At 35.2% G+C, this 57,671-nt stretch carries 52 protein-coding genes, 1 tRNA gene, 1 pseudogene and 1 riboswitch (2 of these 55 cut by a window edge); of the genes and pseudogenes, 27 read left to right on the forward strand and 27 right to left on the reverse strand.

The features are described 5' to 3' along the window. Window positions 1–675 carry the final stretch of a carboxypeptidase-like regulatory domain-containing protein gene (locus RT250_RS11100; RefSeq protein WP_271392308.1) on the forward strand. The gene continues 1,950 nt to the left of window position 1, outside the view, so 675 of the gene's 2,625 nt are visible here — the last part of the coding sequence; its start codon lies beyond the left edge, outside the window; it ends in the stop codon at window positions 673–675. A 17-nt stretch (window positions 676–692) separates the two neighbouring features. Here RT250_RS11100 and RT250_RS11105 read toward each other — a convergent pair whose 3' ends face one another. Further along, window positions 693–1,010, reverse strand: coding sequence for a hypothetical protein (locus RT250_RS11105; protein WP_271392309.1), 318 nt, complete (start codon window positions 1,008–1,010; stop codon window positions 693–695). A 55-nt stretch (window positions 1,011–1,065) separates the two neighbouring features. Beyond that, on the reverse strand, window positions 1,066–2,511 hold the full coding sequence (locus RT250_RS11110) for a leucyl aminopeptidase family protein (protein WP_271392310.1): 1,446 nt from the start codon (window positions 2,509–2,511) through the stop codon (window positions 1,066–1,068). 196 nt (window positions 2,512–2,707) lie between these two features. Between RT250_RS11110 and RT250_RS11115 the strand changes: the two genes are divergently transcribed. From RT250_RS11115 to RT250_RS11145, 7 genes and pseudogenes are all read left to right on the forward strand, one after another. Next, window positions 2,708–3,361 carry a metal-dependent transcriptional regulator gene (locus RT250_RS11115; RefSeq protein ID WP_139854442.1) on the forward strand — a complete coding sequence of 218 codons (654 nt, stop codon included), beginning with the start codon at window positions 2,708–2,710 and terminating at the stop codon, window positions 3,359–3,361. 43 nt (window positions 3,362–3,404) lie between these two features. Next, complete coding sequence (locus RT250_RS11120; protein ID WP_237606841.1) at window positions 3,405–4,313, forward strand: metal ABC transporter solute-binding protein, Zn/Mn family; 909 nt, start codon at window positions 3,405–3,407, stop codon at window positions 4,311–4,313. A gap of 141 nt (window positions 4,314–4,454) precedes the next feature. Further along, complete coding sequence (locus RT250_RS11125) at window positions 4,455–5,192, forward strand: metal ABC transporter ATP-binding protein (protein ID WP_139854376.1); 738 nt, start codon at window positions 4,455–4,457, stop codon at window positions 5,190–5,192. An 88-nt stretch (window positions 5,193–5,280) separates the two neighbouring features. After that, a pseudogene (locus RT250_RS11130) lies at window positions 5,281–5,640 on the forward strand (four helix bundle protein). 41 nt (window positions 5,641–5,681) lie between these two features. Continuing rightward, entirely contained in the window at window positions 5,682–6,806 is a 1,125-nt protein-coding gene (locus tag RT250_RS11135; protein ID WP_237606842.1) for a metal ABC transporter permease, read from the forward strand. After that, the gene (locus RT250_RS11140) at window positions 6,799–7,959 is read left to right on the forward strand and encodes a metal ABC transporter permease (RefSeq protein WP_313114802.1); all 1,161 of its coding nucleotides are present in this window, start codon (window positions 6,799–6,801) and stop codon (window positions 7,957–7,959) included. Before RT250_RS11135 ends, RT250_RS11140 begins: the two co-directional genes overlap by 8 nt. Window positions 7,960–8,098: 139 nt before the next feature. Beyond that, window positions 8,099–8,512, forward strand: a complete 414-nt coding sequence (locus tag RT250_RS11145) for a hypothetical protein (RefSeq protein WP_237606844.1) — start codon at window positions 8,099–8,101, stop codon at window positions 8,510–8,512. On the opposite strand, the gene RT250_RS11150 is transcribed toward RT250_RS11145, so the two are convergent. The 4 genes from RT250_RS11150 to RT250_RS11165 form a co-directional block, all read right to left on the reverse strand. Then, window positions 8,509–8,667: a hypothetical protein gene (locus tag RT250_RS11150; RefSeq protein ID WP_271392314.1), complete on the reverse strand. Its 159-nt coding sequence runs from the start codon at window positions 8,665–8,667 to the stop codon at window positions 8,509–8,511. The two genes, RT250_RS11145 and RT250_RS11150, sit on opposite strands and share 4 nt — an antisense overlap. A gap of 317 nt (window positions 8,668–8,984) precedes the next feature. Continuing rightward, on the reverse strand, window positions 8,985–11,084 hold the full coding sequence (gene feoB, locus RT250_RS11155) for a ferrous iron transport protein B (protein WP_313114804.1): 2,100 nt from the start codon (window positions 11,082–11,084) through the stop codon (window positions 8,985–8,987). 40 nt (window positions 11,085–11,124) lie between these two features. Further along, window positions 11,125–11,349: a FeoA family protein gene (locus tag RT250_RS11160; RefSeq protein WP_313114805.1), complete on the reverse strand. Its 225-nt coding sequence runs from the start codon at window positions 11,347–11,349 to the stop codon at window positions 11,125–11,127. 174 nt (window positions 11,350–11,523) lie between these two features. Beyond that, on the reverse strand, window positions 11,524–12,198 hold the full coding sequence (locus RT250_RS11165; RefSeq protein ID WP_313114807.1) for an SCO family protein: 675 nt from the start codon (window positions 12,196–12,198) through the stop codon (window positions 11,524–11,526). A gap of 123 nt (window positions 12,199–12,321) precedes the next feature. Here RT250_RS11165 and RT250_RS11170 point away from each other — a divergent pair, with 123 nt between their 5' ends. The 4 genes from RT250_RS11170 (at window position 12,322) to RT250_RS11185 (ending at window position 16,249) form a co-directional block, all read left to right on the forward strand. Next, on the forward strand, window positions 12,322–14,253 hold the full coding sequence (locus RT250_RS11170) for a M1 family metallopeptidase (RefSeq protein WP_313114808.1): 1,932 nt from the start codon (window positions 12,322–12,324) through the stop codon (window positions 14,251–14,253). A gap of 227 nt (window positions 14,254–14,480) precedes the next feature. Further along, entirely contained in the window at window positions 14,481–15,806 is a 1,326-nt protein-coding gene (rseP, locus tag RT250_RS11175) for an RIP metalloprotease RseP (protein WP_313114810.1), read from the forward strand. Window positions 15,807–15,968: 162 nt separating this feature from the next. Then, window positions 15,969–16,042 (forward strand) — tRNA-Asn (locus RT250_RS11180). Between the two features lie 45 nt (window positions 16,043–16,087). Further along, window positions 16,088–16,249, forward strand: a complete 162-nt coding sequence (locus RT250_RS11185; protein ID WP_313114859.1) for a GIY-YIG nuclease family protein — start codon at window positions 16,088–16,090, stop codon at window positions 16,247–16,249. Here the strand turns inward: RT250_RS11185 and RT250_RS11190 are convergent. The 10 genes from RT250_RS11190 to RT250_RS11235 form a co-directional block, all read right to left on the reverse strand. Further along, entirely contained in the window at window positions 16,215–16,565 is a 351-nt protein-coding gene (locus RT250_RS11190; RefSeq protein ID WP_313114811.1) for a hypothetical protein, read from the reverse strand. The genes RT250_RS11185 and RT250_RS11190 overlap by 35 nt on opposite strands. Before the next feature lie 186 nt (window positions 16,566–16,751). Continuing rightward, window positions 16,752–16,848, reverse strand: a riboswitch (SAM-I-IV-variant riboswitch). A 137-nt stretch (window positions 16,849–16,985) separates the two neighbouring features. Then, window positions 16,986–17,768, reverse strand: a complete 783-nt coding sequence (locus tag RT250_RS11195) for an enoyl-CoA hydratase/isomerase family protein (protein ID WP_313114812.1) — start codon at window positions 17,766–17,768, stop codon at window positions 16,986–16,988. A 163-nt stretch (window positions 17,769–17,931) separates the two neighbouring features. Next, window positions 17,932–19,344: a sensor histidine kinase gene (locus tag RT250_RS11200; RefSeq protein WP_313114813.1), complete on the reverse strand. Its 1,413-nt coding sequence runs from the start codon at window positions 19,342–19,344 to the stop codon at window positions 17,932–17,934. Window positions 19,345–19,460: 116 nt separating this feature from the next. Then, window positions 19,461–20,009, reverse strand: a complete 549-nt coding sequence (locus tag RT250_RS11205) for a CopD family protein (protein WP_313114815.1) — start codon at window positions 20,007–20,009, stop codon at window positions 19,461–19,463. Between the two features lie 43 nt (window positions 20,010–20,052). Further along, window positions 20,053–21,396, reverse strand: a complete 1,344-nt coding sequence (locus RT250_RS11210) for an MATE family efflux transporter (protein WP_313114816.1) — start codon at window positions 21,394–21,396, stop codon at window positions 20,053–20,055. Between the two features lie 63 nt (window positions 21,397–21,459). Next, a complete protein-coding gene (gene hemH / locus RT250_RS11215) occupies window positions 21,460–22,497 on the reverse strand; it encodes a ferrochelatase (RefSeq protein ID WP_165145909.1) in 1,038 nt (345 codons plus the stop codon). 207 nt (window positions 22,498–22,704) lie between these two features. Continuing rightward, a complete protein-coding gene (locus RT250_RS11220; protein WP_313114817.1) occupies window positions 22,705–23,337 on the reverse strand; it encodes an NAD(P)H-dependent oxidoreductase in 633 nt (210 codons plus the stop codon). A 22-nt stretch (window positions 23,338–23,359) separates the two neighbouring features. After that, window positions 23,360–24,043, reverse strand: coding sequence for a type 1 glutamine amidotransferase domain-containing protein (locus tag RT250_RS11225; RefSeq protein ID WP_313114818.1), 684 nt, complete (start codon window positions 24,041–24,043; stop codon window positions 23,360–23,362). 210 nt (window positions 24,044–24,253) lie between these two features. After that, a complete protein-coding gene (locus tag RT250_RS11230; protein WP_313114819.1) occupies window positions 24,254–24,838 on the reverse strand; it encodes a Crp/Fnr family transcriptional regulator in 585 nt (194 codons plus the stop codon). 11 nt (window positions 24,839–24,849) lie between these two features. Continuing rightward, a complete protein-coding gene (locus tag RT250_RS11235; protein WP_313114821.1) occupies window positions 24,850–25,761 on the reverse strand; it encodes a helix-turn-helix transcriptional regulator in 912 nt (303 codons plus the stop codon). 275 nt (window positions 25,762–26,036) lie between these two features. Here RT250_RS11235 and hemA point away from each other — a divergent pair, with 275 nt between their 5' ends. The 7 genes from hemA to hemF are packed head-to-tail and all read left to right on the forward strand — an operon-like array spanning window position 26,037 to window position 32,179. After that, on the forward strand, window positions 26,037–27,299 hold the full coding sequence (gene hemA, locus RT250_RS11240) for a glutamyl-tRNA reductase (RefSeq protein WP_313114823.1): 1,263 nt from the start codon (window positions 26,037–26,039) through the stop codon (window positions 27,297–27,299). Between the two features lie 2 nt (window positions 27,300–27,301). Further along, entirely contained in the window at window positions 27,302–28,216 is a 915-nt protein-coding gene (gene hemC / locus RT250_RS11245; protein WP_313114824.1) for a hydroxymethylbilane synthase, read from the forward strand. An 18-nt stretch (window positions 28,217–28,234) separates the two neighbouring features. Next, a complete protein-coding gene (locus RT250_RS11250; RefSeq protein ID WP_313114825.1) occupies window positions 28,235–28,879 on the forward strand; it encodes a uroporphyrinogen-III synthase in 645 nt (214 codons plus the stop codon). Window positions 28,880–28,930: 51 nt separating this feature from the next. Then, window positions 28,931–29,959: a uroporphyrinogen decarboxylase gene (gene hemE, locus RT250_RS11255; protein WP_313114826.1), complete on the forward strand. Its 1,029-nt coding sequence runs from the start codon at window positions 28,931–28,933 to the stop codon at window positions 29,957–29,959. Next, a complete protein-coding gene (locus tag RT250_RS11260) occupies window positions 29,960–30,442 on the forward strand; it encodes a DUF6973 domain-containing protein (RefSeq protein WP_313114828.1) in 483 nt (160 codons plus the stop codon). A 42-nt stretch (window positions 30,443–30,484) separates the two neighbouring features. Next, window positions 30,485–31,255: an EI24 domain-containing protein gene (locus RT250_RS11265; RefSeq protein ID WP_313114830.1), complete on the forward strand. Its 771-nt coding sequence runs from the start codon at window positions 30,485–30,487 to the stop codon at window positions 31,253–31,255. A gap of 21 nt (window positions 31,256–31,276) precedes the next feature. Beyond that, window positions 31,277–32,179: an oxygen-dependent coproporphyrinogen oxidase gene (gene hemF, locus RT250_RS11270; protein ID WP_313114831.1), complete on the forward strand. Its 903-nt coding sequence runs from the start codon at window positions 31,277–31,279 to the stop codon at window positions 32,177–32,179. 138 nt (window positions 32,180–32,317) lie between these two features. Here hemF and RT250_RS11275 read toward each other — a convergent pair whose 3' ends face one another. After that, on the reverse strand, window positions 32,318–34,972 hold the full coding sequence (locus RT250_RS11275) for a DEAD/DEAH box helicase family protein (RefSeq protein WP_313114833.1): 2,655 nt from the start codon (window positions 34,970–34,972) through the stop codon (window positions 32,318–32,320). Between the two features lie 188 nt (window positions 34,973–35,160). Here RT250_RS11275 and hemB point away from each other — a divergent pair, with 188 nt between their 5' ends. From hemB to RT250_RS11300, 5 genes are all read left to right on the forward strand, one after another. Beyond that, on the forward strand, window positions 35,161–36,150 hold the full coding sequence (gene hemB / locus RT250_RS11280) for a porphobilinogen synthase (protein ID WP_313114835.1): 990 nt from the start codon (window positions 35,161–35,163) through the stop codon (window positions 36,148–36,150). Between the two features lie 149 nt (window positions 36,151–36,299). Next, entirely contained in the window at window positions 36,300–36,659 is a 360-nt protein-coding gene (locus RT250_RS11285) for a hypothetical protein (protein WP_313114837.1), read from the forward strand. 83 nt (window positions 36,660–36,742) lie between these two features. Continuing rightward, window positions 36,743–37,213 (forward strand): hypothetical protein, encoded by a 471-nt coding sequence (locus RT250_RS11290; RefSeq protein WP_313114838.1) that lies wholly within the window; start codon window positions 36,743–36,745, stop codon window positions 37,211–37,213. Between the two features lie 115 nt (window positions 37,214–37,328). Further along, window positions 37,329–38,429, forward strand: coding sequence for a CNNM domain-containing protein (locus tag RT250_RS11295; protein ID WP_313114839.1), 1,101 nt, complete (start codon window positions 37,329–37,331; stop codon window positions 38,427–38,429). After that, window positions 38,429–38,905 carry a methylated-DNA--[protein]-cysteine S-methyltransferase gene (locus RT250_RS11300; protein WP_313114841.1) on the forward strand — a complete coding sequence of 159 codons (477 nt, stop codon included), beginning with the start codon at window positions 38,429–38,431 and terminating at the stop codon, window positions 38,903–38,905. The genes RT250_RS11295 and RT250_RS11300 overlap by 1 nt, the downstream gene beginning before the upstream one ends. 91 nt (window positions 38,906–38,996) lie before the next feature. Here RT250_RS11300 and RT250_RS11305 read toward each other — a convergent pair whose 3' ends face one another. From RT250_RS11305 to RT250_RS11320, 4 genes are all read right to left on the reverse strand, one after another. Then, complete coding sequence (locus RT250_RS11305; protein ID WP_313114842.1) at window positions 38,997–41,240, reverse strand: inorganic phosphate transporter; 2,244 nt, start codon at window positions 41,238–41,240, stop codon at window positions 38,997–38,999. Between the two features lie 78 nt (window positions 41,241–41,318). Beyond that, window positions 41,319–42,533 carry an OprO/OprP family phosphate-selective porin gene (locus RT250_RS11310; protein ID WP_313114843.1) on the reverse strand — a complete coding sequence of 405 codons (1,215 nt, stop codon included), beginning with the start codon at window positions 42,531–42,533 and terminating at the stop codon, window positions 41,319–41,321. A gap of 339 nt (window positions 42,534–42,872) precedes the next feature. After that, window positions 42,873–44,138, reverse strand: coding sequence for a beta-helix domain-containing protein (locus RT250_RS11315; RefSeq protein ID WP_313114845.1), 1,266 nt, complete (start codon window positions 44,136–44,138; stop codon window positions 42,873–42,875). A gap of 94 nt (window positions 44,139–44,232) precedes the next feature. Then, window positions 44,233–47,058, reverse strand: a complete 2,826-nt coding sequence (locus RT250_RS11320) for a TonB-dependent receptor (RefSeq protein WP_313114847.1) — start codon at window positions 47,056–47,058, stop codon at window positions 44,233–44,235. A 173-nt stretch (window positions 47,059–47,231) separates the two neighbouring features. Here RT250_RS11320 and RT250_RS11325 point away from each other — a divergent pair, with 173 nt between their 5' ends. Both RT250_RS11325 and RT250_RS11330 read left to right on the forward strand, forming a co-directional pair. Next, a complete protein-coding gene (locus RT250_RS11325) occupies window positions 47,232–48,560 on the forward strand; it encodes a deoxyguanosinetriphosphate triphosphohydrolase (protein ID WP_313114860.1) in 1,329 nt (442 codons plus the stop codon). A gap of 168 nt (window positions 48,561–48,728) precedes the next feature. Next, window positions 48,729–51,344: a T9SS-dependent M36 family metallopeptidase gene (locus tag RT250_RS11330; RefSeq protein ID WP_313114848.1), complete on the forward strand. Its 2,616-nt coding sequence runs from the start codon at window positions 48,729–48,731 to the stop codon at window positions 51,342–51,344. 53 nt (window positions 51,345–51,397) lie between these two features. On the opposite strand, the gene RT250_RS11335 is transcribed toward RT250_RS11330, so the two are convergent. Then, window positions 51,398–53,191, reverse strand: a complete 1,794-nt coding sequence (locus tag RT250_RS11335) for a 1-deoxy-D-xylulose-5-phosphate synthase (RefSeq protein ID WP_313114850.1) — start codon at window positions 53,189–53,191, stop codon at window positions 51,398–51,400. A gap of 105 nt (window positions 53,192–53,296) precedes the next feature. Between RT250_RS11335 and RT250_RS11340 the strand changes: the two genes are divergently transcribed. After that, complete coding sequence (locus tag RT250_RS11340) at window positions 53,297–53,746, forward strand: nucleoside deaminase (protein ID WP_313114851.1); 450 nt, start codon at window positions 53,297–53,299, stop codon at window positions 53,744–53,746. A gap of 23 nt (window positions 53,747–53,769) precedes the next feature. On the opposite strand, the gene RT250_RS11345 is transcribed toward RT250_RS11340, so the two are convergent. The 5 genes from RT250_RS11345 to aspS all read right to left on the reverse strand — a co-directional run. After that, window positions 53,770–54,018, reverse strand: coding sequence for a hypothetical protein (locus RT250_RS11345; protein WP_313114852.1), 249 nt, complete (start codon window positions 54,016–54,018; stop codon window positions 53,770–53,772). Between the two features lie 21 nt (window positions 54,019–54,039). Continuing rightward, window positions 54,040–55,836 carry a chloride channel protein gene (locus RT250_RS11350; RefSeq protein WP_313114853.1) on the reverse strand — a complete coding sequence of 599 codons (1,797 nt, stop codon included), beginning with the start codon at window positions 55,834–55,836 and terminating at the stop codon, window positions 54,040–54,042. Further along, a complete protein-coding gene (locus tag RT250_RS11355; protein WP_313114854.1) occupies window positions 55,809–56,681 on the reverse strand; it encodes a tetratricopeptide repeat protein in 873 nt (290 codons plus the stop codon). The genes RT250_RS11350 and RT250_RS11355 overlap by 28 nt, the downstream gene beginning before the upstream one ends. Further along, window positions 56,653–57,198 carry a hypothetical protein gene (locus RT250_RS11360; RefSeq protein WP_313114855.1) on the reverse strand — a complete coding sequence of 182 codons (546 nt, stop codon included), beginning with the start codon at window positions 57,196–57,198 and terminating at the stop codon, window positions 56,653–56,655. Before RT250_RS11360 ends, RT250_RS11355 begins: the two co-directional genes overlap by 29 nt. A gap of 83 nt (window positions 57,199–57,281) precedes the next feature. Then, window positions 57,282–57,671 carry the final stretch of an aspartate--tRNA ligase gene (gene aspS / locus RT250_RS11365; RefSeq protein ID WP_313114856.1) on the reverse strand. The gene runs 1,365 nt beyond the window's last position, so only the last 390 of its 1,755 coding nucleotides appear in the window; its start codon lies off the right edge, out of view; the stop codon is at window positions 57,282–57,284.

Consider the following 57,671-nt stretch of genomic DNA (forward strand, 5'->3'; position numbering starts at 1 on the left):
GGCACTATATTAAGTGTTTTTTATGCGAACACTTCATTTATCTATGTGAAAAATTATGATTACCTCGGTTCTAAATCGGTGATTACGCCAGACTACACTTTAAATGAATTAATACGTTTAAAGGATAAGGATTTTATAAGTTTCCAGACAGATTCCAATATTTATCTCCAGTGGTTAGCTTCAAACATAAAACTGAAATTGGGATATAACAAACAGAATTTTCAGAATAGCGTAAATGGTAATTTGCGAAAGGTAAGCTCTTCAACCTTTAATTATGGCGGCGAATTAAGATCTGCTTTTATAGGGCCACTCAATTTCCATATTGGAACAGAATGGTTTAATAGCGAATACAAAACCACCATAAAACAGAAAAATATTACAAACCGAACCTTTTTGGATATAGTGTACCAGCCATTGGAAAAGCTAAATCTCTCTTTGAATTCGTCTAGGAATTATTTTTCAAATTTGGATAAAGATAATGATACCTATTACTTTATGGACTTTGAAGGGAAGTATCAAATCATAAAAAACAGACTTTCTTTATCATTGGTTGGAAAAAACCTGTTGAACACCAAAACTTTTAGAAACATCAATATTGACGATACAGGAATTTTTAAATCCGAATATCAACTTTTGCCGAGATTTCTTCTATTAAAAGCGAACATTCGCTTATAGAAATTAATTCTCTACAATTAAAAACTTCTATATTTCCTCCTCGTTTTTTCTTTTTCCAGTTGTCTTTCAATTATCAAACGCGCCAAAGTTTCTCCGGCAGATTCTTTTTCCGCATTTTCGGCAAGTGCGGCCACAGCTTTTTCTTGTGAAATATCAATTCGATATAAAATAGCTATTAGTTTATTATAATCGCTTAACATTAAAGAGTTCAAATAACCAGCTAATTTTTCTTTTAGCTCTTCATACGATCGATCTTTAATGGAACCAAGTTTCTCTGAGGCAACTATTTCATAGCTCCATCGCAAAGCTTTTATTTTATCGTCATCATTTTTCAAAATTGTATAAAAGTGCTATTTATTGATGCTCTCTAAAGAATAGATCGCCAATGGTTTACTTGGCTTTTCCAGTTTGCAACTTTATAAAATTATATAAAAGCCGCACGCCAATACCGGTTCCACCTTTAGGATTTGAACCTGTTTCTTTATCTAGAAATGCGGGGCCAGCGATATCTAAGTGAATCCAGTCGTAAGCTGTAAAATGCTCCAGGAATTTTCCGGCTGTGCTTGCGCCGCCAATGGGTCCCCCGATGTTTTTTAAATCGGCTACATCACTTTTTAGTAATTCTTCAAATTCCTTCCAAAACGGCAGTTGGACAAGACGTTCATAAGTAGTTTCGCCACTCTGTTTTAATTCATCCATTTTATCCTGCTTGTTTCCTGCCATCGCAATACCAAAAGGCCCCGTAATTGCGGCAGCGGCCCCTGTTAAAGTAGCCATATCTATTACAAGTTCAGGATTAAACTTCTTAGCATAAGCTAGGGCATCGGCCAAGATAAGTCGGCCTTCGGCATCTGTGTTTTGAATCTCCACAGTGGTACCGTCCATCATAGTTATAACGTCATCTACCAAAAGCGCTTTTCCGTCAATTTTATTGTCGGTTGCGGGTACAAGTCCAATTACGTGATAAGGGAGCTCGTTTTTTGAAATAGCAGCCATTATTCCCACTACAGTTGCCGCGCCGCCCATATCTGCCTTCATGGTAGACATAGAACCTCCCGTTTTTAAGGAATACCCTCCAGTGTCGAAAGTCACACCTTTACCTACCAGAACAAGCGGTTGCTTATTACTTGCATTCTTAGGTTTATAGGTCATAATGTTAAAAGTAGGAGGAACTTCCGATCCTTGGTTTACACCCAAAAGTCCGCCCATACCTAATTCCACTATTTTATCCTTTTGAAGAACTTCAACGTCAAAACCGTACTTTTTTCCTGCTTCAGCTATTCTTTCAGAAAACATAACCGAATCCAATTTATTTGGCGGCTCATTTACTAATGTTCGAGTTAATGCAACCCCGTTAATTAAATTAGTTACTTGAGTGAGAGAGGTTTCGGAAAATTCGTCATTTGAAACATAAACTTTCAATTCTTTGTTTTCTTTCTTTTTAAGGTAAGGGTTGAATTTATAACTCCCCATAAGTAGACCTTCTAAAAAGGAGTTTTTTGACTTATCTGTCAAACTGTTTAAGCCTTCCAGAATAGAAATTTCAGAATTTTCTTTTGCTAATGCTTTGTAAAGAGAAATTCCGAGTTTTCTATTTTTTTCAGCATCGTCAGTGGTAGCAATCACCCAAAAGCTTTGTGAATCTTCAAATGTGGTAATAATTTCATCTTTTTCATTTTTGAAAATTGAAGTAATCTTTTTCGATAACGAAGAATTTAGATTGTGCTTCTCCAATTGTTTTTCTTCAGAAATGAAAACAACCTTTGCTGCGTCTTTAGAGGTATTATTAGTTGAATTATAAGAGATTAATTCAAGGTTTAAATAAGAGTTTTTCAAGTCGATCAAGTTTTTAAATTAAAAAATCAATATACACATTTTTGATGTTTTGGATAGTGAATACAGTGAGTGTTTTTAACTTGAATTTACTGTGTAATAGAAGCAAATGAGCATCATTAGACTACAACTTTTAGATTAATCTAAATATATTTTTTAAACCAAAAAAATTATATCTTTGCATAAACTTAATTTTGTTATGACTTTTGCGGAAGAAAACTATTTAAAGGCGATTTTTCATTTAGAACTAGAAAGCCAAGGAGAAGTTAGTACTAATGCTATTGCAGAGAGTATGGAAACAAAACCTTCGTCGGTGACTGATATGGTTCAAAAACTGGCTGAAAAGAAAATGCTTGTTTACAAACGATATAAAGGAGCTCAGCTAACTGAAAAAGGTAGAAAAATTGCTGCAGATGTAATTAGAAAACATCGACTTTGGGAGGTTTTTTTAGTTGAAAAGCTCAATTTTCATTGGGATGAAGTTCACGACATTGCTGAACAATTAGAGCATATTAAAAGTGAGGAATTAATTAATCGTTTAGACGATTTTTTGGGGAACCCAGACTTCGATCCTCACGGGGATCCTATTCCAAACGAGCAGGGAGTAATGAAGCGAACAGAGAAAAAGCTGCTTTCCGAATTAAAGAAAAATCAAATAGGTATTTGTGTTGGTGTTAAAGAAAGCTCAGGGGAGTTTTTGCAATACTTAGATAAAAAAAATATCAGTATAGGCACAAGAATTACGGTAATGGGTAAAGAATTTTTTGATGGCTCAATGGTTATTGAAGTTCAAAATGAAAACTTCTTTATATCAAAAACAATTGCCGATAACCTGTACGTACAGACAAGTTAAAGTTTGTTTACTATATAAAATAGCTCAAAAAATATTATAAATAATGAAGAAAATTTTAATAATCGGTTTAGCTATACTTCTCTTTGGCTGCAAAAATGCTGCGGAGGATAATGGTAAAATTAAAGTGGTAACTACTACAACTATGCTTACCGATTTAGTGAAAAATATTGGTGGTGATGCCGTTCAGGTGGAGGGTTTGATGGGCGCTGGAGTAGATCCGCATTTATATAAAGCAAGTGAAGGCGATGTTTCAAAACTCTACAATGCCGAGATAATATTTTACAGCGGTTTGCATTTAGAAGGAAAACTAGTAGATGTATTTGAGCGAATGGAAGCTAGTGGTAAAAAAACTATCGGGTTGGGGGAGTTCATTAATAAAGACGAATTGATTTCCTCCAAATTATTTGCTTCCAATTACGATCCACACGTTTGGTTTAATATTCAGTTTTTTAAGCAGTTTGCGAATAAAGTAACTGACGTATTATCTGAAGCACATCCAGAAAAATTAGATTATTTCAGTGAAAACAATCGGGTTTATCAAGAAAAACTCGATGCGTTAGAAATTGAAGTCAAAGACAAGATTGAAACCCTTCCGAAGGAGAAAAGAATATTAGTGACGGCTCACGACGCTTTTAATTACTTCGGAAATAAATACGGCTTTGAAGTGGTAGGTCTTCAAGGACTTTCTACAGCTACAGAAGCTGGAGTGCAAGATGTTCAAAGACTATCAGATTTTATTATCAACAATAAAGTTCAAGCGATTTTCATAGAAAGTTCTGTTCCGCGTCGTACTATTGAAGCCCTTCGTGAAGCCGTTCTTTCAAAAAATCACGATGTCACTATTGGAGGGTCTTTATATAGTGATGCTCTTGGAAATCCAGGGACCGAAGAAGGAACATATATTGGAATGTTTAAGTACAATGTGAATACAATAGTGGAAGCGCTGCGATAGTTTTGAAATCGAAATCGAAAACGAAAACGAAATCAATGAAAATGGATTCTTTAAGTATAGAAAAGTAGTTCAAGACTTCGTCGCGGGCCTTCTTGCGATGTTCTGATCTTGCTGAAGAATTGGCCTAAATATTTAAATAATATGAATGAAAAATTAGCGATAAGTGTTGACGACCTCACGGTTGCTTACAACTATAAACCTGTACTATGGGATATAGATCTGGAGGTACCCGAAGGTGTGCTAATGGCTATAGTTGGCCCTAATGGTGCGGGAAAATCCACTTTAATTAAATCTATTTTAGGGATAATAAAGCCCATTGCAGGGAGTATTTCAATTTTCGGAAAACCTTACGATAAGCAACGTAAGCTTGTAGCTTATGTGCCTCAAAAAGGAAGTGTAGATTGGGATTTTCCTACAACAGCCTTAGATGTTGTGTTGATGGGCACCTATGGCAGTTTAGGTTGGATAAAACGCCCTGGGCAAAAAGAAAAGAAAGCTGCTCTTGAAGCCTTGGAAAAGGTGGGCATGCTTTCATTTAAAAGTAGGCAAATTAGTCAGTTAAGTGGAGGACAGCAACAGCGAATATTCTTGGCACGAGCTTTAGTTCAAAACGCTTCTATATACTTTATGGACGAACCTTTTCAAGGTGTGGATGCCACAACGGAAATTGCAATTATCAATATTTTAAAAGAATTACGAAAAGCCGGTAAAACTCTCGTTGTAGTTCATCACGATCTACAGACCGTTCCAGAATATTTTGATTGGGTAACTTTTTTAAACGTGAAGAAAATTGCAACAGGCCCCGTGAAAGATATTTTTAATGATGATAACCTGACAAAAACCTACGGGATTAATTACAAGGTGGCGGTTAATAAATAGAGGATAAGGGTCTTTAGTCGTTAGTCTTTAGTCGTTAGTTTAATGTTGAATGTATATTAGTGATCAGGATAATTTTAATTAATTCACTATGGAAGAAGTAAAATTTAGTTTTGAGGAATTGCGAGTTTATCAAAAGTCATTAGATTTTGTTGATGAAGTTTATAAAATTACCAAGGAATTTCCTAACGACGAACGTTTTGGTTTAACAACTCAATATCGAAGAGCAGCACAGTCTATTGCGTTAAATATTGCAGAATGAGCAGGAGATACAGATGCACAGTTTAATAGGTTTTTAAATGTCGCTCAAGGCTCCATTAAAGAATGTGTTGTATGTTCAACAATTGCAACCAGACAAAAATTTATTACTACTGAAACTAATAATGAGACTCGATTAACACTTTCGCAAATAGCAAAAATGACTACAAATCTTCAAAAATATTTGAAGTAAATTTTAATTTTTCAAATTACAAGACCAAAGACCAAAGACCAATGTCAATAAGTGAATATTTTAATCTACTCTGGACCGATTATACCCTGCGAACTATTACGTTGGGGACTGCGGTGTTGGGGGCTATTTGCGGGATGTTAGGGAGTTTTGCAGTGCTTCGAAAGCAAAGTCTGTTAGGAGATGCAATTTCGCACGCAGCTTTACCAGGAATCGCAATTGCTTTTTTAATTACGGGTTCAAAGGACACTTACATTTTATTATTGGGAGCATTAATTTGTGGGTTGATAGGAACTTTCTGGATACGAGGTATCACAACAAAAACCCACCTAAAGAGTGATACTGCACTGGGATTGGTGTTGTCGTTGTTTTTTGGTTTTGGAATGTTGTTGCTTACTTATATTCAAAAACAACCTAATGCCAATCAAGCAGGATTAGATAAATATTTATTTGGACAAGCAGCTACACTAGTTGAAAGTGATGTGTTCATAATGATTGGTGTTACAGGAGTGTGTTTAATAATACTTCTGCTTTTCTGGAAAGAATTTAAAATAATGCTTTTTGATATGGATTACACTAAAACCCTAGGGTTTAATGTGCGATTTATCGATTCACTTATTACGTTTTTCATTGTTTTGGCTATTGTTCTCGGACTTCAAACAGTGGGAGTGGTATTGATGAGCGCAATGCTATTGGCGCCTGCTGCTGCTGCTAGACAATGGACAAATAGTCTAGGCACTATGGTAATTTTAGCGGCTATAATTGGCGCTTTAGCAGGAATATTCGGAACTGCAATTAGCGCAACTCAAAACAACCTATCCACAGGACCAGTAATTGTATTAGTAGCCGCAGTATTCGTATTGTTTTCATTTATCTTCTCACCAGGTAGAGGAATTCTATTTAGAGAAATCCGATTTAGACAAAACAGAAATGACTTACAATTGAAGAAAACACTTCAGTTTATGTACGATATTGCAAAAACGCATCAAAATATTTCACACCCACACGCCATTCGTATTTTGAATAATTTCCAAGGATTTTCTAAAAATTCCCTTCGTAAAATGGAAGAAAAAGAATGGATAACATTAAAAGGCCAAGAGTGGTCTTTGACCAATATTGGATTTGAAGAAGCTAAAAACTTGTATAACCAACAATTAAAAGATGAGTAATCCACAGCTGGAAATACAACTAATCGCAGCTATTGTCGCAGTTGCATGTGCTATACCTGGAGTTTTTCTAGTTCTTAGGAAAATGGCATTAATAAGCGATGCTATTAGTCACTCAATTTTACCTGGAATTGTAATTGGATTTTTCATCACTCAAGATTTAAACTCGCCTTTACTTATATTATTCGCTGCGCTTACAGGAGTCATAACCGTGATTCTTGTTGAGGTAATTCAAAAAACGGGCTTAGTGAAGGAAGATACAGCCATAGGTTTAGTTTTTCCTACTATGTTTAGTATTGGGGTTATTTTAATTGCCAAAAACGCCAACGATATACACTTAGATGTAGATGCTGTTCTATTAGGAGAACTTGCCTTTGCCCCTTTCGATAGAATGTTGATTTCAGGAATGGATATGGGGCCAAAATCACTTTGGGTGATGGGCGGAGTTTTACTAGTTTCTATAACACTTCTAATTCTGTTTTTTAAAGAATTAAAAGTGAGCACTTTTGACGTAGGATTGTCGTCAGCCTTAGGGTTTTCACCGGTTGTATTGCACTATGGACTTATGTCTGTTTCTTCAGTAACCATAGTTGGCGCCTTTGATGCAGTAGGAGCTATTTTGGTAGTAGCCTTAATGATTGCACCCGCAGCAACTGCCTATTTACTTACCAACGATTTAAAAAGAATGTTGGTTTTATCTGTTGTGTTTGGAGTGTTTTCTGCAATAGCTGGATATTGGTTGGCACATTTATTGGATGCTTCTATATCGGGTTCTATGACAACTGTATTAGGAATTGTTTTCCTACTTGTTTATTTATTCGCACCTAAAAAAGGTTTGATTTCAGTTTTATACAGACAAAAACAACAACGAACAGAAGTTTCGTTAATTACTTTTTTACTGCATTTGAATAATCATACAGAAAAGAGCGAACGTCATATAAATCACTTGCAAGAGCACATAAATTGGCAAAAAGTTAGATCGAAATCTGTGGTGGACCTAGCGTTAAAAAACAATATGATCACTATTGACAACAACATTGTTTCGCTTACTGAAAAAGGAAAGGAGTTTACAGGCAAAGCCCTAGATTATATCCTTACTAACAGAGACGATAAAATTGAAAACATAAAGGATGATTTCTTTTTGTTTAGAGGCTAAGCATTTCGAAAGTACGAGTGCTTTCAATGGCTATAGGAAAAGGCTGGAAGTTCATAAAACTTCGTAATTATTGGTATTCTTTTAAAAACAAAAAGTAGAATATTTTTAATTATCTTTAAAAATTATAAATTTCACAACTATGAAAAACTCACTATTTGCTATATTAATTCTTATTTCAAGTCTTTCTTTTGGACAAGATTCACCTAAAACTCCTAAAATAGGGGTAAAGGTACCAGAAGGTGAAACGGTAGTTTTAAAAGGTGTTTCAGTAAAATTTCTAGAAGTGATTGAAGATTCTCGTTGTCCTGAAGGAGTGAACTGTATTTGGGCAGGAAGAGCTATTGTAAAAGCTGAAGTAACTTCAAATGGGAAAACCGAGGAAGTAACCTTGATTTTTGGTGAAACAAGACCTGGCGAAGAAAAAAACACCAACCTTTTTACTTCAGATAAATTTGTAATTAATGGTTTAACGCTAAATCCTTATCCAACATCTGAAAGTACTGGAAAAGATACTAGTTATGTTTTGTTGGTTTGTGAGGAGAAGAATAATTAATGACACCCACAATCCTTCTTACCACATTTGGTTTTTCCACCGTCTAAGGTATTGCCAGAGTTTTGGCGTGCTTCAAAAATAGGGTTCCAGACAAACTTTTTAAGCAAAAAGCCTGCTGCTAAAGAAAACGTGATTAAAACTAAGATTGTTTGCATAGTACAAAGATACGGAAAAGCCTATAAGTATCATAGGCAGCACTTGTTCAACAAAAATTAATGAAAACTACATTTACTGCAGTCGGAATGATCTCCAGTTTTATATTTTGAAGTTTTATTTGTTTTAAAAGGATTCCAAATAAATGTTGTAATTAAAAATCCAACTGCAAGTAAAAATGCTATTATTACTAGTATTGTTTGCATGGTGTTTAATTTCTAAAAATTGTTACTTTACCCCTTCCGGCATCTATTTCCGCTTTGCAGAATAGATGCCACCTTCCCCTGAAAAAGGGGAAGGAGCTAGTAGGAAAGGAAAACTACTTCAAAAACTGATAAGCAGCTAGAGACACTACATAAGCTATAATAGTCATTACAACCAACTGCCACATTGGCCATTTCCAGCTATTGGTTTCTTTTTTTACAATGGCGAGTGTACTCATACATTGCATTGCAAAAGCATAAAAAAGTAATAAGGATATTCCGCTAGCAAAATTAAACAGTGGACCACCCAATACAGGGTTTATTTCCGCGGCCATTCGGCTTTTAATAGTTTGCTCATCATCACTACCTACACTATAAATTGTGGCTAGCGTTCCTACAAATACTTCTCTTGCAGCAAAAGAGCTCACTAAGGCAATCCCTATTTTCCAATCGTAGCCTAAAGGCCTTACGGCTGGTTCTATAAAGTGGCCGACGTGACCGATATAGGAATGCTCGAGTTTGAAAGAATTTATATGCATTTCTAAATCATCATCCGATAGATTTTGAGAAGCGTATTCACTTTTTACAATTTCTTCTGCATCGTTAAAATCTCCTGGGCCATACGAAGCTAAAACCCAAAGAATAATAGAGATGGCCAAAATAATTTTACCAGCTCCAAAAACAAATGCTTTTGTTTTTTCAATTACTGTGATAATTACATTTTTCGCCAATGGTACTTTATAGTTTGGCATTTCTACTACAAAGAAGCTCTTGCTTCTAACTTTCAAAATTTTATCTAAAATATAGGCCGATAAAATCGCAGCGCCAAACCCTAAAATATACATAAACATTAAGGTAAGACCTTGTAAGCTAAAAATACCGAGAACCCTTGTATCGGGAATCACCAATGAAATAATTATTAAATAAACCGGAAGTCGAGCAGAACAAGTTGTAAAAGGCGTAACTAAAATAGTGATTAGTCGTTCCTTCCAATTTTCAATATTTCGCGTGGCCATTATTGCTGGAATAGCACATGCAGTCCCTGCTACTAGGGGTACCACACTTTTCCCGCTAAGACCAAAACGTCGCATAAGTTTGTCCATAAGAAAAACCACACGACTCATATATCCCGTTTCTTCTAAAATCGAAATGAACAGAAATAGAAAGGCTATTTGTGGGATAAATATTACAATTCCTCCTAAACCAGGGATAATTCCTTCTGCAATTAAATTTGAGAAATCGCCCGGAGGTAATGTGTTTTTTGCCCATTCACTTAACGAAGCAAACGAACTGTCTATAAAGTCCATTGGGTACGCACTCCAATCGAAAATTGCTTGAAAAATGAGCAGAAGAATTCCAAAGAAAATAACATATCCCCAAAATTTATGGGTTAAAACCCGATCTAATCTACTTCTTAAATCCTTCGCTTTGGCAGTGTCTATATGTAGTGTTTCTTTTAAAGTTTCATTAATAAACTTATACCGCGCGATAGTTTCTTTTTGCTGAAGACGTTTTAGATTACTTGTTGATTCAGTTTTAAAGGAGGCTACCCCTTGCAATTCGTTTCGGTCTAATTTTCCAAAGTTTACATCTTGAGTAATTACAAGCCAAAGTTTGTAAAGATCCTGATTAGGAAAAGCTTTTTGTAATCTATCAAAATACTCAGGGGCAATATTAGATGCATTTAGGCAAGGTTTAGTAGGAAGCTGATTGTAATTTTCAATCAATTCTTTTAAGTAATCAAATCCAAGGTTTTTTCTTGAACTGATAAGGGCAATTTTAGTGTTTAATTTCTTCTCAAGTAAGGGAACATTAAGCGTAATTGCTTTACGTTTCATCCTATCCGACATATTAATGGCTAGAATCGTAGGGATTCCTAAGTCTTTAATTTGTGTAAAAAGTAAAAGGTTTCGCTTCAGGTTTTCAACATCGGCAACTACCACAGCAACGTCGGGAAAATCTTTATCATTTTTGTTTAGAAGAAGTTCGATAACAACATTTTCATCTAAGGAAGAGGCGTTTAAGCTGTAAGTTCCAGGCAAATCTAAAATATGAACCTTACAATTACGTCCAAATTTGCAGGTACCTTCTTTCTTTTCAACTGTTATTCCAGGGTAGTTTCCCACCTTTTGGTTCATTCCAGTCAGCCGGTTAAAAACAGAGGTTTTTCCAGTATTTGGGTTCCCAATAAGTGCTACGTTAATTTGTTTTGCCATATTTCAGCTCCCTTAACTTGGTGCGAATGCAGTTTTGATGTTAAATCAGTTCAATTTCAATTTTAGAAGCCATTTCTAAACGGATAGCTAAATGACTTCCGTTTATGTTTAAATACAATGGATCTTTAAAAGGAGCAATTTGAACTAAAGTGACTTCATTGCCCGGAAGACAGCCCATTTCTAATAGCTTCAACGGAACTATATCAACAGAAAATTCTTTGATAATACCGCGTTGCCCTTTCTTTAAAGATGCGATTGTTAGCACTTCTATTTATTTAGATTGAATTTAAACAAGGCAAAAGTAAGTTTTTTAATTCAGAATTAAGAACTCAAGAATCAGAAAAATTTGAGCTGTCTTTTAAGGTTTCACTGCTGCTTTATTTTTTCTCGTAGGTAGAAAGAGAAAGCTTTTAGAAGGTTCTATGGAAAACCTGCAAAACTATTTTTCTGAATATTCCATTTTTAAAACTTCGATGTCGTGAAGAAGTGTTTCGATAGCTTCAGGGTCTGTGCCGTCATAAAATCCACGGATGCGTTTCTTTTTATCGACAAGTACAAAATTTTCGGTATGAATTAAATCGTATTCTTCATAAGGAACGTCCTTTGCTGCGAGGTATGATTTTCTAGCGAGGTCGTAAATTTCTTTTTTATCTCCTGTAACCAAATTCCACTTTGCATCATTAACTCCTTTTTCAACGGCATATTTTTTAAGTTGAGGCACGCTATCTATTTCGGGAGTAACGGTGTGAGATAGTAGTAAAATTTCATCATCGTCTTTTAATTCTTCTTGAATTTTTACCATATGATCTGTCATAATAGGGCAGATGGTTTGGCACGTAGTAAAAAAGAAATCGGCCACATAAATTTTATTGGCATAATCCTTTTGTGTTACCGTTTTTCCATTTTGGTTTATAAGGCTAAAATCGGCTATAGTGTGGTATTTCTTAACATATTGCATTGTCGTATCTACCAATTCTGCAGTAACATCGGCAGGTTGATAAACGCGGAGTACTTCTTTCGGTTTCATTACAGAATATATAATGGCAATTATAATTATTGAAATGATAAGAAAAACAATTCCAAAGAATTTATACTTCTTAAAAAAAGTAAGCATATCGTAAGATTTTAGACTGACAATTTATATTAAACCGCAAAAATAAGCTCTAAAACTATCAAAATGAATACATTTAACACCTTAATTTAGCGGTATTCATTCACCAATTTTAATATTACAGAAATGAAACATTTAGTTCTTCCATTTTTCTTATTTATATCCTTTATCGCATTTTCACAAAATCGTTATTTGGACGAAATTAGTGAAGCTGAAGCAAAATCGGCAAGGGGTCATTTTGCTCCACAGCGCAATATGAATACAGGCAATTACGATTTAAAATACGCGCGCTTAGAATTGAATGTAAATCCTACTCAAGCTTATATAAGTGGCAAAGTAACTTTACATTTTGAAGCAAAAGAAAATATAAGTTCTATTGTTTTTGAATTGGTCGATAATATGACTGTATCAGAAGTAAAACAAAGAGGAGTTTCGCTTTCTTTCACCCAAAATAGCGACGATGAGGTTGTAATTACACTACCGCAAATTCAAAATCAAGGTGTTTTAGATTCACTGTCTATAAGTTATTCCGGTAACCCGATAAGTTCTGGCTTCGGATCTTTTGAGATAGCAACGCATCAAGGTGATCCTGTTTTATGGACTTTATCGGAACCTTTTGGAGCTAAAGCTTGGTGGCCTTGTAAGCAAGACTTAATAGACAAAATAGATTTACTTGATGTATATCTCACAACACCACGATATAACCCTTCAAATGAAGAGTATATTGCTGTTTCCAATGGTTTAGAAATAAATCAGACGGTAAATGGAAATAATAAAACCACTCATTTTCGTCATCAATATCCAATTCCAGCATATTTAGTGGCCATTGCAGTAACAAACTACGCGGTGTATTCGCATACTGTTGCTAATAATGGAAATCCATTTGAAATTGTAAATTATGTTTACCCAGAAGATTTAAGTTATGTGCAAACCCAAACTCCTGTAACGGTTGATATTATGAATCTTTTTGCCGACAAGTTTGAGCCGTATCCATATGCTCAAGAAAAATATGGTCACGCTCAATTCGGTTGGGGTGGAGGTATGGAGCACACTACGGTTTCTTTTATGGGTGGATTTTCTCGTGGATTGATAGCTCACGAACTAGGGCATCAATGGTTTGGAAATAAAGTTACTTGTGGAAGCTGGCAAGATATCTGGTTAAATGAAGGGTTTGCTACCTATATGTCGGGAATGGTAGTAGAAAGTCTTGACGGCTCTGGTGCTTTTAATAGTTGGAAACAAGACCAAACCTCCTACATTACCGATGCTCCAAATGGGTCGGTTTATATCCCTGCCCAAGACACTACTACTGTGGGACGAATTTTTAACAGTAGGCTTTCCTATAGTAAGGGAGCAATGGTAATTCATATGCTTAGAAAAAAATTAGGAGATGCATTATTTTTTCAAGGCTTACAAGATTATTTATCAGATCCATTACTTTCCTATGGATACGCAAAAACGCCTGATTTAATTAGAAACCTAGAAAATGCAAGCGGCGAAAACCTTTCCGAATTTTTTAATGATTGGGTTTATGGCGAAGGGTATCCAAGTTTTAATATCAGTTGGAATCAAACAACTACTGGGAGTATTAATGTGAGAATAAATCAGTCGCAAAGTCATTCCTCTGTATCTTATTTTGAAGTTCCTGTGCCCCTTCGATTGATAGGTACACAAGGTGAATCTTTAGACATAGTCCTTGATAATACTTTTAATGGGCAAAACTTTCAGCCTTCCGTGAATTTTACCGTGCAAAATGTTCAATTCGATCCTGAAAACGATATTATTTCAAGAAATGACCAAGTAATTTTAGGGGTTAATGATTTCACTTTAGAAAATCAAATTGTATTGTATCCAAACCCTACCTCTGGCAAAATAAATTTGAATAAATCTGAATCTCTCCAAGTTTCTCAAGTTAGAATATTTAACGCCTTGGGGCAATTGCTTTATGCTGAGGCTTATTCAGAAAGCATTAATGTTTCAAGCTTACCAAGTGGAATTTTGTTTTTTCAACTAGAAACTTCCAAAGGAGTTATCAATAAAACTATAGTGAAAAATTAGTTGGTATCATTCAAAAGCTGTTGAGGATATACCGTTTAATTTCATTAATTAATAACAAGTAACACATCCGCTTATTTTTTTTGCAAGCTCTAAAAGATTACTTTTGTGCGATTTTTCAATGGAGCTATATACACACTGCTCAGAAAAATTGAAGAATTGGTTCGATTTTTGACTATGAGTCCTGTTTAAAATCGCGACTGTTTTAATAAATATCTATTCAAGAAATTATGAGTCCATTTGCTGTTAAAGCTATACAATTACTTTTAAGTCTTTCATTGTTAATTGTCCTTCACGAACTAGGACATTTCATTCCCGCAAAACTTTTTAAAACTAGAGTTGAAAAATTCTATCTTTTCTTTGATGTGAAATTTTCACTTTTTAAAAAGAAAATTGGTGAAACCGTTTACGGAATCGGTTGGTTGCCCTTAGGAGGTTATGTAAAAATATCCGGAATGATTGATGAGAGTATGGATAAGGAACAAATGGCACAACCGCCACAACCATGGGAATTCCGAAGTAAACCAACTTGGCAACGTTTAATTATTATGCTTGGTGGGGTTACAGTAAACATTATTGTTGGTTTTGTTATTTATATGAGTCTTCTGTATTTCAACGGAAGCAGTATTACTACCAACGAAGATATTCCTCAAGGCTTCGCGGTTACAGAGCAATTTGAAGAATACGGTTTCCGAAATGGAGATCATATTTTAAAAGTGAACGGAGAGCCATTTGAAGATGTTATGAAAATTAACAAGTATATGTTTTTACGCGACGTTTCCTCGGTTGAGGTAAAACATGCAGATGGAACTATTGAAACAATTTCAGTACCTGATGACGCTGGAACAAAAATGTTTCAGAATGACACTCACTTTCCGTTTCTTCCAAGAACATCAACTGTAATAGATACTGTACTTGCAGATCATCCCGCTGGTAAAGCAGGGTTTTTAAAGAACGATAAAATTATTGCGGTTAATGGAACAAGCATCAAATATTATGATGAGTTTCAAAAGTTACTATCCAAGAATGATGAAAATATTATAGTTGTTGAAAGGAACAATGGTCAAGATACTTTAAGAGTTAAGCCTAATGATGAAGGGATAATAGGAATTAATGTATCTAGAAAAGAAGTTATTTCACAAGTGGGTCAGACTAAGGTGGATTATACTCTAGGTGAAAGTATTGTTGGCGGTTTTGGTTATGGTTACAATACGCTGAAGGATTATGCATCGCAATTTAAATATGTATTCACTAAAAAAGGAGCTACTAAGGTCGGTGGTTTTGGAGCCATTGGTAACCTTTTCCCAGAAGCTTGGGATTGGGTGAGGTTTTGGGAAACAACCGCGCTTATATCTATTATATTAGCGTTTATGAACATTCTACCTATTCCTGCTTTGGATGGAGGACATGTAATGTTTTTATTATATGAAATGATTTCAGGCAGAAAACCTAACGATAAGTTTATGGAATATGCTCAAATGGTTGGATTTTTCATATTAATTGCATTAGTTCTTTTCGCCAATGGAAACGACATATATCGCTGGTTATTTGAATAATAGAAACCTGCAAGTTTAAGCAGAAAGGTAAAAAAGTTAAAATTTTTAAATTTTTTTATTTTTTTATTTTGATGAATGTAAAAAAGGCTTATATTTGCACCCGCCTACGCAATCTAAGGGATTGTAATAGCAAGTAAAAGCTGGCAAAGGCAAGACATAAATTCCTCTTTAGCTCAGTTGGTTAGAGCATCTGACTGTTAATCAGAGGGTCCTTGGTTCGAGCCCAAGAAGAGGAGCAAACAAACCCAGACAACCGTCTGGGTTTTTTGTTTTGTAATACTATGGAATACTGTGTTTACATATTATATTCAGATAGTCTATCCAGGTTTTACATTGGATACACTTCAAACTTTGATGTAAGGATTGCTTTTCACGAAAATCCTGAACCTCGAAAATTCACTTATAATGCTAAAGATCGCTGTGCTTTGGCGAGTTTTTTATAATCGCAATACAGAAATTTTTAGATGTTTCATCTGGGTTATAACCATTTTCAGTAAGCGGACTGACACCTAATGAGATTCTTTTTTTATTCATTTTATCGGTGTATTCTTGTCTCATTGGGTTTTTTCCATTGGCCCTATCCGATTTGTCCCAACTTGAATCGTAAATCCAATCAGTCTCTTCGTGAAATAACAAACTTTGAAGCTTTTCTGGATCTGTATTTCCACTTATATAAAAATCAAAAACTTTTACGTAAGTAGAGTCTTTTAAAAGGTGTTTGTGCTCGTTAAGCAATTCATTAAATGTAATGTTGGTCATATAAATATATTTAGGTTAATAATTATTCATTTCTAAAAATTATCTCACAGATCAAAATTTTGCGTAGGTTATATTTCGCAAATTTTTAATCTAATTTTCAGTCAAAACTTGTCAGTTTTGAACTTGTTATTCGTTGCGTTTTTAGAGGCCTAGAAACACTTAATATTTAAAATTGTAATAAATGGGTTGAGAACATTTTTTTCCTGGAAGTAGGCACATTTCTTTAGCACCTTCGCCTGTTTTAGCAGGTTGCTATCACTTAATGTGATTCTGAATGAGAGTTATAAATATAATAATTTGAAATTATTTCTCCAATGAAAACTTAAGGTTTTTTCGATTGGTAGCAGGGGGGGAATTCCGAATCAAAAGCAAAAAGCCTAGCATTTCTGCAAGGCTTTAAATTGAATATCTTGTTTGGTATTATTTCCCAGGAAAATCTGGTTTTCTCTTATTAAGAAATGCTTGTGTTCCTTCTTTAAAGTCTTCGGTACCAAAGCAGTTTCCAAATTCTTCAATTTCAACATTAAATCCGTTAACGCCGTCTTCGTAATTAGCGTTTATCGCTTTTATAGCCGATTTGATTGCAACAGAGGAGTTTCTCATAATCTTTCCTGCAATCTTTTCAGTAGTCTCATTTAATGCTTCAGGAGTAGTTACTTGATTTACTAATCCGTACTGCAAGGCTTGGTTAGCATCAATCATTCCCGCTGTCATAATCATTTCCATAGCACGGCCTTTACCAACTAGCTGAGGCAGGCGTTGCGTACCTCCATATCCAGGAATTACTCCCAATGAAACTTCCGGTAATCCCATTTTAGCATTGTCTGAAGCTATACGGAAGTGAGCTGCCATAGCTAATTCCAAGCCACCACCAAGAGCAAAACCGTTAACAGCTGCAATTACAGGAGTACTTAGGTTTGCAACAAAATCGAAAAGTAATTCCTGTCCTTTAGCCGCAAGACTTCCTCCTTCAGCTACCGAAAAATCTGCAAACTCACTAATGTCTGCACCGGCTACGAAGGCTTTCTCACCACTACCAGTAACAATAATCACTTTTGTCTCTGAAGATTCATCTGCTTCTTTAAAAGCAGTGTGAAGTTCTTGAATGGTTTCACGATTTAAAGCGTTTAACTTTGATGGACGATTAATTGTGATGGTTGTAATACCATTATCAGTTTCTGAAAGTATGTTTTGATAGCTCATATTCTATTTTTTTTAGATAATCTTTTTTCTTTTGTTCACTAACTTTTTTATGGTTTAAGACCTTGATACTAATTGTTTCGGATGCCAATTGGTAAGAAATTCAGTATGTGCGGCTGCTAGATCTTGAGTTTAAAAAAGTTGTTACCACAAAGCTACTAAAAACCTATTGTATTGCTGGGAATGAAACTTCAAAAGTGGTTTTTTCAGATGTCGAAGTTAGCGATATTGTTCCGCCGTATCTCTCAACAATATTTTTTACCATTCCTAAGCCTAGTCCCATCCCACTAGATTTAGTGGTAAATTGGGGTTCAAATATTCTTTCTTTGTTTTGGTTAGGTACGCCAACTCCATTGTCTGTAACGCGTATAAACACACTAGTTCCTTCCGATTTTACTGTGACTTCGATACGTGGTTCTTCAGGGTTTTTCTGCTCAATAGATTGAATACTATTTTTAACTAGATTGGTAACTACCCGAACTAGCTGCGTTCTGTCGAATAGTACGCGAACTTCCTCTTCTTCTGAAAAGAAATATATATAATTTTCAGTAAAAATCTCTAAGGCTAATTTTGTGATTTTAACTACGTTTAGTGTTTCATCTTGCTGCGCTGGCATTTTTGCGTAGGTTGAAAAAGCCGAAGAAATGGAGCTCAAAGTATCTATTTGCTGAAGCATGGTGTTGGTGTACTCAGCAATTTTTTGTTCAATATCTGGGTCGTTGCGATCAAATTTTCGTTCAAAACTCTGGACTGTTAGTCGCATAGGGGTAAGCGGATTTTTAATTTCGTGTGCTACTTGCTTTGCCATTTCACGCCAAGCAGTTTCACGTTCGCTAGCAGCGAGCTGTGCGGCACTTTTTTCTAACTCGTCAATCATTCTATTATACGCATTTACTAGTGTCGAAATCTCGGAAGGAGTGTCGCTAAGGTGTATTTTCTTGTTTCGAGTATCAAAACGGGTTTCTGCTAACTTTTCACTTATTTCCTTTAAAGATCGAGTAATATATTTTGAAAGAAAATATGCCATTGCAATCGCCACTAACAACATTAGTAAATAGGCGATTCCAAGTCTGTAGAGGTAATCTGTAAGCTCTTTGTTGATTAGGTCGTCGTCTTCTATATACGGTAGATTAAGTATCGCTAAGGGCTTAAAATAACTATCGGTAATGTAGGTGTAAGACGATTGGTATTTTTGTCCACCTTCTTCAAAAGCTTTTATATAATTTTTATGTGATGAGTTTTGAAGCCTATCCAAAACCAAGTCTGGGATTTTTTGTGAAACTGTATCTCTGAAAAAAGAAGGTCTTGAAGATTTTAAAAGATTTCCATCGAGGTCGTAAAGGAAAATTTCGAGTCCGTGGATATCTTTTATTTCGTAAATCTTATCCTTAAAAATTAGCGGAATTTGGTTTGTTTCTTCGGGATAGGTAGTATTGTCTAATACGTATTTAATATTAGCACGAATAGCCGATTCTTTACGCAACAATCGATCACGGTGATAATCTTCGGCTTCTGTTTTATATTGATTAACGGTTACAATAGCAATGAGTACTGAGGCTCCAATGACTAAGAAAATCATGGAGAGAAAGATTCTAGTACGTAGCGATTTTTTATAAAAGTACACTTATATCATTTTGAAGAAGAAAGATAGCAATAATTAATCCGCTTTAAACTAGAATTTAGAATTGATAAGTCTTATTTGTTTTTTTCCTCTCTAATTCTTTTATACATTTTATATCCCATCATCAATAACATAGAAAAAACGATGATTCCTACAGTTCCATAAATCCAGTTTACGGCGCTTTTCAAGATAACTAAAAACACAACAGCAAACAAAATAATGGTCGGCACTTCATTAAAGAGTCGCATTGAATTTGAAGTGTGTTTAATTATCCCTTTTTGAAGTTGTTTAAAAATTTGATGGCACTTAAAGTGATAAATAATAAGCGCGACTACAAACGCTAATTTTACCTGCATCCATGCGTCTGTTAGCCAAAACATGCGCATTCCCAAAAGCCAAAAGCCAAAAATTAAGGCTAGAATCATACTTGGCCAGGTAATGATATTCCATAATCGAGAGGCCATTATGTTGAGTTGTTTTCCTAAAATTTCTTTTTCAGGAGAAGGTTTTTGTGAAGCTTCAATTTGATAAACAAACAAGCGAACTATATAAAAAAGTCCAGCAAACCAAGTAACTATAAAAATAAGGTGTAATGATTTTATGTATAGGTAGTATTGTTCCATTGAAATAGTATAGAAAAACAGTTTAAAAGTAACCTTTTAATATTTATTCTTTGAGGGTTTTTCGAATTTCTCTATTTAAAAAATAACCAGTAACGATAGTAGATAATATATCTGCCACAGGGAAAGAAATCCAAACCCCTAATTCACCAAAGTAATGCGGCAGAATAAATATTAATGGGATAAAGAAAAAACCTTGCCTTGTTAATGTTAGCAGTAAAGCGGGAACTGCTTTTCCAATTGCTTGAAAGTATGCCGAACCTATAAGTTGAATTGCGATAATAGGAGTAGCAGCAAACACCCACCGCATATAATGCGGGGTTTCTGAAAGAATATCAGGATCATTAGTGAATACGGAGGTTATAGCTACAGGGAACGACATTATTAATATGAAAATTAGAATCCCTAATCCCCCTGCGTATAATATGGCTTTGTTAATGCTTTCTCTTACGCGTGTGTATTTATTTGCGCCATAATTATAACCTGCAATAGGTAGGAATCCTTGGGTAACTCCTAGAACTGGGAAGAGTGCAAACATTAGCATTCTCCCAATAATTCCATAGGCTGCAACTGAAGCTTCACCGCCAAAGTTAAAGAGGATATTATTCATTAACAGATAGGTTACACTAACTACTGCCTGTCTTGCTAAGGTTACAAACCCTAAAGCCGATATTTCCTTTAATATAGAAAGGTCAAGTCCAAAATGTGACCAGTTTATTTTTAGCTCAGCTTTATCGCTCAAGAAGTAATAAAGTATGTAAAAGAATGATAAGGAATATGAAAAAGTGGTTGCCCAAGCGGCACCTGCCATCCCCATATCGAAAATGTAAATGAAAATATAATCTAAAAGGAGGTTTCCTACGGAAGGAATAATCATCGCAATCATGGCGAACTTTGGTTTCCCTTCAGCGCGAATTACATTGTTTCCCATCATGCTAAGGGCGAGAAGGGGCACTCCGTATAATACTATGCGATAATAAATTTTTGCAGGCTCAAATATGTCGCCTTTACCTCCGAAAGCTGGAATTAAATCGTTAATAAAAATTAATCCAAAAATCACCATTGCTACAGTAAGCAAAAGTGTTAGTGTGATTTGATTTCCAAAGGTTTTAAGGGCTCTAGCTCTGTTGTTAGAACCTAAAGCTCTAGATATAATAGAAGATCCTCCAATACCAATTGCCATACCCAAGGCGGCAATAAAAAATGATACAGGTAGAACAACATTTATTGCTGCAATGGCAATAGAACCAATCCAATTCCCAACAAAAATAGTGTCTACCACTACATTGAGTGACATCACTAAAATTCCGATTGATGCAGGTAAAGCTTGTTTTACCAATAAGCTACCAATAGCATCGGTGCCAAGAGCATCAGACTGATTAGGTTTCATATAGTTTCTGAAAATTTATTACCCTGAAAATTACATTCTCCTTATATAGAGATATACTTTCAATTAGGCAATTGCCGTTTTTACATCTGCAATTCGCCATTGGTCAATCCAGCCTGTTAAAACATCAACCCAATCGTCACGATCGTTTAAACAAGGTATAGTTGTGAATTCTTTTCCGCCAGCTTCGTGAAAAATCTCTTCACCTTCCATAGCGATTTCTTCCAGTGTTTCTAGGCAATCACTCACAAAAGCAGGGGTTACAACGGCAATTTTTTTAGCTCCTTCCAATCCAAATCTTTCAATTGTTCTGTCTGTAGGTGGCTTTAACCACGGATCAAAACCTAAACGCGACTGAAAGGCATTAGAATATGTTCCTGGTTTTAGGTTTAGTTTTTCGGCAACTAATTCGGTTGTTTTAAAACATTGATGACGATAACAGTATTCGTGGGCTGGTGAATCTGTTACACAACAGCTACCGTCTATTTTACAATGACTTTTAGTTATATCTCTTTTGTAAATATGTCGTTCTGGAACACCGTGATAACTAAATAGCAAATGCTCATAATCTACACCTTCCAAACTTTCGGCAATACTTTTTGAAAGCACTTCAATATATTCTGGTTTATTGTAAAAAGCCGGAAGTGAAGTTATCTCTAGTTGCGGAAAAAACTCCTTCTTTAGTTCTTCCACTTTCACATCAATGGTTTCGGTTGTAGCCATTGCAAATTGTGGGTATAATGGAATCGTTAAAACTTCATCCACCCCTTGGTCAACCAATTCTTGTAGCCCTTTTTTTAAGGTCATACTTCCATAACGCATGGCCAAAGCAACAGGTATTGTAGTTTTTTTCTGAATTTTTTCTTGAAGTCGCTCTGAAATTACAATTAAAGGAGACCCCTCATCCCACCAAATCTTTTTGTAAGCTTCGGCTGATTTTTTTGGTCGAGTATTTAATATAATACCTCTTACTATAAAAGAGCGAAGCCAAAAGGGAACGTCAATTACCCTTGGATCCATCAAAAATTCGTCAAGATATTTTTTTAAGTCTTTCGGGTCGGTGCTATCAGGTGAACCGAGATTTACTAGGAGAACTCCTTTCATTTGTATATTAAATTTAAAAAAACAAAATTACTCTTTTAAAGTTGAACCTTCAAGAGTGATATTGGTAATTAATCCTATGGCGATATTAGAAAAGCTTATGTGTTATTTAAGCCTCAATTGCTCAAATATAAAATATAAAACAAAAAAACCCCGAATGTTCAATTTTCGTTGAATATCGGGGTTTACAAACTAACAATTAATCAAACTCTAACTTATCTCAGTTATAAATTCTTCTTTTGGAGTACGTACTTTTTTCATATCTACCAACCAATCTTCCGATTCATCGCGGTAACCTAATGTTAAAATAAGTGTACTCTTTAGTCCTTGTTTTTTTAAGTCTAGAAGCTCATCTACAGTTTCAGGAGTAAATCCTTCCATAGGTGTAGCGTCAATTTTTTGCTCTGCTGCAGCGGCAATAGCCAAACCAAATGAAATATAAGCTTGCTTAGCAGCGTGATGTGCATGCCACTCTTGGCTTAGTGGTTCGTACATACCCCAAAGGTTGTTTTTATATGCGTCCATAGTTTCAAGCGGTAATCCACGCTCATTCATTGTGTAATTGAAAACAGATTCTATTCTGTCTAAAGTATACCCATCCCAAGAAGCAAAAACTAAAACGTGTGAAGCATCCAAAATCTGACTTTGATCCCAAGCTGCTGGCTTTAATTTAAGTAATAACTCTTTATTAGTAATTACAAATATTTTATAAGGTTGAAGCCCAGAAGATGAAGGAGCCAATCGTGCTGCTTCTAATATATAATCAAGTTTTTCTTGTGGAATGGTTTCTCCATTCATCTTTTTAGTAGCATACCGCCACTTCAAATCTTCAATTAATTTCATATAACTACGGTTTTCTTAACTTTTACTTATTTAGTTTTTCTAATAATTTTTCAGCAACTAATTCTGAAGAGGCTGGGTTTTGACCTGTAATTAATAGTCCATCTTCAACTGCATAAACAGCCCAATCTTCAGCTTTAGAATATTCTCCTCCATTTTCTTTTAACATGTCCTCCACTAAAAATGGAACAACATTGGTTAACTGTACAGCATCTTCTTCGCTATTAGTAAATCCTGTAACCTTTTTTCCTTTAACCAAAGGTGTGCCATCTCCTTTTTTAGTATTCTTGAATACTGCAGGAGCGTGACATACAGCTGCAATTGTTTTGTCATTGTTATAAAATGACTCTATAAGTGCAATAGAATTTTTGTCTTCAGCTAAATCCCATAATGGTCCGTGTCCACCAGGATAGAACACGGCGTCGAAGTTTGCCTGATCTACTGTTTCTAATTTTACTGTTTTGGCAAGTATGGCTTGCGTTTCTTCATCTTTATAAAACCTAACCGTAGCGGGAGTTTGTGATTCCGGAGATTCGCTTTTTGGGTCTATTGGTGGTTGACCACCTTTAGGAGAGGCTATTGTAATTTCAACACCTTTATCTTTAAGTAAATAATAAGGAGCAGCAAATTCTTCTACCCAAAATCCCGTTTTCTCTCCTGTATCTCCTAAATCGGAGTGACTTGTTAATACAAATAATACCTTTTTCATCTTTTCTTGTGTTAATGACTTTAATTCTTCATTTGTTATCTCGTCTTTTTGTGAGTTTCCACAAGAAGAAGTTAACGCGGCGATTATCACCGTAAAAAGAATTAAATTCTGTTTAATGAATTACTTCATAGCCTTTAAACTCTATTCACTTATTTATATCAGCAAAGGTAGCGGGTAGAATTGTCAAAAAAATTGACCTATGGTAATAAATCAGCCTTTTACTAGCTCTTTTCGAATTCGGCTAAGACTTTGGGTGGTAATTCCTAAATATGAAGCAATATGATAGTTTTTTACGTTTTGCTCTATATTGGGATAGGAATTCACAAAATTTATATAACGCTCGGAGGCAGATTGGGCGAGATTAGAAATTATTCTTTTTTGAAAAGAGGCAAAGGCGCGCTCCATTTTTACGCGAAAGAAAGATTCTAGCTTTGGAATCTTTAAATATAGCAATTCCATGTCTTTCTTTGATATTTTAAAAAGTGTAGCATCCTGAATACATTCAATATTCATAACTGCTTTACTGCTGCTAAAAAATGCGGTATAATCGCTAATCCACCAATCATCTATCGCAAATTGAACCGTGTGTTCCTTCCCTTCTGGGTCTATATAATATGTGCGTAAACATCCGTCTACAACAAAGTATTGATCGTAAACCTGCTGTCCAGCTTCTAGCAATAAACTGTGTTTAGTGAGGTATTGTTTTTTAAAGGTCTGCGCTAGTAAATTTTTCTCTTCAATCGTGAAAGTGAGATTTTTAAAGATAGTTTCTACTAGTTCAGTTTCAATAGACATTTATAGGATGTTTAAACATTAAGACCCATTAAAAATTTCTTTGGAGTAGTACCGAATTTCTTTTTAAATGCAGAGATAAAATGACTTGAAGTGCTATACCCTACTTTAAGTCCAACTTCGTTTACGTTATGAGATCCTGTTGCTAACAGCTGGCGTGCAACTTCCATTTTATAGTCGAATAAAAAACTAAAAACAGAATCGCCGTAAATTTGCTTAAATCCTTCCTTTAGCCTGTTAATTGGCAGGTTAATTTCATCGGCTAGTTGTTGCAAAGTTGGAGGTTCAGCCATTCTAGAAATAATAATTTGCTTAGCCTGTTTAATTTTTGAAATATTTACTTCATCTGCTAAAAACGGGCATTGCTCTATGTCGGCATCGGCTGGGCGATTAAAATATAAACTTAGCAACTCATAAGCTTTCCCTTTAAAATAGAGAGGTTTTATAGTTGGGTGTAAGTTGTAATTCATCAATTGATTCAACACAATTGCCATAGAAGGTGAAATTGGACTGTCCTTATAATATTTCCGGTCTTTATTTTCTTCATTTAAGAAGGTGATATAATCGGCTTCCGTTGAAAAAAAACTGTGGAATTTATTAATAGGAAGCAACACCGAAAGTACCCAAGAGTTAGGAGTTAGGTGTAAGTCTAATGGTAAATCTCGTTGAGGGTTATATAGTAAAAGTGAATTATTTTCTTTTATAGGTAACACGTAGTTTCCATTGTTGAATGAAAATGATGCCGCTCCCTTTATGCAAAAGTGAAATTGGATAAAGTTTGAACTTACTTCTCGCTTATATATCTGGTTTTCATTAGTTTCGTTGCTGAATTTTAAAATAAAAAAACCAGGTTCAATAGCTATTTCTTCATAAAAACCTACCCCGTTATCATGTAAACTTTGAGCGGTATTTTTTTGAATATTCATTTAAGTTTTGAATTAATTTATTTAGAACAGTTCTAAATAGAAATATGTTATATTTGTTGGGAAACCGCGAAATTAGGGCATTAAATATGATAAATGTCAGATTTTGATTAATTTTAACACGTAGCGATACAAAAGATACCGCTAGCGTTACTTTTTGCAATACTATGACTGTACATTTGCCTTGATATAAAAATTATGCCTGAAAATCTTTTACATACTACAAAAATGAATACGCTAGGCATCCTTAATTTCTATTTCTAAAATATACTTTGTGGATGAAAAATAACTTAAAGTCATATTCTGGTGAAACCCTTGAGGGTCATTTTTATGCTATCGGTTTAAACTATAAAAAAGCAGATGCCGAGATACGCGGTCATTTTAGTATTGATGATAATGCCAAAAAGCAAATCTTGGAACAAGCGAAAGAAAATGGAATTCCTTCACTTACCGTTATTTCTACCTGTAATCGTACGGAGCTTTATGGCTTTGCACAGCATCCTTATCAGTTAATTAAATTGTTATGTGAATTTACAAACGGGACAGTAGAAGAGTTTGAGAAAGTCGCTTATATTTATAAAAACCACGACGCCGTTTCGCATATGTTCACTGTAGGAACGGGGTTAGATAGTCAAATTTTAGGGGATTTTGAGATTATAAGTCAGTTGCGTAATTCTTTTCGCGAGTCTAAAAAGCACGATATTTTCAATCCATTTATGGAGCGTCTTGCAAATGCTGTTATTCAAGCAAGTAAGCGAATAAAGAATGAAACTAAAATTTCTTCAGGAGCTACATCTGTTAGTTTTGCCGCAGTGCAATACATTATGAAGATGGTTACAGCGGTTTCGGAAAAAAATATTTTACTTTTCGGAACTGGAAAAATTGGTAGAAATACTTGTGAGAACTTAATAAAACATACCAAAAACGATCATATTACCCTTATAAATCGCACAAAAGAAACTGCTGAGAAAGTGGCAGGTAAGTTCAATTTGGTGGTTAAGGATTATGCCGATATACAAAGTGAAATAGCGCAAACTGATATTCTTATTGTTGCAACAGGCGCACAACAGCCAACTATTTCAAAGGAACTTTTATACTTAAAAAGACCACTTTTAATTTTAGATCTTTCAATTCCTAAAAACGTTTCTGAAAATGTTTTAGAAAATGAATTGGTAACGCTAGTTCATTTGGATGAACTTTCAGCTTTAACCGACGAAACGTTAGAGCAGCGTGCATCACAATTGCCAAAAGCGAGAAAGATTATTTCTGAAATTGAAAAAGATTTCAATAAATGGGCGGATAACAGAAAATTTGCTCCTACCATTAGAGCTTTAAAACTTAAGCTCGCTGAAATTAAAGAAGGTGAAATAGACTATCAAAGTAAAAAGATAGAAGGCTTTAATCAGGAACAAGCCGATATTATCAGCGATAGGCTAATTCAAAAAATCACTACACATTTTGTCAATCACTTAAAAGGCGAAGAAGGCTCTGCCGAAAGTATTGAATTGATTAGAAGAGTTTTCCAACTTGAAACTGCATAGTCTTGAAAAAAACCATTCGAATTGGTACCCGCGATAGTGAATTAGCACTTTGGCAAGCCAATACTGTAAAATCTAAACTAGAAAATCTAGGTTATAAATCTCAACTTATACCAGTAAAATCGGAAGGAGACTTAGTTCTTGATAAGCCTCTTTACGAGATGGGCATAACTGGAATATTTACTAAAACGTTAGATGTGGCTATGATTAACGGAGTGGTTGATATAGCAGTTCACAGTATGAAAGATGTACCTACTCTTTTACCTAAAGGAATAGTGCAAACTGCAGTATTAAAAAGAGCTACATCACAGGATATTCTAGTAGTTGAATCTGAGGTAGATTTTGAAAAACCATGTACTATCGCAACGGGAAGTCTTCGCAGACAGGCCCAATGGTTACATAGATATCCTAATCATAATTTGGTTGATTTACGCGGAAATGTAAATACTCGTCTTCAGAAATTAAAAGACAATAAATGGGAGGGAGCAATTTTTGCTAAGGCAGGATTGGAAAGAATTAATGTGTTGCCAGGAAAATTCATCGACTTAGATTGGATGATTCCTGCGCCAGCACAAGGAGCAATGGTTGTAGTTGCAATGGAGAACGATCCGTTTTCAATAGAAGCGACATCAAAGCTTAATCATACCGTCTCAGAAATATGCACCCATATAGAAAGAGAGTTTTTAAACACTTTAGAAGGTGGTTGTACTGCTCCAATCGGGGCCTATGCTCAAATTGTTGGCGATGAGGTGATGTTTAAAGGGTGTTTATTCTCATTAGATGGAAAAGATATGCTTGAAATTGAAAAAAGTGTAAAAACATCAGATTATAAAGGATTTGGAAGAGAATGTGCTTTAAGCATACTATCTAATGGAGGAAAAGAATTAATGGCCGAAATTAAAAAGCATACTAAAAAATAGGTTGCTAATACTGTGGTAATGAAAAGCGTCCTATCTACCAAAAAATTGAGCTTTTCCCAAAGGGAATTGTTGCTTAACGCTGGAGTATCACTGGTAGAATACAACGCAATAAAGATTGGCTTTATTGAATTTATAGCGCCTTCTAAAATTGAGAATGCTATAATTACAAGTCAAAACTCTGTAAGTGCTATTCAAAAAGCGAATATTAAAATTCGGAATTGCTATTGTGTAGGAGAAAAGACTAAAGCTCTTTTAGAGAAAAATGGTCAAAAAGTGATCAAAATGACTGAATATGCTTCGGAATTAGCGCCATATTTAGTTGAAAATCATAAAAACGATCACTTTTATTTTTTCTGTGGAAATATAAGAAGTGACGTTATTCCTTCAGCTTTAAATGAAAATAATGTCTCTTTCGAAGAAATAAAAGTATACAACACAAGCCTACAACTTAAAAAGATTGAAAGACAATTTGATGCAATCATGTTTTTTAGTCCGAGTGGTGTAAGAAGTTATTATAAAGAAAATAAATCTGAAGCTTTGGCTGTGTGCATTGGCACAACAACTGCATCAGAAGCTAAAAATTACACAGACAAAGTAGTTGTTTCAAACGCAACTGTTGTTGAAAGTGTAATAGCGAAGACTGTAAAAATGTTACGAACTTAATGTATGTAGGTCTAAAGGGTTAAAATCTGTTAGGTTTATAATAATAATGCTATGATAAAAAACGATTTATTCTTAAAAGCACTTCGCGGAGAAACCGTGGAGCGTCCACCTGTATGGATGATGCGTCAAGCAGGAAGATATCTTCCGGAGTTTATGGAAATTAAAGAGAAATACGATTTCTTTACGCGCTGTCAAACTCCTGAACTCGCTAGTGAAATTACAGTACAACCTATCCGTCGTTACGGAATGGATGCTGCTATTTTATTTAGTGATATTTTGGTGATTCCACAGGCTATGAATATTCACGTAGAAATGAAACCTGGAATCGGCCCGTGGGTTCCAGATCCAATCCGTTCTCAAAAAGATTTGGAACGCGTTATTGTACCAGATATTAACGATACACTTGGCTATGTAATGGAAGCCATTAAAATGACCAAGGAAAAACTAAACGATGAAATTCCATTGATAGGTTTTGCTGGAAGTCCATGGACAATCTTATGCTACTGTGTGCAAGGTCAAGGAAGTAAGAATTTTGATAAAGCAAAAGAGTTTTGTTTTACCCAACCAGTTGCTGCACACGAATTACTTCAGAAGATTACTGATACTACAATTTTATACTTAAAGGAAAAGGTAAAGGCGGGTGTTAATGCTGTTCAGGTTTTCGATAGTTGGGGTGGAATGCTTTCACCCACCGATTATCAAGAATTTAGTTGGAAATATATTCAGCAGATTATTGATGCATTAAAAGATGAATCTCCAGTTATTGTATTTGGAAAAGGGTGCTGGTTTGCCTTAGATGTAATGGCTAAAAGTGGTGCCTCTGCTTTAGGTGTAGATTGGACTTGTTCTCCTAAAAACGCTAGGTACCTAACAGGAGGAAACATTACATTACAAGGTAACTTCGATCCTACAAGGCTTTTCAGTCCGCCATCTGAAATTAAAAAGATGGTGAAACAGATGATTGATGAGTTTGGAAAAGATCGATATATAGTAAATTTAGGACACGGTATTTTGCCAAATATTCCAATTGAGAATGCAGGAGCTTTTATAGAAGCTGTAAAAGAATACAAACAAGATTAAATGCTTTGGCGAATTTTTAATAGATTAGATTTCAAGCAACTCTTCGGGTTGCTTGGTCTTTTTATTAGAAATCCGCTTTACGGAATTCCAACAATATTTGCCACCAAAAACTGTATGCTTATTGCTCAAAATGAATATGGCAATACGCATCATTTAAACAATCCGGCAAATGCATTTAGGCACGCCCTCTGGGTGATTTTGATAATCCGAAGATGTTTAAAGTGGAGAAAGAATGAAGATAAAGCAAAAGCTTGGGCTAAAAAGTTCACCGATTGGCACGAGGATTTCTCGCCTAACAAACCATTAGATAGAGCCGTGGATATCCATAATAATTTAATGGGGATTATTTTTTATGAAGAAATAAAGAATAAAAGTGAAGAAGAAATTGTAGCTTTTTTAAAACTAAAGGCAGAGGAAGCTGCAAAGATTGAAACTGTTGAAGAGGTTGACCAATTTGATGATAGATTGATCTATATATCCTAATCTATCACCTGGGTTATTCTGTCACGTTTGAAACTCAAAAATATGATTAAAAACATTCTAAGAGGCATAAGGGCATACGTGGGAACTTTCAAGCTGATAAGTAAACTTAGGCTTTGGAAGTACTTTGGAGTACCGATGGCAATTAGTTTTTTTACAGCAATTCTAATTGGGTTTTCAGCTTGGGGTTTAAGTGATAATCTTGGGGCATTTATATCAAAAGTATGGTTTTGGGAATGGGGAGCACAGACCTTTAACACGATAAGTGAATTTATAGGCGCCTTAATTATCATTGCACTTGGGCTTATTCTGTATAGACATATTGTAATGGCACTTAGCGCCCCATTTATGAGTCCTGTTTCAGAAAAAATTGAAAAACATTTATACGGAGTAGATAACATAGACCACTCGCATAGAAATACAAGCAATGCAGGGCAATTATGGCGTGGAATTCGACTAAATGTGAGAAATTTGTTGATGGAAATAATGATTACCATACCTATAATTCTTATCGGGTTTATCCCTGTAATTGGTATAGCCTCATCAATTTTGTTGTTCTTAGTACAGAGTTATTACGCAGGTTTCGGAAATATGGATTATACGCTAGAGCGTCATTTTAAATACGCTGAAAGTATTCAATTTGTTAAGAAAAATCGAGGTTTGGCAATAGGAAATGGTATTGTTTTTATGCTTGTACTTTTAATTCCTGTAATTGGAATTATCTTGGTTTTACCGCTTTCAGTAACCGCAGCTAGTACAGAAACTTTAAGAGTTTTGGAAAATCAAAAAACAACTCAAAGGGTCGCGAAGACCTAATAGGTATTTAAAAAGTGAATTATGAAAGAACAGTTTGTAGCCTACATAAAAAATTTACAAAACGAAATAACTTCAGCCTTAGAGTCAATAGACGGTAAGGCGAAGTTTCAAGAAGATAAATGGATTCGCAAAGAAGGCGGTGGCGGCCGAACTCGCGTGATTGAAAACGGAAATGTTTTTGAAAAAGGAGGCGTTAATATTAGTGAAGTACACGGAAAATTACCTGAAAGTATGCAGGCGTATTTCGGAGTAAAAGACGCAGACTTTTTTGCTTGTGGCTTGAGCTTGGTGCTTCACCCAAAAAATCCAATGGTACCTACGGTACACACAAATTGGCGCTATTTTGAAATGTACGATACTACAGGAAATATTGTAGACAGTTGGTTTGGTGGCGGTCAAGATTTAACACCCTACTACCTTTTTGAAGAAGACGCAGCACATTTTCATAAGGTATGCAAAACAGCTTGCGACAAACATAATAGTGAGTTTTATTTAACTTACAAAAAGCGTTGTGACGACTATTTTTGGAATTCCCATCGCGATGAAGCTCGTGGCATTGGAGGCTTGTTTTTTGATTATTTAAAGAAGACCGATGAGATGAATATGAAGGATTGGTACAATTTTGTAACCGAAGTAGGTAATAGTTTCCTAGAATGTTATTTGCCAATTGTTGAAAAGAGAAAAGATCTTTCTTATTCTGAAGAAAACAGAACTTGGCAAGAAATTCGTCGTGGGCGTTATGTTGAGTTCAACTTAGTTCACGATAAAGGAACCTTGTTTGGGTTAAAAACCAACGGGCGAATAGAGAGTATTTTAATGAGTTTACCATCACACGTTCAATGGAAGTACGATCATCATCCAGAGGCGGGGAGTGAAGAAGAAAAACTCGTTGAGGTATTAAGAAGCCCTAAAGATTGGGTTTAATCTCCTCGTTCTTTTGCTTATTTCTCCAGAAACGCTTTTTGTGGGCTAGTTTTTTTCACGATGATATAAATATCATTGATTCTGCAAGAGAATCCTAGATTTCAAGTGTACTTGCTTCATCTTTGCAGGGAACTACCGTCACTTCCATATTAAAGACTTTTTTGATTTTAGGTTGTTCTCATGCTGAAAATAATGAAAGCGGGCTTTTAACAATAGTTTTCTACCTTTTGCATTTCTAGTGAAAGTGAGGGTTGCCTTTCCATTGGATTTTTTCCAATGTTTGAAGAAAACATCTGCATCCTTTTTCCTTTCGGCAAATAGCTTTGGAACGCTGTAATAATTCGCAAGCCCCAATAAATTTCTGAACCAGCCAGATTGACTAATAATATAGCGCGGATTTTCAACAGGAGATATAATTTCATCAAGGTAATCTGTAAAAAGCCAGCTTTCTTTAACTGTAGCATTTTGTAAGAAACAGCTTATTTCCGTTTGATTAATATTCTCAATTACAACTTCAAGTTCGGTTGCGGCAGATTTTATAATTTGTTTTTCAATCATCGCTGCTTTTAAGGCATTTGCTATTTTTTTCAACTGTTTATCTCTTCTACCATATTTAAGATATAATTTGAGCGCTTTGATAGTTTTTGGAATGAATATTATAGCAATTCCGCTTCCTACGGCATAGAAAAAATAAAGAAATCCACGTGAAACTAAGGTGAAAAAATTCTTTAGAAAAAGTTCAGGAATAGTAATTGCCATTAAAACTGAAAGTTCGACAAAGGCGTATTTCACCAAATCTCTATAATAAAACTTTTTCGCTTCTGTGGAGGGTGTTTTGGGTTCGAAATCTAACTTCAACTCTCGAATCAATATATTTCCCGTTTCTAGCGCTTTGCCCCATCTTTTTATTACGCTAGTGCGGTTTAATGCTAAAGAGCACATTCTCTCATTTAAAACATCTACTTCTGAGAGTGTCTTGGTTATTTCCAAACGGGAAATACCGTTTTGTATATAAGGTTGTCCTTCAAGAGAAATTCCGCAGAAGGCATCAAATCTTCGGGTTAACGTTTCTACATCGGCACCGCCAATTTTACTAGTGGGATCCACGCAGGCAAGATGCCAGATGTTTGCGACTTTTTTGGGTTTTAAGGGGTTTATGCGAAGTGCCCGACCGCGCATTTGGTTGGAAGTCACAAAGGAGCCAACATACGAGGCTAGTACAAGTGTATTAATTGCTGGTGCATCCCAGCCTTCTCCCAATAACGATTTAGTACCAACAATCACTTGGATAAGCCCTTCTTCAAAAAGTTGTGTTATAGCGTGTATCATTTGCTTTTTCCCGCTTAACGTTGGCTTGATAATAATATACTCTGTGTCCCATAAAATGGATTGAGTGAAAGCATTGCTAGAAATTTTAGCCGTTAATTCATCCACCACCGAATTGTGAATTAAAATCAAGGAGCCAGTAAGTACGGCCAATTTGCTTTTTTGAAGTTTTAAAGTGTCGTCATTTTTTATGGTGTTTCGAAGATGTTGAAAGATAGGAACTACCCCCATTTTATTGATCTCTGTGAGTGAATCGCCATATTTAAAATCGAGATACTCCTTTCTGATATAGTCTGAAAGAACTACCATTCTCAGTGAACTCCCTAAGTTATCACTCTCAATTCTCGTGATTTCAACAATACTTCTAAGTTTTGAAGGACTTTGAGAAAGGGAACGATACAGATTGCCTTCGCCTACAAGATTGACCCGTTGTCTATCGAAGGCACCAATTTTTTGCAGCTTCTTTTCAATGGTATTTAAGAGAGTTTCATTATCGTTATAAACCTTTCTGTTGTCAACTAAAAGTGGTTGTAGTAAGGCTTCAATCCACTCATAAGTAAATGAAGGAAAGGTTATACTTTTTGGGTTGGCTCCTAATATTTCAATTTTTTCGGAAGGAATTTTAATATCAATCGAATTTAAATATATAAGCATAGCCGAATAGAAATCAGGATGTTCGTAAATGGCTTCTAGTAAATTTTCAGTATTCGCATAAAAGGGATGTTTTAAAATAAAGTTTTTAAATTCTTCATCTGCTTTTAACCAAAAAACAAAGGCTTGTATCTGCTCGCGATATTTGATAATATATCGAATTTGTTCTTCATCCGGTTTCGAAAAATAAATATAATCCTGATGTGGGCATAAGTTGCCTTCCTTTACCAATTCTGGTAAGCCGATTTCCATATCTATAGGACCACACAATTTAAAATAGTTGGCTATCTCATTTGCTTCACTGTCATATGGTGGGGTTGCGGTCAGAGAAATTACAGTGGAACCAGGCAGTTGTTTTAAGCTAATGAGGGGTTTCCACCATTCCTTTTTTAGATGATGCGCCTCGTCTAAAAGAAGATTCTCAATTCCATAATTCTTAAAGAAATTAAGCAATTTAGTATCTGAACTTTCCATTTCATTCTTATAAAAAGAATGTAAAGATTGATACGTAGAAAAGGTAAGTGTATCTGGGTTTTTTAAGTTGAAAGAAATCTGAATTGAGTGTTCACCGTTTACAAAACATTCTAACATTCGCTCGTACCATTGATTACGAATGGTTAAAGTAGGGGACAAAATGAGTGTCTTTTTGTTTAATCTGCGCACCATTTCCAGCCCCAATACAGTTTTACCTGAACCAGGAGGTGCTACTACATGCAAATGCTTATCTTCTATATGCATTTCGAAATCTTCCAAAAAACGCGCTTGATAGCTTCGCCAGTTAAATTTAAAAAGTAGGAATGAGGATAGCGTGTTCAATTTATGGATGGCTCAGATTATAGTAGTAAATTTGCAACGCTAAAAATAAAGTATTTTAACGAGTTTGAAATATTATATAAAATATGGTTTTTGGTAGAATAATTTTGTGAATTGATTTTTAAATCTGCGATTTCAGATTTATCAAACAATCTAAAATTTCAAGTCTAAAATTTAAAATCTAAATAGATATGTATCCATTAAGAAGAAACAGAAGATTGCGAACTAGTGAAAGCATGAGAAGTTTAGTTCGCGAAACAATTTTAAGTCCGAATGATTTTATCGTTCCGCTTTTTGTTGTTGAAGGGAACGGTGTTAAAGAGGAAATTGCTTCAATGCCAAATTACTATAGGTTGAGTTTAGATTTGCTTGAGAAAGAAGCAAAAGAGCTATGGAAACTTGGGTTAAAGTCGGTTTTGCTTTTCGTAAAAGTTGATGATAAATTAAAAGATAATACCGGAAAAGAAGCATTAAACCCTGATGGGTTGATGCAACGTGCTATTAAAACAGTTAAAAATGCTGTACCTGAAATGCTTGTAATGACTGATGTGGCATTAGATCCATTTTCTGCTTATGGTCACGATGGAATTGTATCTGAAGGATTAATTATTAACGATGATAGTAGTGCTGTTTTAGCCGAAATGTCACTGAGTCACGCTCAGGCAGGTGCCGATGTAATTGCGCCTAGCGATATGATGGACGGCCGTATTTTTGAGATTAGAACCTTATTGGAAGATGAAGGTTTCCACAATACTGGAATTATGGCATATAGCGCTAAATATGCATCTGCATTTTACGGTCCTTTTAGAGACGCACTAGATTCTGCTCCAGTCGATTTAAAAGATATCCCAAAGGATAAGAAAACGTATCAAATGGATTTTGCGAACCGCGAAGAAGCTATTCGTGAAACCATCATGGATATTGAAGAAGGAGCAGATATTGTTATGGTAAAGCCAGGACTTTGCTATTTAGATATTGTTCGCGAAATTAAAAATGAGGTAAATATTCCTGTGGCAGTTTATCAAGTTAGCGGCGAATATTCTATGTTGAAAGCTGCAGCCGAAAAAGGTTGGTTGAATCACGATGCCGTTATGATGGAGCAAGTTACGGCAATTAAAAGAGCTGGAGCTTCTATGATAGCAAGTTACTTTGCTAAGGACGTGGTGAAGATTATATCATAACTCGAGTATTATATATGAATTTCCACATTCTGGAGCGGTATTTTTTAGATAAATAATAGTCTAAAAAGTATCGCTCTTGATATTTCAGTAATTTTAATAATTAGCAAAAATTTAAATTTTCGAATTCAATTTTAGATTACATTTGTTGAGTGAAACTTGCTAAGCAACATATAAATACATTTTTAACCACGATTGCCGTTTTTTTGGTATTCGGGAATGTTGCTTTTGCAAGTGAAGTACTTTCTTCTATAGATAAAGCTGTTGTTGTCTCCCATTTACAACAAGATGATAATAGCAAACCTTTTGAAATTAATAAGGTATCAATTGGAGAAGCTTCTCAAACTATCACCCAAAATGAAACTTCGAATTCAGGATTAACCGGGCTTTTTTATTCTAATAAAGAGTTTCCAAATACTTGTTATTCTTCGGTTATTAAATGTTCTTTTTCTTTAAAGGACAAACGTAAACTCATTTTTCAATATCTCTTTCCATTTCATTTCTTCTGGTAATTTTTTGATGATTAATTCGTCTGGTTTGAATTGATTTTCAGACCATTATTTATTCAATTTATTCATCAAAAAAATTATTTATTATGGAAATAAGTGCATCCCTAATTGGGCTAATAATATTATTGTTGATAGCTGTACCTGTAGGCTATATGATTGTAAACGCATCAGGACTTGACAGAAAAGTGAAAAAAACTATCAATTCCCTTTCTGAAAAAAACGGAATTAAGTTAGACAATGTAGAAATCCTAGGAAATGTAGTGATTGGTGTTGATCCTAACACTAAAAAAATGGTTTACTCTACTAAGAAAAATCCAGTAGCCGATTTTACTATTGTAAATATGGAGGAGGTAAAAGCTTGTCGAGTGAAGAGTATTAAGCAAACAGAAAAAACCTTAGATTGGGTTGGGCTTGAAATTATTAAAAACACCGGCAGTAAAGAAATAACATTTTACAATGAATACGATGATGAAGAACTAAGTACAGATCCATATATTAGTTTGCAAAATGCCAAGCGTTGGGAAACTACATTAAAACCATTATTAAAGGCTTCTTAAACATAATTTACTTAAAACCGCCCAATGAGGCGGTTTTTTTATGTAATTAACAAGACCTTATCGTTATTAACGTTTATAAATCTTTATTTTTATCAAAAAAAATATTCATCTATATATGACGTTATTAATAGTTTATGCGGTTTTATCGATTTTATTTTCATTTTTATGCTCCATTTTAGAAGCAGCATTGTTAAGTTTCACTCCTACGTTTTTACGAATGAAAACCAAAGAAGGAAAGGGCTATGCAAAAACACTCACCAATTTTAAAAAGGATATAGATAAGCCTTTAATCGCAATACTTACTATCAACACAATTGCACATACAGTTGGTGCAATTTTGGTGGGAGTACAAGCCGAAAAACTACCGTATAAAGTGGAAGTTTTTGGAATGAATATAGTTGGAATTGTTTCAGCTATAATGACAATTTTAATTCTTATAGTTTCAGAAATAATCCCTAAGACTATTGGAGCTACATACTGGAAGAGTTTAGGCTCTTTTACAGCTATGTTTTTGAAGATAATAATCTTCCCTTTAAAATATACGGGAATACTTTGGCTATTGATGATAGTTACCAAAATGGTTGGAAAGTCAGCCCATGTAAGCACTATGAGTCGTGAAGAATTTATGGCGATTACCGATGCTGCCGAAGAAGAAGGTGTTTTTGAAGAAAATGAGACTACGGTAATTAAAAATCTATTGGTTTTTAAAAGTGTACAAGCAAAAGATGTAATGACACCATTTCCTGTTGTAACCTTAGAAGATGAAAAAATGACTCTTCAAAAATTTCATGAATCAAATAAAAATCTAAGATTTTCAAGAATCCCTGTCTATAAAGATAAAACGCATAACATTACTGGTTTTGTACTAAGAGATGATGTTTTGGAAGAAATCGTTGAAGAGCGTGGCGACAAGTTATTAAGCGATATCAGGAGAGAAATATTTATGGTTTCGGCAGAAAAACCAATTCCAGATTTGTTTGAGACGTTTATTAAACAACGTGTTCACATCGCTGCGGTAGTGGACGATTTTGGCAATACTATTGGGGTGGTTACTATGGAAGACATCATAGAAACACTTTTAGGGCTCGAAATTATGGATGAGAGTGATAATATTGAAGATTTGCAACTACAAGCCCGAAAGAACTGGGAAAAACGAGCTAAGCGTATAGGAATTCAAATTAGTGATATTGACAAACCTCAAGATAAGTCGGAATAATGCACACAGTTTTTATTGAATCTCCAATTGGATTTATAGAAATTGTAGGGAATTCAGAAGGAATATCGTCCATACTTTTTAAGGATGACGACTCTTTAGCTATTTCAGAAACTATTCCAAAAGAACTAAATAATGTGGTTACTCAACTTCAAGAATATTTTGAAGGTAAACGTTCAATCTTCAGTGTAAAAATTGCTCCAAAGGGTACAGATTTTCAAATACGTGTTTGGAACGAACTTTTGAATATACCTTTTGGGAAAACACTTAGTTATCAGCAAATAGCAAATAAACTTGGCGATCCCAAAGTAATAAGAGCTGCTGCTTCAGCAAATGGTAAAAATCCAATTTCGATTATTATTCCCTGTCACCGAGTAATTGGGAGTGATGGATCCTTGACGGGTTATGCTGGCGGACTACATCGTAAGAAATGGTTGTTAGAACACGAAAATCCTTCGCAACAACAATCGCTGTTTTAGTAAATTAATAATTACTAAAGTAGTTTAATAAAAAAATCCCTCCGTAATAACAAATTTTATTACCGAGGGATTTTTAATTTAAAGCTATTGATTACGCTTTCTTGTAGCTTGAGTGATACTCTTCCATCAAGTTCATCAAGGCTTTCACTAAGTCTTTTGTTTCTAGTAGTAAACTGAAATACAAAGTAGTGTTTTTCGGACTAGACTCCTCAGTTCTGGTTCGAGCAATTTGCTTTTCAATCTTATTTGAAAGACTAGCATAAATTTCCTCTTTTCTATTTAAAACTTGGCCAATACGTTCAAATTCTTTCTTGTCGAAGATATCTTCAATTTCATTTAATAAGCCCTCAAGATGTCTATCAACTTCTTGTAGATCTTTAATTTGGTTGAAACGAAGTGCTTTGTGGTTGTTGTTAACATGCTTGTAACTTGCTTTAGAAATAAATTCTAACGACTGAGCAATATCCGTTAAATAACCTAAGATAATGATGTAGAAATTACTTCCGCGAACACTTGTATCGTCAAGGTTTTTAATAAAATAGAATAAATTATCTCGTAATTCTTCAACCTCATCATTTAGCTTTGAAACACCTTTCTTACTCTTTTTTAGTTTCTTAGTATCTTGTTTTGCAAGGCCTCGCAACATATCGGTATAAATCTTGTTTGAGCGAGAAACAACATTACTAATGTTCTCAGCACTTTCTTGAATAATACCTTGAACAGTTTTACTTTCGGTTTTCTTTAAACCTGTTTTGTTCATCTTAAGTTTAGCCTTGTTTTTGTGAGAAATATAATTTCTTACTAACAATAAAATAGCTAATAGAAGAAGTACAGCAATCATAGCTCCTCTTCCTATAAAGATAAGATAAGTTAAGGTTCCTGCTGCGGTAAATGCAACGAAGGCAGTGAAGAACCATCCTCCAATAACATTTAATACACCTGCAACACGGTAAACAGCACTTTCACGGCCCCAAGCTCTATCTGCTAAGGATGTACCCATTGCTACCATAAAAGTTACGTATGTTGTTGATAGTGGAAGCTTCATTGAAGTAGCAGTAGCAATCAGTATACCTGCAACAACAAGGTTTATAGAAGCACGAATCATATCAAAAGCAGGCATCTCGTATGCTTTGTGCTTTGGTAATTCAATAACAGGCTTTTCAAATCGCTTATCTATTTTTTCCTGCATTGATTTTGGAAGGATATGTTCAAAATATGTAGCTAAATAGGTGCTAGATTTAACTAAAAACCTTGATAACATATTAGGGCTAAATTTTTCATGACCATCCCCTTGACGTGCTAAATCGATTTCTGTATCAGATACCGTTCTTGCTTTTTTGGAGAACCATAATGTTAAAACCATAATTGCTCCTGCAGCAAACAATAAAAATGGTTCTGCGGGTACCGCAGTTTCAAGACTTGTCATTGCATAAGCAGAAGCCTCAACACCAGACGTAGACCAGTCCATATAACTATGGTAAGCGGCCATTGGTACACCAATAAAGTTAACCAAGTCGTTTCCAGCAAATGCTAGAGCAAGACTGAAACTCCCTACGGCAATTACTATTATTAGGATACTTTTTTTGGTAACCATCATAAACAGTTGCGAGAAAATAGTCCAGATAATAAAACTTATACCTATAATTAAAGCTGTATTAGATTCTACTATTCCTTTAAAACTATTGTAAAAAGGTGTGCTTTTTAAACCTTTCATAAAGATGAAATAGCTAATTGCAGTTAATGCAATCCCTCCAAAAATAGCTCCGAAATATTTCATTTTTTGCTCTATGTGGAAGGTGAAAATTAATCGAGATAGGTATTGTACTATCGCCCCCACCGTAAAGGCAATGACGACGGAGAGGAGAATTCCCACAATAATTTCAACGGCTTTCTCGGTGTTAATATACTTTGAAAGTGAAGAGATTGTTTCGGCATCGTTTTGACCAATTTTAATAAGCGCCATAATTACTGCGGCTCCTAATAATTCGAACACAATTGAAACCGTTGTAGATGTAGGTAAACCAATCGTATTGAAGAAATCTAGCAGTAGGATATCGGTGATCATTACCGCCATAAAGATGATCATAATTTCGTCAAAATAGAATTCCCCGGGGACGAAGATTCCTTTTCGGGCGACCTCCATCATTCCACTTGAAAATACGGCTCCGATAAAGATTCCTAAACTGGCTATAATTAATATTCCTTTAAACGGAATAGCTTTAGAGCCAATAGCAGAATTTAAAAAGTTTACAGCATCGTTACTTACACCCACAACTAAATCTGCTATGGCTAAAGCAACAAGTGCTACAATCATTAATAAGTAAATATTATCCATTTTTGTCGATTATTAAATTGGTGCAAATTTCCTATTTAAAAAAGGAGTGTTTGTTACCAAATTGTTAACTATGAAAATTTAAAATTCAATTTGTATTCTTCCTTGTAAATAATTTCCTTGGCCTTTATTTTCAAGATCCATCCAAACATAGTTTAGCATCAATCGCGTTACTGGATTTGGATACCAATTAAGTGCTAAGGCGATATCTTTTTGATTTCCACCAAGCACCGATTTATCGGTTAAGTCTGTTTCAGAATAACGTAATGCTACTTCCCAAGCTCCTGCGCCTTTACCATTTCCACTAAAATTTTTATTAGGTTTTACTCCGTCAAAACCGGCATTAGATCCTTTAAATTTCTTGCTTTCTCCTGTTAAGAAATAACTGAATTCTCCGTAATAATTTGAAAATTTGTATGTGTTGGAGTAGGTGTTTACCGATGCTGTTAAGTACTCTCCTTGAAATGAAAAAGCTCCATGTACATATGCAGATTCAAAGTTTGTAAGTCCAACATAGTTTATGTTTTCAATAGGGCCTGTAGCGAGGTACTTAGGAGCTAGGTGTACACCTGGTCTTGCAGAAATGCTATATTCCTTGCTTTCTGGGTTTCTATAGCTGTAAGCTGCTCCTAAATGCAAAAGGTGATTTTTCTCTTCTTTATTAATTACTAATCCAGTAACTCTTCCTCCAATTACATAACCGTCATCTGCAAAGACATCCTTACTATTGTTGTCGGCATTTCTAAAAGCTCCAAACTGAGCCGATAAACGTCGGTTTAAAAAATCGTTTGAGAGAAGAATACCATTATTACGACCTTGTGCAAAATCTATATTTTGAGCAGACTCCAAAAATGTTGTGTGTTTAGAACTGTTAATTGCAGAAAGTCTAAAAGGTTCTTTTAAATGTCCGACAGTTACTTTCCCGACTATTGGAATATTTTTGAATCCGAGGTAAACATCTTTTAACGATACTTGATCTCCAGCAAAATCTACTTGAAACTTAAAAAAGGTGTTTTTATAAATATCTCCTGAAAAATAAAGTCTAGCACGTCGAATTTCCGTTCCGCTTTTTGATGTTAATGGTCCAAAACTATCATTTAGTTCGCTGCTCTGAAATAAATAAGCGTGGTCGACCATTATTCGACCGCCAAATTTTAGAGCGAATTGATTGTCTTGGCTAGTAAGTTTAAAGCCGTTTTCCCATTTAAAAGTAAATGGATTGCCTGATTCTTCTTGAGCAGACACAACTGAACAGAAAAGTACCAAGAAGCTAATTAATAAGCACTTGTGTGGCATTAAGAAATCGATTTTATAGTTTTTGTCGCTGTAAAGAACCGATTTTAATGTTACCTGAATGTTAAGGATGGGAATTAAATACTTAATACTAAGCAAAAAAGGGCTTCACGATTAAGTGAAGCCCGGTTTAAAATCTAGTCGACAAAAACTAAAACGATTTTAAATTTGCTCTTAAAGCTGAACCAAAGAAACGAACTCAATGTTTATTTATGGTAAACATGACATTATCAAATGGTTAAATTGAGCTATTCCTTATTATTGGTTTTTTTTCAAAATTGTAAAAAAAGAAAGCCCAGTTTTCAACTGAAACTGGGCTTAGGATTTTGCTAATTCAAGTACTTATTCAAAATCGTATGCTGTCCAGTTGAAAAGGTCTCTACTTACGGTTGGAGTAGTCCCGTCTGTCACTTCAATAACAGCATTTTCCGTTGATTTTACGTCTGTTATATCAAGTCCTGTTAAAGAATTTCCAACAATTGATATGTTTACAAGTGATCCATTTGCATTACCCTTACCGTCTTGTAGATCGATAAAGTCTGAAGCTTTAGCATCTTCGTTAGCAAATGCTACATAGGCATTAGTTAAAGTAAGTCCGCTTCCACGACGTACTTTAATCATATCTGCCATTTCAATGATAGATCCGTTTATTAAAACCAAACCATCAATTGTAGGGTTAGACTGTCCAGTATCACCAGGAGAGTTACCATCTAGGTTACCATCGCCTTCTAATCCACGAGGGTCCTCAGTAATTGCTGTAAAGTCAGATTCACGTAATCCATAAAGATTTTTTGCAGTTCCAGTCCATCCTTGAGTCCAGTCAAACATATCATCCTTAATATTTACTGCGATTAGGTTTTTTACGTTTACAGTACCACCAAACCACTCGTAGGCATCATCATCACAGTAAAAAACTGCTAAGTTTTCAATTACTGTTTCATTTCCAACACCGTAAAAAGTAATTCCGTTAAATTCTTTATCACCGTTTATTCTAGCCCCAGTGTAAGAAGCTTCAACATATTTCATTACTCCAGAATTGTCGTTTTGGTCCGTTCCACCGTAAGTAAGGTCAACAACTTCAGTTGTAGCCGTTCCACCACCACTAAGCGGTGCCTTCCCGATTAAAAGAATTCCTCCCCAATCACCAGAGCGAGGGTTTGACGCATTTGAAGTAAACCTTATTGGCGCATCTGCAGTTCCTACTGCATTAATTTTTGCACCTTGCTCAATTACTAGATAAACGTTAGTTCCACCAGCAACCGCTTTAATTGTTGTTCCAGCGTCTATGCTTAATGTTGCTCCATCTTTTACACTTAATGGACCACTTAAAATCCAAACAGTATCATTGGTGAGGCGAACATCTGCAGTAACATTTCCTTTAAGGTCTGACGCATCTAAATCTGGATCGTCTTGAGAGTTTATGATTCCATCCTTTTGACCTTCCACAGCACACGGCTCGCAAGAACCACCACAGTCTACTCCAGTTTCATCTCCATTTTGAATTCCGTCGTTACAAGTAACAGCAACTGGATCGCTACTATCATCTTTACTACAGCTACTAATTGTTAAGGCTGCTAATACAAAGGTTGATAAAAGTAATTTTTTCATTGTTTTCATTTTTGATTTTAAAGTTTGATGCAAAGAAACTGTTGTAGTGTTTCCTTTGGTTTAGGTTAATATTAAGTTTGGGTTAATAGTTTTTTTAGAATGAATACGAAACGCCGGCGCTAAAAGAAACTCCTCTTTTATAACTTTCAACTGGAATCTCTTGTCCGTTAGGCAATGCAGGATTAGCAACACCAATGTTGTTTACTGCTTGCGTCAATTTATACTCAGGATCCAATATGTTTTTAATGTTAAGTTTGATTCCGAAGTTTTTATTGATGGCAATTTTGTTGATGAAATCTAAAGTAGGGACAGCAGCAAGCATAATATTGTTCTTTCCAGAACCAGGATTTGCATCGTCACCACCAGTTCCTAAAGAGTAAATACTTTTACTGTTGTAGTTGAAAACAACTGAACTTGTAATTCCACTATTGTTTTTATTTAAGTTAAACGTTAAATCGGTTCCTAAAATGAATGGAGAAGAACCTTCTAGTTCATCTTCTTTATTTGTAAATCTCACAGTAAGATTATCTGTTGGAACATCCTCAAGTTTTTGATTTGAATACAGATATGAAGCATTTAATCCAAAAGTCAATTTCTTTTCATTGTCTGAGTCATCAGTAATATTTAGAATATCCTTTCTAAGCTCAAGTTCTACTCCTGCAATATTTGCATCGCCAGTGTTTACATAGGATAGCTCTCCAGCAGCCGAATTAACTTCAATTCGGTTAATTGCGTTTTGAATGTTTTTGTAAAAACCTGTAACAGCTATTATTTCACTCCTACTGAAATAGTATTCGTACTTTAAATCTAGATTGTAGTTATCAGCAGTTAATAGATGCGGGTTTCCAAAGCTGTTGAAGCTTACATTTTCATATAAGAAAGGAGCTACTTCCTTAAACTGTGGTAGGGTGTAAGTTTTACTTCCCGCCAAGCGCAAAATGCTGTTTTCATTAAAGTTGTATTTCAAGTTGAAACTTGGAAGGAGAAAGTTTTCATCAATTAGCGAAGGATCGGTATTTGGATCGTTTGTAGTGGCAAGGTTAGTGTCGAAAAACACTTCTTGCTTTACTTTTTCATATCGCATTCCAATGTTCGCTGAAAATTTTTCTGAAAAGTCATAACTAACTTCTCCTAAACCAGCGTGTATAGTTCGCTTACCGTCATACGAAAATGGAATGAAAGGATCATTGCCATCACGACCATCCCCGCGATTGGTAGTAAGTCTGAAAATACCATCGTTAAGAGACTGTTGGTTAAATAGCGAAGCGTCTGGATTGTCTATATCAACAACAGTAGGACTGTCTAAAATATAGTTTATCTGAGTGTAATTGAAAGAGCGATCGGTGTTTCTATAATTGTATCCTAAGCGAATTTTACTGTTGTTGCTATATTCGTTTTCTTCATTTAAAGCATAGTTTAAATAAAGTTTTCCAGCCAAATCATCTTCTTCAAGGTTTGAGTAGAAACGATTGTTTAGTGCACTTCCAGAAGCAGCTTTTGCCACCTCGCTATTTACATCGATTACATAAGTATTTGTTCTTCTGTCTGGCTCATATCCTCGTATGGTATTAAAGGAAGCACCCGCATCTAAACTTAATTTTTCTGAAAGTGTAAGCGAGGTTAAAAGTTGGTTTACAAATAGATTGTTTTCTTCTTCTTGCTGTCTTCTAATAAAAGCACGAACAGGATTTCCAGGCTCATCGTTTTCAGTTAACCCCGATTTTAAACCGTAATAATCTGAAATACTTTGGGTATTGCTCTTAATGAACATGCTGCTTAACGCAATGAAATCTCCTTCTTCAAAGCGAAATTTCACATTTGCCATGGCAAGTTTTGACACATTATAGTTGTATTCCGTTTTATCAAACTGCTGATTAAAACCACCGGCTGCGTTTATTCTGTCTGATGCACCTTCGCGGTATTCATAATTGTTGTCTAAACTTCCAACAACGAAAAAGCTCAATTGATTATCTCCAAGCTCAAATCGTTTTCCACCAGAAAGTGAATAGCTGCCGTTTAGCTGTGCGTTCTGAGTTTCTGGTTTAAAATTATTATCGAAAGAATGAATGTTTAAGTTAGTAATTGGAACATTGGTATTGTGGATGTTACCAATATATTTAGCGTTATCCATTGTTAAGAAATCTTTCCCAATTGCGCGAGAGTTTATCGCTGGAGAAATTGAGAATTGTAAGCTTCCAGGGCCCGTAAGTTCTTTGCTTACTATATCAATATTAGCACCCGCAACGTCACCGTAAAGTGGCACAGAGAAAGTTTTATTGATTCCTACGCTCTCGATAATATCTGAAGCGAAAAAGTCTAAAGAAATGTTCTTGTATTCAGGATCTTCTGAAGGTAGTGGCAAACCATTTAAGGTTGTTGAATTGTAACGATCACCCAAACCACGTACAAACACATTTTTGGTTCCGGCTTGTTTTTTCACTCCAGTTACTTTGGTTACTGCGCCTTCAGCATCGCTTACCCCTTTTCTAGAAAGGTCTTCGGCACCGATGGATTGTGAAATACCAACAGCTTTCTTTTGTTCTAGTAGTAATGCAACTGCACTTTCTCGGCGAGTTGTAGTTTTTATAACAACTTCATCTAGTGCGGCAGCACTTGCACCCATCGGTACATTAATATTAGTTACTTTATTAGCAGTAACATTTACATTGGGAATTTCAACAGTTTCATAACCTACGTAGCTATAAACTACGGTGTAAGTACCAGGTTCAATATTTTCTAAAGAATATAACCCGTCTATATCAGATGTTACTCCAGTTGAAGTTCCCTTTAAAAATACATTTGCAAAAGGAAGAGGTTCGTTATTGTAATCGGTGTCGGTAAGTTGTCCAACAATAGATCCGCTTTGAGCGAATGTAATTGACGTAATTAGTAAGAATAAAGTTTTAAAAAGTGTTTTCATTTTTGCCGTTTGATTTATTGGTGCAAAGAAACCTCTACCTTGTAAAGTCAACGTTAATTACGAATTATCAATAGGTAACCAATGTGTTAGCTCAATGTTAAGAGGGGTTCAAAAAATAATATTGACTTCCCTTTTGAAAATAGTATCTTGCCTTCAAAATATTACTACTTATGATGCAATGGGAACAGTTGCTCTCACTTAGAAAGCAAGGCGATAAAAACAAACGACTTAGGATTGAAGAAAACGAAACTCGTATAGGTTTTGAAGTTGATTTCGACCGAATTATTTTTTCTTCAGCTTTCAGAAGTCTGCAAGACAAAACTCAAGTTATACCGTTATCTAAAACTTCTTTTGTTCACACTCGTCTTACTCATAGTTTAGAGGTTTCTGTTGTTGGACGTTCGTTAGGAAGAACTGTTGGTAAACAGATTTTAAAAAAACATCCACATCTTGAAAGTGTACATGGTTACCAAGCAAACGATTTTGGAGCAATAGTAGCTGCTGCTGCTTTAGCACACGATATAGGAAACCCTCCTTTTGGTCACAGTGGTGAAAAAGCCATTGGGGATTATTTCTTAAATGGAAATGGGAAGCGTTTTAAAGATAAACTCACTGATAAGGAGTATCAGGATTTAATAGATTTTGAAGGTAACGCCAACGGCTTTAAAATTTTGACAGAATCTAAAAATGGAGTTTCTGGAGGATTGCGTCTAACCTATGCAAGTCTGGGAGCTTTTATGAAGTATCCTAAGCAATCACTTCCTAAGAAACCCACATCACACGTGGCAGATAAAAAATTTGGTGTATTTCAAAGTGATGTTGAATTTTTTGATGAAGTAGTTTCTGATCTTGGATTATTAAAAAGAGAAGGCGAGGGGTATGCACGTCATCCTTTAGCGTATTTGGTAGAAGCTGCCGATGATATTTGCTATACCATTATCGATTTTGAAGATGGGATAAACCTTGGGTTGATTGAAGAAGAAGTAGCCCTAGAGTATCTTATTAATTTAGTGCGAAACAGTCTTAAAAGTGATGTTTACTATAAACTTTCAACTTCATCAGATAGATTAGCATATTTACGTTCGCTTGCAATAAATACTTTAATTGCTGAAGCCGCCTCCATCTTCCTTGAAAATGAAGAGGACATACTTAAAGGTACATTCTCTGTTTCCCTATTGGATAAAAGTGAATACAAAGCTCAAATCGCCGATATTATTGATGTTAGCGTAAATAGGATTTACCAAAGTAATGAGGTGATGGAAAAAGAAATTGCAGGTTATACTATACTTACTACTTTATTAGATGCCTATACTACTGCTTTTGAAAACACATATAATGGTGAAGCCCGTCAAAAAGACAAGGTATTATTAAAACTTGCTGCTCTAGATAAGACAAAATCTAAGAGTGTTTATGAATATTTAATGGAAAGCTGCAACCATATTTCAAGAATGCCAGATGGCAATGCACTTCAGATTTTTCAAAAACTGAATGGTAATCTTTAATTTTTAAGGGTATGCCCTTGACACAGTAAATGTTAAAATATACTGTTATGTTAATAAATACCTTAATTAATGTTAAATTTAGCGGCTACATTGCTTTTTTAGTTTCCCAATTACTTGTAGAGTTGGAACACTAATCTCGGCAAACTCATAATATTAAATCAAATTTTCATGAAAAAAATTATTTACTCACTCATTTTATTAACCTTTAATCTAAGCTTTGCCCAGGATTACACCAATTCTATCAAATCGTATCTTCAGCAAAATAGATCGAACTTAAATCTTGAACAACAAGATTATTCAGACATAAACATTACTTCACAAAGTCACTCGAAAAGCTTACAAGCAGACAACGTTTATGTAGAACAACGTTTTCGTGGAATTAAGATTCACAATGCTATTTCTTCGTTTGTACTAAGAGAAGGGTCAGTTATCTCGGCTCAATTAGCATTTACAAACAATATCGCGCTTAAAGCGAACACTACTCAACCATCTGTTTCTGCTCTTGCAGCAATTTCGAATGCTGCTTCAGAATTAGGTCTTCCAACTCCTGCAGGATTAAACCTTATAGAGACAGTAGGGAATAACTCTTATGTTTTTTCTGATGGAAATATTTCATTAAACAATATTCCTGTAACACTTGTATATCAAGCGTTAAACGACAATCAAACTTTGCGATTGGCTTGGGATGTTAGTATTTATAAAAAAGATGCTCAAAACTACTATAGTGTACGTATTGATGCCTTAACAGGAAACCTGTTAGAAATAAATGACTGGGTTGCGAGCTGTAATTTTGACGCTCAACCTCACTCACACAATATGGAGGCAACTGAGAGTGTTTTATTTTCTAAAAAATCTTCAGCAGACTTTCATCAACCAATTGTGAATGGATCTGCATACAGAGTATTCCCAATACCATTTGGAGCGCCTAATGATGGTGACGATGTTTTAATTTCTGATCCTTCAAACGTTGTGGCTTCACCATTTGGATGGCACGATACAGACGGTGTTGCAGGTGCTGAATACACTACTACTCGTGGAAACAATGTATTGGCTAAAGAAGATATTGCAGGTAATAATGGTGCAGGTATGCAAGCTGAAGGAGGAGCAACGCTACAGTTTGATTTTCCTTTCGATTTACCTCAAAATCCATCAAACTATACCGAAGGAGCTATCACAAACCTATTCTATATGAACAATATCATGCACGATGTGTTTTACCAATATGGTTTTGATGAAGAGAGTGGAAACTTTCAAGCTAATAACTATGGTAATGGAGGTGCTGAAGGTGACCATGTTGTAGCAGAAGCTCAAGATGGTGGAGGTTTTAATAACGCTAACTTTATGACTCCTCCAGATGGGTATTCAGGAAGGATGCAAATGTACTTATGGTCTGCCCCTCAAAATGTTTTAGGTACTTTTATGACTATTAATAACGGGGCATTAGCTGGGAATTATTATGCACATAAATCAGCCTTTTCTGGTGGTGGAACGCCACTTCCAACTACGCCAATTACAGCTAATTTAGCATTAATTGAAGATGATAACTCTGGAAACTCTACAGACCCTCACGATGGATGTGATAACGTAACAAATGCTTCTGAGCTTAGCGGCAAAATTGTTGTTATTAGAAGAGGAGAATGCGGTTTCGCACAAAAAGTACAAGCAGCAGAAGATGCAGGAGCTGTAGCTGTTGTAATGGTAAATAATATACCAGGTGACCCAATAAGAATGGGAGGTTCTGGAGCAGGACTTGGAATTCCCGCGATAATGATATTTAAAAGTGATGGGGATGCTATTATAGATGCATTGCTAAGCGGTGAAACTATTAGTACAACTTTAGTAGATGATGGCTCTGGAACAGATTTTAACCAACGAGACGGAGATTTAGATAATAGCATTGTAGCTCATGAATACGGACACGGAATTTCAAACAGATTAACTGGAGGTCCAGCTGCTGCAGGATGTTTACAAAACGAAGAGCAAATGGGTGAAGGTTGGAGTGACTATTTTGCACTTATGCTAACTATGTTACCTGGCGAAACTGGGGAAGAGGTTAGAGGAATGGGAACTTATATTAGCGGCGAAAGTAGAGCAGGTGGCGGAATTAGATCTAAGCCTTATACTACCGATATGACTATCAATAACTTTACTTATAACAGTATTAAATCTCAAGTTGCACCTCACGGAGTTGGTTCTGTTTGGGCAACGATGTTATGGGATTTAACTTGGGCATTTATTGATGAATACGGTTTTGATGAAGATATTTACAATGGTACCGGAGGAAATAATATGGCTTTACAGTTAGTGGTAGACGGTTTAAAATTACAAAGATGTAGTCCAGGATTTATTGATGGTAGAGATGCTATTCTGGAAGCAGACGTTATTATAAATGGTGGAGCTAACAAATGTTTAATTTGGAATGTTTTTGCTCGTAGAGGATTAGGATTTAGCGCTAATCAAGGAAGTGTTGCTAGTAAGCAAGATGGAACTGAAGCTTTTGACGTACCTGCAGATTGTCCACTTGGAACAGCAAACAATGAAATAGAAAATAATTTTATTATTTACCCTAACCCATCTAATGGACAAATTAACATTAAATCTAGATTCGATCTGGGTAATACTAAAGTTTCAATCTATGATATTAATGGAAGATTAGTATTCAACAAACAAGTTGAATTACACCATACCGCTTTAATTGACGCTAGTGAATTGTCAACTGGTATGTATATGATTACTGTAGAAGGTGGTGATAAAACTCAAACTTCAAAATTGATAATTAAGTAAGTAAAGAAATTATCAGTTAAAAACTTAAAAGAGGCTCGAATGAGCCTCTTTTTTTATAGGTATTGTTGAAGTGTATGTTTGATTTTACTTGGTGAAATTCCAGCAAGTTCATGCAATTCTGAAGTGGTTCCGTGTTCTAGAAATGTATCTTGAACTCCTAAAATTTCAATTGTGTTACTATATCCCATCGAAGCAGCAAAGGAAGCGATGGTAGAACCTAAACCGCCAACAGTAGTTCCATCTTCAATAGTAATAATAGTATGGTGTTTCTTAAATATATTATGAAGAAATTTCTCGTCTAAGGGTTTTAAGAATCTGATATCTACAACGCTTATTTTTTCCTTATCTGAAGGGTTAAGCATTTCGATTGCTTGTAATGCCTCGTTTACAATTGTACCAATTGTTATAACCGCTATATCTAAACCTTCCTTTAAAACATTTGCTTTTCCAATCTCGATAGCTTGAAAAGGCTGTTTCCAATCAATAATTTTTCCTCTACCTCGAGGATAACGAATAAAGATAGGTAATGGTAGCCCTTGTTGAGCGGTAAACATAATATTGCGAAGTTCAACTTCATTTCGCGGTGCAAAAATGATGAGGTTTGGAATACAGTTTAAGTATGCTAAATCAAAAATTCCGTGATGGGTTGCTCCATCTTCACCTACAATTCCAGCCCGATCTAAACAGAAAATAACTGGAATTTTTTGTAAACATACATCGTGTATCACTTGATCGTATGCTCTTTGAAGAAAGGTTGAATAAATATTACAAAATACGGTAAAACCTTGAGTTGCCAATCCTGCGGCAAAAGTTACAGCGTGTTGCTCTGCAATCCCAACATCAAAAGCTCTATCGGGGAAAGCGTCCATCATAAATTTTAATGAGCTTCCAGTAGGCATTGCTGGCGTGATTCCAACTATTTTATTATTTGTAGTAGCTATTTCTACTAAGGTTTTTCCAAAGACATCCTGAAATTTAGGAGGTAAAACTTCGTTGCTTCTAGGTGCAAGATCGCCTGTTAAGGCATCAAATTTCCCTGGAGCATGATATACTACTTGATTCTCCTCCGCTTGACGTAAACCTTTTCCTTTTTTTGTAATTAAATGAAGAAGTTTTGGTCCAGGAATATTTTTTAATCGCTCTAATTCTGAGACCACAAGATCTAAGTTATGACCGTCTACTGGGCCGGAATAATTAAAGTTTAAGGCTTCGAATATATTATCGGCGTCTTTTGCGCCGTTAAGTTTTACTTTTGTGAAGTACTCTTTTAAGGCACCTACGCTAGGGTCGATTCCAATGGCATTATCGTTTAAAATCACCAATAGATTAGTATCTGTAACTCCAGCGTGATTTAGCGCTTCGAAGGCCATGCCACTAGCTATTGAGGCGTCTCCCACCACTGCAATATGTTGTTTGTTTACCTCACCATTTAGTTTGGAAGCAATCGCCATTCCTAATGCTGCTGAAATTGCAGTACTGCTGTGTCCCACCCCAAAAGTATCGTATTCACTTTCTTCGCGTTTTGGAAAGCCACTAATACCATTAAGCTGTCTATTAGTGTGAAAAATTTCTTTTCTTCCGGTCAAAATTTTATGGCCATACGCTTGATGACCCACGTCCCAAACTAAAATATCTTCGGGGGTGTTGAATACATAATGCAGTGCTATAGTAAGCTCTACTATGCCTAAACTAGCGCCTAAGTGGCCTTCTTTAGTGGCAACAATATTTATTATAAACTCACGAAGCTCCTGTGCCAGATGTGGCAAATTTTCCTGAGGTATCTTGCGTAAGTCCTCTGGAAATTTAATATTATTTAGAATCTTTAATAACACGTGGTAAAGATACATTTATTGGGAATTTGTTAATTGGAGAATTCGTTAATTTGTCAATTAAGTAAATGCTAATTCAATTAATTGTAAATTTAAACTGAATTTAGAATACAATTTATTAAAATGATAAACCCTTACGACGATACCTATTTTATGAAACGCGCCTATCAAGAGGCAGAAGAAGCTTATAAAAAAGGTGAGATTCCGATTGGAGCTGTAGTGGTAATTAACAATCATATAATAGCTCGAGCGCACAATCTAACAGAAACACTAAACGATGTTACTGCTCACGCCGAAATGCAGGCCATTACTTCTGCTGCTAATTATTTAGGCGGTAAATATCTTATCGATTGCACCTTGTACGTAACTATAGAGCCATGCCAAATGTGTGCGGGAGCTTTGTTTTGGAGTCAGATTTCAAAAATAGTTTACGGTGCGAGAGATGAAGCAAGAGGTTGTATTTCATTAAACACAAAACTTCATCCTAAAACTGTAATGACAGGAGGGGTTATGGAAAAAGAAGCTTCTACATTATTGAAGCGATTTTTTATAGAAAAAAGAAATCTAAATTAGATTTGCACTAAGCCTAAGAACATTTACTTTTTATCTTTTGAGTTTTGATACTCTTGCATTTTAAGAATGTTCTCCTTGGTTAACATATAGTCTTTAACATTTTTATCCTTCCATCGATGGTATATAAACAGAGGCATTAAAATAAAAAAGCCAAGTGAAATACTTAAACCAATAAGTAAGTTGCCGGTAGCTTCATCTTCTGGTTTTATATAAAATCCGCTTCCTAGTCCTATAAAAACGGCAAGTAATAAAATTATTAAAATGTACTTCATAAATACTTATCCTTTACTGTATTAATTTCTAGAAAAATCAATTAATTTTTTTCTGTAGGCTGTGAGTAACTTAGACTTTGATATAAATCCGTAATATTCGCCACTTCTAATTACTGGGAGATTCCACGCCCCGGTATCTTGAAATTTTTTCATTACTTCAGTCATTTTATCTTCACTGAGATTAATCACTTCAGGTGGATGATGCATTAACTCGCTAGCTTTCATTTCTTCGTATAAACTCTGATTAAACATCACAGGTCTTAAGTCGTCTAAAAGTATAATTCCTTCCAAAGCCTTTGTTTCTTTGTTTAAAACAGGATAAATATTTCTTTTAGATTTTACAACCGCTTGGTTTACTATTTCACCTAAATTCATTTGCGGATTAACACTTATAAAATCACGTTCTATCACAGTTTTTATATCCATTAACGTAAGTACTGCATGATCTTTATTATGAGTAATTAAATCTCCTTTTTTCCCTAGTTCCATAGCATAAACCGAATGTGGAATAAAGTACTTTGTCATAGAGAATGATATAGTAGCTACAATCATTAAAGGAATAAAAAGCTCATAGCCTCCGGTTACTTCTGCTATTAAGAAAATTGCAGTTAAAGGAGCGTAAAGTACGCCTGCCATTAGGCCTGTCATTCCCACTAAAGTGAAATTACTTTCCGAAACTCCATTTGGAAACAATCCACAATTATTTATTATTTTGGCTACAACATTCCCCATTATACTTCCCATAAAAAGTACTGGTGCAAAAATCCCTCCTACACCTCCTGCGCCAAAGGTCAAAGCACTTGCTATAATTTTAAAAAAGACTAATCCAGATAGTAACGCAATCACCATCCACACACTATTTAGGTCTAGATTGAAAATATTATTCTGCAAAGCTAACTCTGGCTTTCCTTTTACTATATTGTTTATAATGTCAAAACCTTCTCCATAAAGGGGTGGAATAAAATATATAAGTGCACCAATACTTAAACCACCTATAAAAAGTCTTTTAATAGGAGATTTTATCTTCTCGAAAAAATCTTGAAAGAACGCATAGGTTTTTGCAAAGTATATTGAAACTAATGAAGCTATTACTGCAAGAATAATATAGAAAGGAATATTACTAATATTAAAAGTATCGGTTTCTTTAAAAGGGAGTAGAATGTCATTTCCGAAGAAGAAATAAGAAGTTAAAATTGCTGAAACCGAAGCTAACAGCAAAGGAACCATAGAAACTAAAGTGAGGTCTAAACTAAAAACTTCAATCGCAAAAATAATAGCAGCGATTGGTGCCTTAAACATAGACGACATAGCCCCTGCAGCAGCACATCCAATTAATAATGTACGGGTGGCTTGGTCTACGTGTAATACGCGTGAAAGATTCGAACTTATTGCAGCACCTGTAGCAACAGTGGGTCCCTCAAGCCCTACGGATCCACCAAAACCTACTGTAATTGGGGCGGCAATCATACTTCCAAACATTTGAAAACGCCTCATCAACCCCTTTTCTTTTGAAATAGCAAAAAGGGTAGAAGGGATGCCGTGGTTTACTTTATTTCGGATTAAATATTTAATAACTAAATAAGTAATTCCGAGTCCGATAAGGGGGAAGATAAAGTAAAAAGCAGAATAGTAGTCTGCAATTAATTTTCCTTCTAATAAAAGCTGAATAAAGTGAGTACCGTTTTTGATGATTACAGCCACAACACCTGATAAGAAACCTACAATTATACTTAAGATATATACAAATCGCTGATTTGATATATTCTTAATTCGCCAGATAAGCAGGCGTGCTAATATGCTTCTTTTTTGTGCGGGCATTGATTGCTAATCGCGTTTTCTAAATTATTTAAGTCCTGAATATAGATCTGTTTTAAAGCTTCGGTATAATGGTGCTTGTTAAAATAACCATTTTTAAAATTATTAAAGGCTGTTTCTAATTCTTTCTTAGCGTCTTCACATTTATTTTGTTCAAATAAAATTAAAGCTTTATAATAACTTCCATCTGCCGTCTTGTTTTGATTATAGAAAATCATCTTGTCAAGGTCTATTAGGGCAGCTTCAGGGGTGTTATTTTCATAATGAGCAATTCCTCTATATAAAAATGCAGTAGGCTCAGCCCAATCTTCACCATTCTTTTTTGTTACATCATCTACATAACGGTTTAAATACTTAATTGAATTCTCGTAATCTTTTAGGCCTAGATAGGCCAATCCACGCCAATAATCTACACTGTGGCCCTGTGGTGCATCGGTGAAGTCTGGAGTTAAAGTATCTGAAGCATCAAAATCTGCAATAGCCTTTTCATAATCTCTATAAAACTGTAGGTAAAGATACCCTCGCCACGGCACCCAAATTTTTGGATCACAATTAGCAGCTTTGTCGAATTTGATTTTCCATTCATCAATCAATCCCCGCTTTAAATAGGCTACAGAAAGTTCTCGAAGCGCTTTACAATTGTTAGGATCCATGGCAACAGCATGTTCCAGCTTTGTCATAACCCTTGGGTCGCCCTGTGCAGCGTGTAAGCCTACTGCTTCTTTGTATAATTCAACCGAGTATTGCTTCTTTTCAGCTTCAGACATTTGTGAAGTGTCTTTTTCACAAGAAGCAAACACAGCTGCAATAAATAGAAGGCTAAGGCAATATTCCAGTAATTTCTCCATCTTTTAATTTATAGGATACGTACATATAATAATCTACGGGTTGTTCATCAAAACGTATTATATTCCAATGTTTTGCTTGAGCTGTTATTGCGAGTAATTGGGAGACTAATTCTTCTGAAAATTGTGTTTTTTGATAATTTGTATCTACTTCAATAGTTTCAAACCATCCTGGTTTTCCTTCACAATTAACCAAAAATCTAAAGTTTAGATAGCCAGAATCTGTATAACTATTGTTTTTGTATTGCGCCAGTATATCATCTCTATACTGCTTTTTATTACCAGCATATCCTTCTTCTGAAGCACCGTGATGTACGTGATATATTGCTTCAGGGTCACAAAGTTTGTAACTTCTATTTAAGGCTGTTGTTTCTTGATTGATGTACCCCACATAATTTGGATAGACCTCCTCGTTAATTGGGAATTTTTTGTGGTAATACAACCAACCGCCAAAAAAGACAAAGAGTGCTATAATGCAAAGACCTAGAACTATAAATGTGATGATTTTTAGAGCTTTCATTAATTATATTGATAACCTTAATCAAAAAACCTAACAGACATTGCCATGCAAAAGGCACTCTGACCTGTTAGGTTTAAGGTGTTTTATTTATTTAATTCAACCCTAAGATGAAGTTCTTCTAATTGCTTTTCATCAATTGGAGCAGGGGCGTCTATCATTACATCGCGTCCCGAATTGTTTTTAGGGAAAGCGATAAAATCGCGTATTGTTTCTTGTCCGCCCAAAATAGAAACTAGTCTATCCAGTCCAAAGGCTAATCCACCGTGTGGAGGTGCACCGTATTGGAAGGCATCCATTAAAAAGCCGAACTGTGCTTTTGCTTCTTCAGGTGTAAATCCTAAATAATCAAACATTAATGACTGAGTTTTCTTATCGTGAATACGGATAGAGCCACCGCCAATTTCATTTCCGTTTAAAACTAAGTCGTAGGCATTTGCTTTTACTTCTCCAGGATTAGTATCCAAAAGTTCTAG

The sequence above is a fragment of the Aequorivita sediminis genome, assembly GCF_032080575.2.
Classification (GTDB): Bacteria; Bacteroidota; Bacteroidia; order Flavobacteriales; family Flavobacteriaceae; genus Aequorivita; species Aequorivita sediminis.

Excerpts from the sequence above, each read along its gene's own strand:
- RT250_RS11220 (WP_313114817.1), bottom strand. The coding sequence starts at position 23,337 with ATGAAATTAATTGAAGATTTGAAGTGGCGGTATGCTACTAAAAAGATG.
- RT250_RS11120 (WP_237606841.1), top strand. The coding sequence starts at position 3,405 with ATGAAGAAAATTTTAATAATCGGTTTAGCTATACTTCTCTTTGGCTGC.
- hemB (WP_313114835.1), top strand. The coding sequence starts at position 35,161 with ATGTATCCATTAAGAAGAAACAGAAGATTGCGAACTAGTGAAAGCATG.
- RT250_RS11320 (WP_313114847.1), bottom strand. The coding sequence starts at position 47,058 with ATGAAAACACTTTTTAAAACTTTATTCTTACTAATTACGTCAATTACA.
- RT250_RS11310 (WP_313114843.1), bottom strand. The coding sequence starts at position 42,533 with ATGCCACACAAGTGCTTATTAATTAGCTTCTTGGTACTTTTCTGTTCA.
- RT250_RS11265 (WP_313114830.1), top strand. The coding sequence starts at position 30,485 with ATGATTAAAAACATTCTAAGAGGCATAAGGGCATACGTGGGAACTTTC.
- hemA (WP_313114823.1), top strand. The coding sequence starts at position 26,037 with ATGAAAAATAACTTAAAGTCATATTCTGGTGAAACCCTTGAGGGTCAT.
- RT250_RS11305 (WP_313114842.1), bottom strand. The coding sequence starts at position 41,240 with ATGGATAATATTTACTTATTAATGATTGTAGCACTTGTTGCTTTAGCC.
- RT250_RS11295 (WP_313114839.1), top strand. The coding sequence starts at position 37,329 with ATGACGTTATTAATAGTTTATGCGGTTTTATCGATTTTATTTTCATTT.
- RT250_RS11190 (WP_313114811.1), bottom strand. The coding sequence starts at position 16,565 with ATGACCAACATTACATTTAATGAATTGCTTAACGAGCACAAACACCTT.
- RT250_RS11210 (WP_313114816.1), bottom strand. The coding sequence starts at position 21,396 with ATGAAACCTAATCAGTCTGATGCTCTTGGCACCGATGCTATTGGTAGC.
- hemF (WP_313114831.1), top strand. The coding sequence starts at position 31,277 with ATGAAAGAACAGTTTGTAGCCTACATAAAAAATTTACAAAACGAAATA.
- RT250_RS11125 (WP_139854376.1), top strand. The coding sequence starts at position 4,455 with ATGAATGAAAAATTAGCGATAAGTGTTGACGACCTCACGGTTGCTTAC.
- RT250_RS11350 (WP_313114853.1), bottom strand. The coding sequence starts at position 55,836 with ATGCCCGCACAAAAAAGAAGCATATTAGCACGCCTGCTTATCTGGCGA.
- RT250_RS11205 (WP_313114815.1), bottom strand. The coding sequence starts at position 20,009 with ATGGAACAATACTACCTATACATAAAATCATTACACCTTATTTTTATA.
- RT250_RS11340 (WP_313114851.1), top strand. The coding sequence starts at position 53,297 with ATGATAAACCCTTACGACGATACCTATTTTATGAAACGCGCCTATCAA.
- RT250_RS11300 (WP_313114841.1), top strand. The coding sequence starts at position 38,429 with ATGCACACAGTTTTTATTGAATCTCCAATTGGATTTATAGAAATTGTA.
- hemE (WP_313114826.1), top strand. The coding sequence starts at position 28,931 with ATGATAAAAAACGATTTATTCTTAAAAGCACTTCGCGGAGAAACCGTG.
- RT250_RS11315 (WP_313114845.1), bottom strand. The coding sequence starts at position 44,138 with ATGAAAAAATTACTTTTATCAACCTTTGTATTAGCAGCCTTAACAATT.
- RT250_RS11325 (WP_313114860.1), top strand. The coding sequence starts at position 47,232 with ATGCAATGGGAACAGTTGCTCTCACTTAGAAAGCAAGGCGATAAAAAC.
- RT250_RS11360 (WP_313114855.1), bottom strand. The coding sequence starts at position 57,198 with ATGAAAGCTCTAAAAATCATCACATTTATAGTTCTAGGTCTTTGCATT.
- RT250_RS11330 (WP_313114848.1), top strand. The coding sequence starts at position 48,729 with ATGAAAAAAATTATTTACTCACTCATTTTATTAACCTTTAATCTAAGC.
- RT250_RS11230 (WP_313114819.1), bottom strand. The coding sequence starts at position 24,838 with ATGTCTATTGAAACTGAACTAGTAGAAACTATCTTTAAAAATCTCACT.
- RT250_RS11150 (WP_271392314.1), bottom strand. The coding sequence starts at position 8,667 with ATGCAAACAATCTTAGTTTTAATCACGTTTTCTTTAGCAGCAGGCTTT.
- RT250_RS11335 (WP_313114850.1), bottom strand. The coding sequence starts at position 53,191 with ATGTATCTTTACCACGTGTTATTAAAGATTCTAAATAATATTAAATTT.
- RT250_RS11200 (WP_313114813.1), bottom strand. The coding sequence starts at position 19,344 with ATGATTTTCTTAGTCATTGGAGCCTCAGTACTCATTGCTATTGTAACC.
- rseP (WP_313114810.1), top strand. The coding sequence starts at position 14,481 with ATGAGTCCATTTGCTGTTAAAGCTATACAATTACTTTTAAGTCTTTCA.
- feoB (WP_313114804.1), bottom strand. The coding sequence starts at position 11,084 with ATGGCAAAACAAATTAACGTAGCACTTATTGGGAACCCAAATACTGGA.
- hemH (WP_165145909.1), bottom strand. The coding sequence starts at position 22,497 with ATGAAAGGAGTTCTCCTAGTAAATCTCGGTTCACCTGATAGCACCGAC.
- RT250_RS11170 (WP_313114808.1), top strand. The coding sequence starts at position 12,322 with ATGAAACATTTAGTTCTTCCATTTTTCTTATTTATATCCTTTATCGCA.
- RT250_RS11185 (WP_313114859.1), top strand. The coding sequence starts at position 16,088 with ATGGAATACTGTGTTTACATATTATATTCAGATAGTCTATCCAGGTTT.
- RT250_RS11135 (WP_237606842.1), top strand. The coding sequence starts at position 5,682 with ATGTCAATAAGTGAATATTTTAATCTACTCTGGACCGATTATACCCTG.
- RT250_RS11115 (WP_139854442.1), top strand. The coding sequence starts at position 2,708 with ATGACTTTTGCGGAAGAAAACTATTTAAAGGCGATTTTTCATTTAGAA.
- RT250_RS11260 (WP_313114828.1), top strand. The coding sequence starts at position 29,960 with ATGCTTTGGCGAATTTTTAATAGATTAGATTTCAAGCAACTCTTCGGG.
- RT250_RS11345 (WP_313114852.1), bottom strand. The coding sequence starts at position 54,018 with ATGAAGTACATTTTAATAATTTTATTACTTGCCGTTTTTATAGGACTA.
- RT250_RS11145 (WP_237606844.1), top strand. The coding sequence starts at position 8,099 with ATGAAAAACTCACTATTTGCTATATTAATTCTTATTTCAAGTCTTTCT.
- RT250_RS11355 (WP_313114854.1), bottom strand. The coding sequence starts at position 56,681 with ATGGAGAAATTACTGGAATATTGCCTTAGCCTTCTATTTATTGCAGCT.
- RT250_RS11195 (WP_313114812.1), bottom strand. The coding sequence starts at position 17,768 with ATGAGCTATCAAAACATACTTTCAGAAACTGATAATGGTATTACAACC.
- RT250_RS11235 (WP_313114821.1), bottom strand. The coding sequence starts at position 25,761 with ATGAATATTCAAAAAAATACCGCTCAAAGTTTACATGATAACGGGGTA.
- RT250_RS11290 (WP_313114838.1), top strand. The coding sequence starts at position 36,743 with ATGGAAATAAGTGCATCCCTAATTGGGCTAATAATATTATTGTTGATA.
- RT250_RS11165 (WP_313114807.1), bottom strand. The coding sequence starts at position 12,198 with ATGCTTACTTTTTTTAAGAAGTATAAATTCTTTGGAATTGTTTTTCTT.
- RT250_RS11225 (WP_313114818.1), bottom strand. The coding sequence starts at position 24,043 with ATGAAAAAGGTATTATTTGTATTAACAAGTCACTCCGATTTAGGAGAT.
- RT250_RS11250 (WP_313114825.1), top strand. The coding sequence starts at position 28,235 with ATGAAAAGCGTCCTATCTACCAAAAAATTGAGCTTTTCCCAAAGGGAA.
- RT250_RS11140 (WP_313114802.1), top strand. The coding sequence starts at position 6,799 with ATGAGTAATCCACAGCTGGAAATACAACTAATCGCAGCTATTGTCGCA.